Source organism: Candidatus Effluviviaceae Genus I sp., assembly GCA_016867725.1.
In the GTDB taxonomy this organism is placed as follows: Bacteria; Joyebacterota; Joyebacteria; order Joyebacterales; family Joyebacteraceae; genus VGIX01.
The window spans coordinates 1-57671 of sequence record VGIX01000009.1 but is presented as its reverse complement, the minus strand read 5'-3'; the positions used below and the strand labels follow the sequence as shown (position 1 = coordinate 57671).

The 57671-nt window shown below is 71.0% G+C and carries 51 protein-coding genes and 1 tRNA gene (1 of these 52 running past the window's edge); 47 read left to right on the top strand and 5 right to left on the bottom strand.

Translation table 11 applies throughout. From position 1 onward, the window contains the following. From accC to FJY74_03910, 22 genes are all read left to right on the top strand, one after another. Positions 1-159, top strand: the final stretch of a protein-coding gene (accC, locus tag FJY74_04015; protein MBM3307471.1) for an acetyl-CoA carboxylase biotin carboxylase subunit. Its footprint begins 1209 nt before the window's first position; only the last 159 of its 1368 coding nucleotides appear in the window; the start codon falls outside the window, past its left edge; the stop codon is at positions 157-159. Between the two features lies 1 nt (position 160). Continuing rightward, positions 161-898, top strand: a complete 738-nt coding sequence (locus tag FJY74_04010) for a 2-phosphosulfolactate phosphatase (protein ID MBM3307470.1) — start codon at positions 161-163, stop codon at positions 896-898. After that, entirely contained in the window at positions 879-3479 is a 2601-nt protein-coding gene (locus FJY74_04005; protein MBM3307469.1) for a DNA translocase FtsK 4TM domain-containing protein, read from the top strand. Before FJY74_04010 ends, FJY74_04005 begins: the two co-directional genes overlap by 20 nt. Then, a complete protein-coding gene (locus FJY74_04000; GenBank protein ID MBM3307468.1) occupies positions 3442-4197 on the top strand; it encodes an outer membrane lipoprotein carrier protein LolA in 756 nt (251 codons plus the stop codon). The genes FJY74_04005 and FJY74_04000 overlap by 38 nt, the downstream gene beginning before the upstream one ends. A 43-nt stretch (positions 4198-4240) precedes the next feature. Beyond that, positions 4241-5635, top strand: coding sequence for a 30S ribosomal protein S12 methylthiotransferase RimO (gene rimO, locus FJY74_03995; protein MBM3307467.1), 1395 nt, complete (start codon positions 4241-4243; stop codon positions 5633-5635). Positions 5636-5682: 47 nt separating this feature from the next. Next, entirely contained in the window at positions 5683-6354 is a 672-nt protein-coding gene (gene radC / locus FJY74_03990) for a DNA repair protein RadC (GenBank protein MBM3307466.1), read from the top strand. 23 nt (positions 6355-6377) lie between these two features. Then, positions 6378-7421: a rod shape-determining protein gene (locus tag FJY74_03985; GenBank protein MBM3307465.1), complete on the top strand. Its 1044-nt coding sequence runs from the start codon at positions 6378-6380 to the stop codon at positions 7419-7421. Between the two features lie 9 nt (positions 7422-7430). Next, entirely contained in the window at positions 7431-8297 is an 867-nt protein-coding gene (gene mreC / locus FJY74_03980; protein MBM3307464.1) for a rod shape-determining protein MreC, read from the top strand. Then, positions 8298-8795 carry a rod shape-determining protein MreD gene (gene mreD / locus FJY74_03975; GenBank protein MBM3307463.1) on the top strand — a complete coding sequence of 166 codons (498 nt, stop codon included), beginning with the start codon at positions 8298-8300 and terminating at the stop codon, positions 8793-8795. Next, positions 8779-10623 (top strand): penicillin-binding protein 2, encoded by a 1845-nt coding sequence (gene mrdA, locus FJY74_03970; GenBank protein ID MBM3307462.1) that lies wholly within the window; start codon positions 8779-8781, stop codon positions 10621-10623. Before mreD ends, mrdA begins: the two co-directional genes overlap by 17 nt. After that, positions 10624-11847: a rod shape-determining protein RodA gene (gene rodA, locus FJY74_03965; protein MBM3307461.1), complete on the top strand. Its 1224-nt coding sequence runs from the start codon at positions 10624-10626 to the stop codon at positions 11845-11847. Further along, positions 11847-12638 (top strand): prolipoprotein diacylglyceryl transferase, encoded by a 792-nt coding sequence (gene lgt, locus FJY74_03960; protein MBM3307460.1) that lies wholly within the window; start codon positions 11847-11849, stop codon positions 12636-12638. The genes rodA and lgt overlap by 1 nt, the downstream gene beginning before the upstream one ends. Positions 12639-12674: 36 nt before the next feature. Continuing rightward, positions 12675-13397, top strand: a complete 723-nt coding sequence (locus tag FJY74_03955; protein MBM3307459.1) for a ComF family protein — start codon at positions 12675-12677, stop codon at positions 13395-13397. Between the two features lie 55 nt (positions 13398-13452). Continuing rightward, positions 13453-14505 (top strand): 6-phosphofructokinase, encoded by a 1053-nt coding sequence (locus FJY74_03950; GenBank protein MBM3307458.1) that lies wholly within the window; start codon positions 13453-13455, stop codon positions 14503-14505. Positions 14506-14563: 58 nt separating this feature from the next. Further along, entirely contained in the window at positions 14564-15568 is a 1005-nt protein-coding gene (gene gap / locus FJY74_03945) for a type I glyceraldehyde-3-phosphate dehydrogenase (protein MBM3307457.1), read from the top strand. Between the two features lie 9 nt (positions 15569-15577). Then, positions 15578-16789, top strand: a complete 1212-nt coding sequence (locus FJY74_03940) for a phosphoglycerate kinase (GenBank protein MBM3307456.1) — start codon at positions 15578-15580, stop codon at positions 16787-16789. A gap of 28 nt (positions 16790-16817) precedes the next feature. Beyond that, the gene (locus FJY74_03935) at positions 16818-17576 is read left to right on the top strand and encodes a triose-phosphate isomerase (protein ID MBM3307455.1); all 759 of its coding nucleotides are present in this window, start codon (positions 16818-16820) and stop codon (positions 17574-17576) included. 38 nt (positions 17577-17614) lie between these two features. Then, entirely contained in the window at positions 17615-18034 is a 420-nt protein-coding gene (gene secG, locus FJY74_03930; protein MBM3307454.1) for a preprotein translocase subunit SecG, read from the top strand. A gap of 61 nt (positions 18035-18095) precedes the next feature. After that, positions 18096-18182: transfer RNA gene (locus FJY74_03925), tRNA-Leu, on the top strand. Positions 18183-18255: 73 nt separating this feature from the next. After that, complete coding sequence (locus tag FJY74_03920) at positions 18256-18945, top strand: hypothetical protein (GenBank protein MBM3307453.1); 690 nt, start codon at positions 18256-18258, stop codon at positions 18943-18945. 284 nt (positions 18946-19229) lie between these two features. Next, positions 19230-20219 carry a PorV/PorQ family protein gene (locus FJY74_03915; GenBank protein MBM3307452.1) on the top strand — a complete coding sequence of 330 codons (990 nt, stop codon included), beginning with the start codon at positions 19230-19232 and terminating at the stop codon, positions 20217-20219. A gap of 97 nt (positions 20220-20316) precedes the next feature. Then, positions 20317-21660, top strand: a complete 1344-nt coding sequence (locus FJY74_03910) for a hypothetical protein (protein MBM3307451.1) — start codon at positions 20317-20319, stop codon at positions 21658-21660. 133 nt (positions 21661-21793) lie between these two features. Here the strand turns inward: FJY74_03910 and FJY74_03905 are convergent, their stop codons facing one another. Next, a complete protein-coding gene (locus tag FJY74_03905) occupies positions 21794-23329 on the bottom strand; it encodes a LysM peptidoglycan-binding domain-containing protein (protein MBM3307450.1) in 1536 nt (511 codons plus the stop codon). 148 nt (positions 23330-23477) lie between these two features. On the opposite strand from FJY74_03905, the gene FJY74_03900 reads away from it, so the two are divergent. From FJY74_03900 to FJY74_03885, 4 genes are all read left to right on the top strand, one after another. Next, positions 23478-24824, top strand: coding sequence for a sensor domain-containing diguanylate cyclase (locus tag FJY74_03900; GenBank protein MBM3307449.1), 1347 nt, complete (start codon positions 23478-23480; stop codon positions 24822-24824). A 110-nt stretch (positions 24825-24934) separates the two neighbouring features. Beyond that, entirely contained in the window at positions 24935-25579 is a 645-nt protein-coding gene (gene yqeC, locus FJY74_03895) for a putative selenium-dependent hydroxylase accessory protein YqeC (GenBank protein MBM3307448.1), read from the top strand. 93 nt (positions 25580-25672) lie between these two features. Next, positions 25673-25921 (top strand): Lrp/AsnC ligand binding domain-containing protein, encoded by a 249-nt coding sequence (locus FJY74_03890; protein MBM3307447.1) that lies wholly within the window; start codon positions 25673-25675, stop codon positions 25919-25921. 57 nt (positions 25922-25978) lie between these two features. Further along, positions 25979-26281, top strand: coding sequence for an MTH1187 family thiamine-binding protein (locus FJY74_03885; GenBank protein ID MBM3307446.1), 303 nt, complete (start codon positions 25979-25981; stop codon positions 26279-26281). Positions 26282-26331: 50 nt separating this feature from the next. Here FJY74_03885 and FJY74_03880 read toward each other — a convergent pair whose 3' ends face one another. Beyond that, the gene (locus tag FJY74_03880; GenBank protein ID MBM3307445.1) at positions 26332-26517 is read right to left on the bottom strand and encodes a hypothetical protein; all 186 of its coding nucleotides are present in this window, start codon (positions 26515-26517) and stop codon (positions 26332-26334) included. 163 nt (positions 26518-26680) lie between these two features. On the opposite strand from FJY74_03880, the gene FJY74_03875 reads away from it, so the two are divergent. Together FJY74_03875 and FJY74_03870 are read left to right on the top strand one after the other, a co-directional pair. Next, positions 26681-27964: a SpoIIE family protein phosphatase gene (locus tag FJY74_03875; protein ID MBM3307444.1), complete on the top strand. Its 1284-nt coding sequence runs from the start codon at positions 26681-26683 to the stop codon at positions 27962-27964. Between the two features lie 291 nt (positions 27965-28255). Next, entirely contained in the window at positions 28256-30586 is a 2331-nt protein-coding gene (locus tag FJY74_03870) for a DNA internalization-related competence protein ComEC/Rec2 (protein MBM3307443.1), read from the top strand. Here the strand turns inward: FJY74_03870 and FJY74_03865 are convergent. Together FJY74_03865 and FJY74_03860 are read right to left on the bottom strand one after the other, a co-directional pair. Next, positions 30541-31809, bottom strand: coding sequence for an insulinase family protein (locus FJY74_03865; GenBank protein MBM3307442.1), 1269 nt, complete (start codon positions 31807-31809; stop codon positions 30541-30543). The genes FJY74_03870 and FJY74_03865 overlap by 46 nt on opposite strands. Beyond that, a complete protein-coding gene (locus FJY74_03860) occupies positions 31791-33032 on the bottom strand; it encodes an insulinase family protein (protein MBM3307441.1) in 1242 nt (413 codons plus the stop codon). The genes FJY74_03865 and FJY74_03860 overlap by 19 nt, the downstream gene beginning before the upstream one ends. Before the next feature lie 151 nt (positions 33033-33183). On the opposite strand from FJY74_03860, the gene add reads away from it, so the two are divergent. The 19 genes from add to FJY74_03765 all read left to right on the top strand — a co-directional run bounded on the left by add (position 33184) and on the right by FJY74_03765 (position 57371). Continuing rightward, a complete protein-coding gene (gene add / locus FJY74_03855; protein MBM3307440.1) occupies positions 33184-34203 on the top strand; it encodes an adenosine deaminase in 1020 nt (339 codons plus the stop codon). Continuing rightward, on the top strand, positions 34200-34838 hold the full coding sequence (locus FJY74_03850; GenBank protein MBM3307439.1) for a phosphoribosylglycinamide formyltransferase: 639 nt from the start codon (positions 34200-34202) through the stop codon (positions 34836-34838). Before add ends, FJY74_03850 begins: the two co-directional genes overlap by 4 nt. Further along, complete coding sequence (locus FJY74_03845) at positions 34835-36169, top strand: NHL repeat-containing protein (GenBank protein MBM3307438.1); 1335 nt, start codon at positions 34835-34837, stop codon at positions 36167-36169. Before FJY74_03850 ends, FJY74_03845 begins: the two co-directional genes overlap by 4 nt. 128 nt (positions 36170-36297) lie before the next feature. Then, positions 36298-39411, top strand: coding sequence for a preprotein translocase subunit SecA (gene secA / locus FJY74_03840; GenBank protein MBM3307437.1), 3114 nt, complete (start codon positions 36298-36300; stop codon positions 39409-39411). Between the two features lie 22 nt (positions 39412-39433). Beyond that, positions 39434-41656, top strand: a complete 2223-nt coding sequence (gene topA / locus FJY74_03835; GenBank protein ID MBM3307436.1) for a type I DNA topoisomerase — start codon at positions 39434-39436, stop codon at positions 41654-41656. 4 nt (positions 41657-41660) lie between these two features. Then, on the top strand, positions 41661-42542 hold the full coding sequence (locus FJY74_03830) for a tyrosine recombinase XerC (GenBank protein ID MBM3307435.1): 882 nt from the start codon (positions 41661-41663) through the stop codon (positions 42540-42542). 58 nt (positions 42543-42600) lie between these two features. Beyond that, positions 42601-43458 (top strand): ornithine carbamoyltransferase, encoded by an 858-nt coding sequence (gene argF / locus FJY74_03825; GenBank protein ID MBM3307434.1) that lies wholly within the window; start codon positions 42601-42603, stop codon positions 43456-43458. Positions 43459-43570: 112 nt separating this feature from the next. Further along, positions 43571-44221, top strand: coding sequence for an Ig-like domain-containing protein (locus tag FJY74_03820; GenBank protein ID MBM3307433.1), 651 nt, complete (start codon positions 43571-43573; stop codon positions 44219-44221). 17 nt (positions 44222-44238) lie between these two features. Further along, on the top strand, positions 44239-45030 hold the full coding sequence (locus FJY74_03815; GenBank protein MBM3307432.1) for a diaminopimelate epimerase: 792 nt from the start codon (positions 44239-44241) through the stop codon (positions 45028-45030). 14 nt (positions 45031-45044) lie between these two features. After that, positions 45045-45926: a 4-hydroxy-tetrahydrodipicolinate synthase gene (locus FJY74_03810; GenBank protein MBM3307431.1), complete on the top strand. Its 882-nt coding sequence runs from the start codon at positions 45045-45047 to the stop codon at positions 45924-45926. Between the two features lie 70 nt (positions 45927-45996). After that, positions 45997-46188 (top strand): 4-oxalocrotonate tautomerase family protein, encoded by a 192-nt coding sequence (locus tag FJY74_03805; protein MBM3307430.1) that lies wholly within the window; start codon positions 45997-45999, stop codon positions 46186-46188. Positions 46189-46389: 201 nt separating this feature from the next. Next, entirely contained in the window at positions 46390-47463 is a 1074-nt protein-coding gene (locus tag FJY74_03800; GenBank protein MBM3307429.1) for a KamA family radical SAM protein, read from the top strand. 397 nt (positions 47464-47860) lie between these two features. Continuing rightward, positions 47861-49081: an FIST C-terminal domain-containing protein gene (locus FJY74_03795; protein ID MBM3307428.1), complete on the top strand. Its 1221-nt coding sequence runs from the start codon at positions 47861-47863 to the stop codon at positions 49079-49081. A gap of 2 nt (positions 49082-49083) precedes the next feature. Continuing rightward, the gene (locus FJY74_03790; protein MBM3307427.1) at positions 49084-51441 is read left to right on the top strand and encodes a response regulator; all 2358 of its coding nucleotides are present in this window, start codon (positions 49084-49086) and stop codon (positions 51439-51441) included. 116 nt (positions 51442-51557) lie between these two features. Then, complete coding sequence (locus FJY74_03785; protein ID MBM3307426.1) at positions 51558-52382, top strand: 4-hydroxy-tetrahydrodipicolinate reductase; 825 nt, start codon at positions 51558-51560, stop codon at positions 52380-52382. After that, a complete protein-coding gene (locus FJY74_03780; GenBank protein MBM3307425.1) occupies positions 52379-53563 on the top strand; it encodes a transglutaminase domain-containing protein in 1185 nt (394 codons plus the stop codon). The genes FJY74_03785 and FJY74_03780 overlap by 4 nt, the downstream gene beginning before the upstream one ends. Then, positions 53560-55074 carry a transglutaminase domain-containing protein gene (locus tag FJY74_03775; GenBank protein ID MBM3307424.1) on the top strand — a complete coding sequence of 505 codons (1515 nt, stop codon included), beginning with the start codon at positions 53560-53562 and terminating at the stop codon, positions 55072-55074. The genes FJY74_03780 and FJY74_03775 overlap by 4 nt, the downstream gene beginning before the upstream one ends. Beyond that, positions 55071-55643, top strand: a complete 573-nt coding sequence (locus tag FJY74_03770; protein MBM3307423.1) for an HD domain-containing protein — start codon at positions 55071-55073, stop codon at positions 55641-55643. The genes FJY74_03775 and FJY74_03770 overlap by 4 nt, the downstream gene beginning before the upstream one ends. Positions 55644-55661: 18 nt before the next feature. Further along, a complete protein-coding gene (locus FJY74_03765; protein ID MBM3307422.1) occupies positions 55662-57371 on the top strand; it encodes a proline--tRNA ligase in 1710 nt (569 codons plus the stop codon). Between the two features lie 105 nt (positions 57372-57476). On the opposite strand, the gene FJY74_03760 is transcribed toward FJY74_03765, so the two are convergent. Next, positions 57477-57671, bottom strand: a 195-nt coding sequence (locus FJY74_03760; protein ID MBM3307421.1) for a 30S ribosomal protein S20, incomplete at its 5' end; no start/stop codon positions are given.

The following is a 57671-nucleotide window of genomic DNA, read 5'->3' as shown; positions in this document are numbered from 1 at the left end:
CGGCGCGCCCTCGAGGAGTTCGTCATCACGGGAGTGGCCACGACCATCCCGTTCCACATCGAGATGATGGCCGACGCGGACTTCTGCGCCGGCCGCTTCGACACGGGCACGCTCGAGAGGCGGAAGCGAGAGCGCGAGCGGATCGTCATCGCGCGATAGCATGGAACTCTCCCTCTACACCAAGGCGTCGGAGCTCTCCGAGGCCCACGCGAAGGGCAAGCACGTCGTCGTGATCGACGTCCTTCGCGCGTCGAGCACCATCGTCACGGCATCCGAGAACGGGGTCGAGCGGATCATCCCGGTCGCCGCCGTCGAGGACGCCAAGAAGCTCGTGCCCACGCTCGGGCGGAAGAACGTGCTTCTCGGAGGCGAGCAAGACGGGAAGAGGATCGAGGGGTTCGACCTCGGGAACTCGCCGCTCGAGTACACGCCCGAGGTCGTCACGGGGAAGACGATCATCCTCTCAACGAGCAACGGCACGGTCGCGATCGCCGGCAGCGCCCCGGCGAAGGAGATCGTGATCGCGTCCTTCCTGAACCTGACGGCCGTGGCCGCCCATCTCGTGTCCGCGAGGCCGAAGGGCGTTGCCGTGCTGTGCGCGGGCAACCTGGGGCAGCTCTCGCTCGAGGACTTCGTCTGCGGCGGACTGCTGGTCGAGCGCATGGACCGCGCGACGCGGGCGCGGCTCGTTCTGAACGACGGCGCCGTGGCGGCACGGGCCCTCGCGGCCGCCATGCCCGACGTGGGCGAGGTCGTGAGAAGCTGCGCGCACGGCCGGCGGCTTGCCGAGCTGGGCTTTGCGGCCGATCTCGACCTCTGCGCGACCGTCGACAGGTACGCGACGGTCCCGGTCGCCGCGGACGGCAGGATCGCCGGGCGTGAGGCCGCGCGCCGCTGACGGCGAGGAGCGCGGAGGGAAGCGCGTGGGGATGTTCGACCACATGAGCGACGAGCGCCGGCGCCAGCTCATCGGCGTCCTGCTCCTTTTCCTCGGCCTCCTCATCGCGGTCAGCCTCGGCACGCACGTCTACTTCGTGCGCTCGCGCGACCTCGGCCCCGAGGTCTGGACGACCAGGCTCGGCGTGCAGAACCGCCAGATCGCGAGCTGGATGTTCGAGTTCCTCGGGATCGGCGCGTGGGCCATCCCCGCGCTGCTCGTGATGTGGGGGTGGAACCGCGTCCGCGGCGAGGCTGCGGCCCGGCTCGCGCTCAGGAGCGTCTTCCTCGCCGCGGTCGCGATGACGGTCATCGCGCTCATCGCCCTCGTTGCGGGCGAGCGCGGTGCCTCGACGTCGGGCGTGGTGGGAGCCTTCATCGCCGACTCCGGCACGCGCCACATCGGGAAGGTCGGCACGTTCCTCGCAGGCGTGGGCGTGCTGGTCGCCGTGACGCTCCTCACGACGGACTTCAACATCGATGTTCTCTTCACGCCCTTCGAGCGCCTCGGCGCGGGGCTCGGGCGGCTCGCCGCGTCCGCCGGGGCCGCGCTGCTCGGAGCGATCCGGGGACGCGGCAGGCAGAAGGAGCGCAGGCCGGAGAAGGCGGCGCGCGCGCCTCAGATCCGCGCGGCCACCGAACCTCAGCCCGCGCGGCGGGTGCCGCCACCCGCGAACGCCGCGCCGGCGACAGCCGGGACATCGGCCGTGACCGCCGCGGCGCCCGCCAGACCGGCGCGCAGGGCGCCGACCATCTCGGAGCCCTCCGGGGCGCCGAGGGCCGCCCCCAGGCCCCGGCCCGCCGCCGGCGGGGACTTCCGGCTTCCGCCGCTCTCGCTCCTCGACGACCCGCCGGACGCCGCTCGGGTCCAGGTGTCCAGGGAGGAGCTCCTCGAGCGCTCGAAGCTCCTCGAGGAGAAGCTCGCGGACTTCGGCGTCACGGCCGCCGTGACGCAGGTGCACCCGGGGCCCATCATCACGAGGTTCGAGATCGAGCCCGCGCGCGGCGTCAAGGTGGCACAGATCGCGCACCTCCAGGACGACCTCGCGCTCGCCATGAAGGCGACGGCGATCCGCATCATCGCGCCGATCCCCGGGCGCGGCGCCGTGGGCATCGAGATCCCCAACGAGCACCCCGCGAGCGTGTACCTGAAGGACGTGCTGGCGTCGGAGACCTACCAGCATGTGCGCTCGGAGATCCCGCTCGCCCTCGGCAAGGACACGACGGGGCGCGTCTTCTGCGCCGACCTCGCGAAGATGCCGCACCTTCTCGTCGCCGGCGCGACGGGATCGGGGAAGAGCATCTGCCTCAACGCGCTCCTCACCGGCATCCTCTTCCGCTCGACGCCGGAGCAGGTGAGGCTCCTTCTCATCGACCCCAAGCGGCTCGAGCTTCCGAGGTACGCGGGGGTCCCCCATCTCATCGCGCCGGTCGTGACCGACGCCAAGCCCGCGGGCATGGCGCTCCAGTGGCTCGTGGGGGAGATGGACAGGCGCTACGACATCCTGTCCGCCCTCACCGTGCGCGACATCTACGGGTTCAACGACCGCATCCAGGCGAAGGAAGACCTGGACGCGCTCGCCCCGGAGGACCGGGCGAGACTGCCGCACGTCGTGGTGGTGGTCGACGAGTTCGCCGACCTGATGCTTCGGGCGCCGCGCGACGTCGAGGCGCCCGTCCAGCGGCTGGCACAGATGGCGAGGGCCGTGGGCATCCACCTCGTCTTCGCGACCCAGAGGCCTTCGGTGGACGTGATCACGGGTGTCATCAAGGCAAATTTCGCGTCGAGGATCGCATTCAGGGTGATCTCCATGACCGACTCAAGGACCGTGCTGGACCGAAACGGCGCCGAGACGCTGCTCGGCAGTGGCGACATGCTCTTTCTCCCCACGGGGAAGCCGGACCCCATACGCCTCCACGGGGCGTACATCTCGAACGAGGAGACGGCCAGGCTCGTCTCGTTCCTCCGCCGCCAGGGGAAGCCCGCCTACGCCTTCGACTTCGACGACGAGAAGGGCGTGGCGCAGCTGGCGGCCGCCAAGGAGGACGAGCTGTTCGACAAGGCGCTCGAGATCGTCGTCGGGACGCAGATGGGCTCGACCTCGCTTCTCCAGCGCAGGTTGTCGATCGGGTACGCGAGGGCGGGGCGCCTCATGGACCTGCTCGAGATGAACGGCGTCGTCGGGCCGTACAAGGGCAGCAAGTGCCGCGACGTGCTCGTCGGGCCCGAGTACCTCGAGACGGCCGCGCGCAAGCCGGGGCCGCGCCCGCCGGCCGCCAAGGGGCGCATCCCCGCCGACGAGGACGACGTGTTCGAGGAGGACGAGATCGTCCACGAGGACGCCGAGGTCGGCGATGCCTGGGAGGAGCACCACGACGACGACCCCGACGAGCCGGAAGATGACGAGGAGGTCCCGGCCAAGAAGCGTCAGCCGAAGCGCGAGGACGAGGACGAGTACGAGGAAGAGGACATCACCTACGACGACGACGAGGACGATGACGAGGATGACGACGAAGACCACGACGAGGACCACGAGCACTGACCTTGCGCTCGGCCGCGGCGCGGCGCCCGGCAGCCGCGCCGCCCTCGCGCTCGCCGTGGCGCTCGCGGTGTCGGCTGGAGCGTGGCTCGGGCTCCGAGCGGCGGAGGACGCCGCGGCCGCGGAGCCGTCGGCCGCGCTCGCCGAGGCGCGAGGCGTCGTGCGGGCCGCGCTCGCGAGGTACGAGGCGGCCCGTTCGTACCGCCTCGACTTCGAACAGGAGACCTTCTGGGCGCTCGCGGACTCGACGACCGTCGTGCGCGGCACGCTCGTGTACCGGCGCCCGGGAAGCGTCGCCGTCCGGTATGAGGACGGCAGCAGGATCGTCGTCACGGGCGACAGCATGCGCCTTTACACGGCGCAGACGGCCCAGTTCTTCGTGGGCGGGATCGACTCCTCGGACGTGGCGCTCGACCCCCCGAGGCTCCTTCGCGCGTACGAGCCGGACCCGCGGTTCCCGTTCGCCGAAGCCGACCGGCGAACGGACGGCCTGCGCGTTGTCAACCTGAAGCCCGGCCCGCTCTACGGAGAGCCGGCGCGCGTCCTGGCCACCATCGACGCGGGCACGGACGCGCTCACGCAGCTCACGGCCGTCGCCACCTCCGGCGACAGGACCACGTACAGGATCCTCGCGTCGCGGTTCGACGTGAACGTCTCCGACGGCGACTTCGTCCTGCGCCGCCCGCCCGGCGCGACGCTGATGAAAGGCTCGCCGTTCTGACACGGCGCGCGGTCGCGGCGCCGGCCCCATCCAGGTCTTCCCCATGAAGGTGGCCCTCATCACGCTCGGCTGCCCGAAGAACCTCGTCGACGCCGAGGTCATGCTCGGCCTGATCGACGAGGCCGGTCATCGGCTCGTCGATGATCCGCGCGCCGCGGACGCCGTCGTGATCAACACCTGCGCCTTCATCTCGTCGGCGGTGGACGAGTCGCGCCGCGTGATCGGGGAGTGCGTCGCCCTCAGGAACGCCGGAAGGGTCAAGTGGGTCATCGCGGCGGGCTGCCTGCCCCAGCGCCGCGATCCGGCCGCGGAGCGCGCCCTGGCGGGTGTCGACGGCGTTGTCGGCTGCTCGCACTTCCTCGACATCGCGCGCGCCCTTGAGGGCGTCGCCGAGGGGCGGGCGCCCCGCCTGGTGTCAACGCCGACCACCGTCTACGACCACCGAAGCCCCCGCGTGCTCGCCACGCCGCGCCATCTGGCCTACGTCAAGATCGCGGAGGGATGCGACAACCGCTGTTCCTACTGCACCGTCCCGTCGCTCCGGGGCGCGCTCCGCAGCCGTCCCGTCGACTCCGTCGTGGCCGAGGTCGAGTCGCTGCTCGAGCTCGGCGTTCGCGAGGTGAACCTCATCGCGCAGGACACGACCGCGTACGGCACGGACATTGCTCCGTCGGCGCGTCTGCCGGAGCTCCTGAGGCGCGTGTCCGCGACGGGCGTCCCGTGGATACGAACGCTCTACGCGCACCCCGCCAGGATCACCGACGAGCTCGTCGATGCGATGGCGTCGCTGCGCGGCGTCGTACCGTACCTCGACGTGCCGGTGCAGCACGTGTCGGACCGCGTGCTCAGGGCCATGGGACGAACGGAGGTGAGAGGCGGGGTCAGGGCGGCGCTCGAGCGGCTGCGCGCGGCGATCCCGGGGGTCACCCTCCGAAGCTCGGTGATGGCGGGGTTCCCCGGAGAGACGGAGCGGGAGTTCGAGGAGCTTCTCGCGTTCGTGCGGACCGGTGCCGTCGACTGGCTGGCGGTGTTCGAGTTCTCGCCCGAGCCGGGAACGCCGGCCGCCTCGATGCCGTCCGGTGTGCCCCCCCAGGTCGCGTCGGCCAGGGCGCGAGCGCTGGTGGACGCGGCGTCACGGGTCGCCGCCGCGCGGAACGCCAGGGCCGTCGGCAGCGAGGTCACCGTGCTTGTGGACAGCGGAGGCGCGTGCGCCGAGGGCCGCACGGCCGGACAGGCGTGGGAGATCGACGGAAGGGTGCTCCTGAGAGGCTCCGACGGCGGCCCGTCGCCGGGAGCGTTCGTGCGGGCAAGGGTCACCGGTGTCTCGGGGATGGACCTCAGGGCGGCGACGGTCGCGCCGGCGGAGCCGGACCGTGGCCCCGGGCGAGGCGAGGCAGGCGAGCCTTCGTCCCGGTCGGCCGGGGGAGAAACATCTTGAAGAGCGCGCGGCGGGCGTGGTAGGTTCGCGCGGCCAGGGAGGCGGGGGTGAGGGGAAGGGAAGAGGCGCGCTCGTGGAGCGGAGGGATCGGCACCGTCCCGCCGCTGGGGTGGACCGACGCGGACCTCATCGCGACGGTCGTCGCGGGAAGCACGGGAGCCACGCCGCCCGGTGACGTCGCTCTGGCGCTGCTCGACAGGTTCGGGACCTTAAGCGGCGTCCTGCGCGAGGCGCCGTCCGCCCTGGCCACGGTCCGCGGCGTGGGGCGCTCGGCCGCGGCGCGGTTGAAGGCGGCGTGGGAGATCGGCAGGCGGGCGAGCGTCGCCGATCGGCGCAGACCGAAGCGATACGTGTCCGGGCCCGAGGACGTCGCCGACATCTTCATGTCCGAGATGTCGGCGCTCGACAGGGAGCACTTCCGGGCGGTCCTTCTTGACACCAAGAACCGGATCCTCGGAGTGAGGACGATCTCGATCGGGTCTCTCAACACCTCCGTGGTGCACGCGCGCGAGGTGTTCAAGGCGGCAGTGAGCGAGAGCGCGCAGGCCATCGTGCTCGTGCACAATCACCCGTCCGGGCTTCCGGACCCGAGCGGCGAGGACCTTCTGGTCACTCGAAGACTGGCCGAGGCCGGACGGATCCTGGGCATCGAGGTGCTCGACCACGTCGTTCTCGGCAGTCAGGGGTTCGTGAGCATGCGCGAGCTCGGTCATCTCTGACGCGACGCGCGGCTCAAGAACGGATGGCGGAGATGCTCTTCGACTCGTTTCTCGGACTCGTCAACGACGTGGCGATCGACCTCGGGACCGCCAACACGCTCGTCTACGTGAAGGGCAGAGGCGTCGTCCTGAACGAGCCGTCCGTGATCGCCATCGAGAAGGCCACCGGCAGGGTCGTGGCGGTGGGGACCAGAGCCAAGGAGATGCTGGGCAGGACCCCGGACGGCATCAAGGCCGTCCGCCCCATGAAGGACGGGGTCATCGCCGACTTCGACGGCACCGAGGACCTCCTGCGCGAGTTCATCCTGCAGGTCCAGCGGCGCCGGTTCCTCGTGCGGCCGCGGATGATCATCTGCGTGCCGTCCGGGATCACCGAGGTGGAGCGGCGTGCCGTGCAGGACTCCGCCGAGCACGCGGGCGCCAGGGAGGTCTTCCTCGTCGCCGAGCCCGTGGCGGCGGCCATCGGCGTCGGCCTTCCCGTCGAGAAGCCCTCCGGCAACATGATCGTGGACATCGGCGGCGGCACGACGGAGATCGCCGTGATCGCCCTGTCCGGCATCGTGAACCACACGTCCATCCGCATCGGCGGCGACGAGATGGACGAGGCGATCATGAACCACCTCAGGCGCAGCTACAACCTGCTCGTCGGCGAGCAGACGGCCGAGCAGATCAAGATCCGCGTCGGGTCGGCCTACCCGCTGGAGCAGGAGATGGAGATGGAGGTCAAGGGGCGCGACCTCGTCGGGGGCGTGCCCCGGACGCTCAAGGTCACGTCCGAGGAGATCCGCGAGGCCCTGCAGGAACCGATCTCGGCCATCGTGGAGGCGCTCAAGCTCTCGCTCGAGGAAACGCCCCCCGAGCTCGCCGCCGACCTCGTGGACCGCGGCATCGTGATGACGGGCGGCGGCTCGCTGCTCAGGGGTCTCGACACGCTCCTGCGCGAGGAGACGAAGCTGCCCGTCAACGTCGTCGAGAACCCGCTCACCTGCGTCGTGCTCGGCACCGGCCGGATCCTCGAGAACATCTCGCACTACGAGCCCGTCCTGATGAAGTCCGCGAAGAGGTAGGACGAAGGCATGCTCGCACAGGTCGCCCAGCTGCTCAGGGAGAGGCCCGAGCTCTCCACCTTCGTCATCTGCGTCCTCGCGTCGTTCGCTCTCCTCCTCACGCCCCAGACCTTCAAGGACGGCGTGTCCACCGTCGTCTCCGCCGCGACGCTCGGTCCGTTCAAGCGGCTCGCGGCCACCGTCACCGAGCTCGGCGCCGTTCGCGAGGACAACGCGCGGCTCATGCGGATGGTCGTGGAGCTGGAAGCGGAGCGCGCGGCGCTCGTGGAGTACCGCGAGGAGGCGAGGCGGCTGCGCGAGCTGCAGCGCGCGCTCGTCGGCTTCCCGGAGGAGGAGAAGCTCCGGATGCTCCCCGCGCGGGTCATCGGGATGCCCGGGGGGAGGATCATCGAGCGCATCGAGATCGACCGCGGCATCACCGACGGCGTCGGCGTCGGCATGGCCGTCGTGGTGCCCGGCGGGCTCATCGGCAAGGTCGTGCGCGTGTTCCCCGGGCGCGCGCTCGTCGAGCCGCTGGGCAGCGCCTCGTCGGCCGTGAGCGTCATCGTGGAGAGGAACCGCCTGCGGGGGATCGTCCGTCCACGGTACGTGGGCGTCACGGAGCTTGCCAGCTGGAACATGGAGTACGTGCCGACGCGCTCCGACGTCGCCGTCGGGGACAGAGTGGTCACGTCGGGCCTCGGCGGTGTCTACCCGCCGGGCATCACCGTCGGGACGGTGCGATCCGTGAAGGACGGCCCCCTCACGATGACGGTGCGTCTCGACCTTGCGGTGGACCCCTCGACGGTCGAGCAGGTCTTCGTCGTGCTGGGCGGACGGTCGCAGCGGCCGGCCGTCCGGGAAGCCGCGCAGCCCACCCCCGAGAGGAGCGGATAGGTGCGCGCGTTCCGCCTCGTCCTCCTGGCGTTCGCCGCGGTCGTGCTCGACGCCGCGCTCGCTCCCGAGATCGAGATCGCGGGCGCCAGGCCCGACTTCCTCGTGCTCGCGATCGTCTACACGAGCCTCGTGATGGGCGCCAGGGCGGCCACCATCACCGGGTTCGCGATCGGTCTTGCGGCCGACGCAGCCATGCCCGAGTACCTGGGACTCCACGCGCTCTCGCTCTCCGCGACGGCCTTCGCCGTGTCGGCGCTCTGGTCGCGCCTCGTCAGAACGAACGCGCTCGTCCAGTGCATGGTCCTCCTCGCCGGTTCGCTCATGCACGACGCGATCTACTACATCGCCTACTACAGGAACCACCTGGACCTCTTCGGCCGCTTCCTGCTGCGGTTCGGCGTCCCCGGCGGGCTCTACACGGCTGCTCTCGGGAGCATCGTCTACTTCATCGCCCTCGCCAGGAACTGGAGGGCCATCGCCGGTGGCGCGCGTCACTGAGCATCAGAGCGGCACGGACACGAGGGCGAGGCGCGCGCGGCATCTGCAGCTCGCCGTCCTGCTGCTGTTCGTGCTCATCACAGGCAGGCTCGGATGGCTCCAGCTCGCCCGCGGTGACTTCTACAGCGACCTGTCGCGCGAGAACTACGTGCAGGGGTTCCCGGTCCTGGCTCCGCGCGGCGTCATCAAGGACCGCAACGGGGAGGTCCTCGCCGACAGCCGGGCGTCGCTGTCCATCACGCTGTCGAAGACGCGAAGCCGCGACGACGAGGGGATGGCCGACGCCCTCGCCGGCCTCCTCGAGATCGACCGCTCCCTCGTGATCGAGAAGCTCAGGGAGGCTCGATCGAGGTACTTCGGGAGCGTGGTGCTGGTCGCCGACGCGACGTTTGAGCAGGTCGCTCGGGTGGAGGAGCGCAGGTTCGAGCTCCCCGGGGTGAAGGTGGAGGTCACGGCGACCCGCCGCTATCCGGCCGGCGAGTTCGCGATGCACGCCCTCGGCTACGTCGGCCAGATCTCGGGATCGGAGGTCGAGACCATGGGCGCGCTCGGGTACTCCTCCGGGGACGTCGTGGGCAAGGCGGGGGCGGAGAAGCGCTACGAGCTGCAGGTCAGGGGATGGGACGGCGGCGAGTACTGGGTCTGCGACGCCTCGGGCCGCGAGCTCTACCCGTGGAGCGGCGGGGCTGTCGTCGAGGCGAGGCCCGGCAACACGCTCGTGCTCGCGATCGACGCGCCCGCGCAGCGCGCGGCAGAGGAGGCGCTCACGCTGCACGGATCCGGCGCCGTCGTGGCCCTCGATCCGCGGACGGGCGAGACACTCGTGCTGGCGTCGCGCCCCGCGCCCGACCCGAATCTCCTGTCGTACGGGCTGTCCGCCCGCGAGTGGAACGCCCTGTCGCGGTCGCCGAGGCATCCGCTCTTCAACCGCGCGCTCCAGGCCATGTACCCGCCGGGCAGCGTGTTCAAGGTCGTGACGGCGGCCGCCGGCCTCGCGACCGGGACCATCACGACCTCGTCGCCCCGCGTGACGTGCCCCGGCAGCTTCCGCCTCGGGACGAGGACCTTCAGGTGCTGGAAGCCCGAGGGCCACGGCACGCTCGACCTCATCCCGGCGATCGTCCAGTCCTGCGACACCTACTTCTACACGCTCGGCGTTCGCCTCGGCGTCGCGACGCTCATGAACTGGGCGGAGCGGAGCGGCCTGGGCATCCGGACGGGCATCGATGTCGGCGGTGAGGCGAGAGGGAACGTCCCGACGCCGGAGTGGTACGACAAGCGGTACGGGAAGGGTCGGTGGAGCAGAGGCGTCGTCGTCAATCTGGCCATCGGCCAGGGCGAGATCCTCATGACGCCGATCCAGGTTGCCTGCCTCGTGAGCGCGATCGTCAACGACGGCGTGGCGCACCGGCCTCACGTCCTCAAGCAGGTCGAGTCGCCGTCGGGCCGCGTGCTCGGCACCGCGCGGACGGCGGTGAGCTACGAACTGCCTTACTCCGACGCAACCCTGCGGACCGTGAGGGAAGCGATGGTGGGCGCCGTGGAGGGCCCGTACGCAACGGGCTGGCGCGCGAGGATCCCCGGGATGAGAGTCGGGGGCAAGACGGGGACGGCGCAGAACCCGCACGGAGAGGACCACGCCTGGTTCGCGGCGTTCGCGCCGGCCGAGGACCCGAAGATCGTCGTCGCCGTCCTGGTCGAGAACGCCGGGGGAGGCGGCGCCATCGCCGCGCCGATCGCGCGGGACGTGATGAGGGCTTACTTCCGGCTCGACGTCCCGGTGGAAGCGCCGGGCCCGCCCGAGCCCGCCGTCGAGGAGAGCGACTGAATGGACCGGCGACGGCTCAGGGACTTCGACATGGGTCTCCTCGCCGCGGCGCTCGCGCTCGTCGCGGTCGGGATCGTGATGGTCTACAGCGCGACGCGGGGCGCCGCCGACGCCTCGCTGAGCGGACTGGCACAGCGGCAGGCCGTCTTCGCCGTCCTCGGGCTCGCGGCGCTCGTCGGAGCGCTCTTCGTGCCGCAGGACACGCTCGAGATCCTCGCGCCCCTCCTGTACGGCCTGGCCATGGCCCTTCTGGTCGCGGTGCTCTTCGTGGGCGTGGGGAAGATGGGGGAACGGCGCTGGCTCGATCTGGGGGTGTTGCGCTTCCAGCCGTCCGAGCTCGCCAAGTACGCGATGATCCTGCTTCTCGCCCGCTGGCTCGCGCGGAAGAAGACCAAGCTCGAGAGGGCGACGCACCTCGTCGTGCCCATCGTCATCACGCTCATCCCCTTCGGGCTCGTGCTGCGTGAGCCGGATCTCGGAACCTCACTCATGTTCCCGCTCATTCTGCTTCCCATGCTCTACTGGGCCGGCGCGCGTCCGGTCGTCATCCTCCTGCTGCTCGCGCCTGCGTTGAGCGTGGTCCTCGCGTTCCATCTTGTGGTGTGGCTCGTGTTCCTCGGCGCGCTCGCATGCCTTCTCTATCTCTCGCGCGTCTTGCTCACGGACAAGGTGGTGGTCTTCACCGCCTCCGTCGTGGCAGGGCGCGTGAGTCCGCTCCTGTGGGCGCATCTCGAGGAGTACCAGAGGCACCGCGTCCTTGCATTCCTGAGCCCCGAGAAGTACCGTTTCAGCACCGGATACCAGCTGATCCAGTCGAAGATCGCCATCGGATCCGGCTCGGCGTTCGGAAAGGGATTCCTGCAGGGAACCCAGAAGAACTACGCGTTCCTGCCCGAGCAGCACACGGACTTCATCTTCTCGGTGCTCGGCGAGGAGTTCGGCTTCCTGGGGTGCGCGGTCGTGCTGGCGCTCTACCTCTACCTCGTCCTCAGGATGCTCCGCCTCGCCGCGCAGGCCAGGAACCGTTTCGCGGGCCTCGTGATCGTCGGCATCGCGAGCATGCTGTTCGTCCAGTCCGCGGTGAACGTGGGCGTCACGCTCGGCATGAGCCCGGTGACGGGCATGCCGCTGCCCCTTCTGAGCTACGGGGGGACGTCGCTCCTGGTCACGCTGGGGGCGATCGGCGTCGTGCTCGGCATGGGCATCAGGCGAATGGAGTACTGATGCGACCCATCCTCTTCCACGTCGGCTCGTGGCCCATCCGGAGCTACGGCGTCGCGCTGGCCGTCGCGTTCATCGCCGGCATTCTGCTGGGGAGGAGGCGGGCGCGCGCGGCCGGGCTCGACCCGAACATCGTCATCGACCTCGCGTTCTATGTGATCATCGCGTCCATAGCAGGCGCACGGGCCACCTACGCGGCCGTCCACTGGGACTACTTCCGCGATGACCTCCTCGGCGTCTTCAGGCTCTGGGACGGCGGCCTGGCGCAGTACGGCGGCATCGCGGCCGGCGTCGTCACGGGCCTTCTGTTCTTCGCCAGGAGGAAGGTCTCGCCGTGGCGCGGCGCCGACCTCCTCGCGCCGTCCGTGGCGCTCGGCGTGGCGATCGGGAGGATCGGCTGCTTCATGAACGGGTGCTGCTTCGGGAAGGCCTGCGCTCTGCCGTGGGCCGTCACGTTCGGCCCCGGCTCGATCGCCTCGCACGAGTTGCCGGGGGTCGCCGTGCACCCGACACAGCTGTACGAGTCGCTCGCGGCTCTCGGCGTGTTCGCCGTGCTTCTGGCCGTCGAGCGGCGCAAGCCCTTCGACGGGTTCCTCCTCTGGCTCCTTCTCATCCTGCTGGCCGTGTCGCGGTTCCTCATCGACCCGCTGCGGCACTACGAACAGGTCTCGATGATCGGCGCGACGGGACTGACGACGAACCAGGCCATCGGGATCGCGCTCGTGGCCGTCGCGGTCGCGGCGCTCGTCGTGACGGCGCGGCGGCGCCGCGCGCGGCCGGGCGACTCCAGGTAGACCGACCCCGGGATCCCCAGGGAAACGGGCATCACGATGGACCTCGTCGGCCCCTGCGCGCGCATCGGCCGGGCGCTGCTCGCGTTCGTGCTTCCCGACGCGTGTCTCGTGTGCGGAACGCCGCTCGAGGGCGGCGAGCGCGACCTCTGCGCGCGCTGCCGGCTCGTCTTGCGGCCGGCGGCGCCGCGTGCGCTGCCGCTGCCGACGCTCGAGGGCGGTGAGGACGCGCCGCGCCCGGAGACGGAGTTCGCGGCGTACGCTCTGGACTTCGACGGACCGGCGAGAGCTCTCGTGCACGCCCTGAAGTACCAGGGAAGAAGAGGGGTCGCGGACACGCTCGCCGCGATCATCGGACCGCTCGTGGCGAACCTGCCGGGCGCCGGCGTGGATGCCATCGTGCCGGTGCCGCTCCACCCGGTCCGACTCCGAGAGCGGGGCTTCAACCAGACCGATCTCATCGCCGGCGGCCTGGCCCGCTTCGCGGGCGCGCCGGTGCAGACCGCATGGCTCAGGCGCGCCCGCCCCACGAGGACCCAGACCGACCTCAGCCGGGCCGACCGGATCCGGAACGTGCGCGGCGCCTTCGCGGCAGGGCGCGCCCTCCAGGGGACGCGGCTTCTGCTTCTGGACGACGTCGTCACGACCGGCGCGACGCTGGCGTCGGCGGCCTCGGCCCTCCGACGGGCCGGCGCCTCCTGCGAGTGCTTCGCCGTCGCCGGGGCCAAGCTGGTTGACAAGACGCCGCGGGGGCGGCTATGATACCTGCCTCGACCCGCCCGGGGTCGTGCGGGATGCCATCCACTCGGAGGAGACCATGCGCGTCGGCGTGCTGACGGGCGGCGGAGACTGCCCCGGACTGAACGCGGTGATCAGGGCGATCGTGCGGCGAACGATCGGGAAGTACGGCGGGGAGGTCGTCGGGTTCCGGTTCGGCTGGGCCGGCATGATCGAGGGCAACACCATCCCCCTGGGCAACGACCAGGTGTCGGGCATCCTGCCGCGGGGAGGCACGATCCTGGGGACGTCCCGGACGAACCCGTTCAAGGTCGACGGCGGCCCGCAGAAGATCCACCAGACCTTCAAGAAGCAGGGGCTCGACGGTCTCATCGCGGTCGGGGGGGAAGACACGCTCGGCGTGGCCTGCAGGCTCCACGAGGACGGTCTCCCGGTCGTCGGCGTCCCCAAGACGATCGACAACGACATCGCCGGGACCGACTACACGTTCGGGTTCGACACCGCGGTCCACATAGCGACCGAGGCCATCGACCGCCTCCACACGACGGCCGAGTCGCACAACCGCGTCGTGGTCGTCGAGGTGATGGGCAGGCACACGGGGTGGATCGCCGTGAAGGCGGGCATCGCCGGCGGCGCGGATCTGATCCTCATCCCCGAGGTGCCCTTCACGATGGCCGAGATCTGCGAGGTCATCGGGCGCCGCCACTCGCGCGGCAAGAACTTCAGCATCCTCGTCGTCGCCGAGGGCGCGACGTTCCCGAAGGACGCGGACGACGACGGGGGAGAGGCCGGCCTCGTCGTCACGCACGGCGGGACCGACGCCTTCGGGCACGTGAGACTCGGCGGCATCGGCACGAAGCTCGCCCGCGCCATCGAGAAGCGGACCGGCTACGAGACGCGCGTGTCGGTCCTCGGCTACGTGCAGCGCGGCGGGACGCCGACGGCATTCGACAGGGTGCTCGGCTCGCGCTTCGGCGTCGTCGCGGCGGACCTAGTCCACAGCGGGCAGTTCGGCAAGATGGTGAGCCTGCAAGGCGACCGGGTCATCCCCATCGAGATCTCCCACGGAACCCAGAGCCTCAAGCGCGTCGACAGCGAGCTGTTCGAGGTGGCGAGGACCTTCTTCGGCTAGGCCCGGGGGCAGGCCGCGCGGCGGTCCGGGCGGCCCGGGGACACGGAGGACATGGCACATGGCGCTCAGGTACGCGATCAACGGATTCGGCAGGATCGGCAGGCTCGTCCTGCGTCTCGCGCTGTCCAACAGAGACTTCGAGGTCGCGGCGATCAACGATCTCACCGACGCGAAGACGCTCGCCCACCTGCTCAAGTACGACTCGGTGCACGGGATCTTCCGGAAGGACGTGTCGCACGACGCGGACGCCATCGTCGCGGACGGGAAGAGGATCAAGGTGTTCTCCGAGAAGGACCCGGCGGCCCTCCCTTGGAAGAGCCTCGGCATCGACGTCGTCATCGAGTCCACGGGGAAGTTCACCGACCGCGCGGGCGCGTCGAAGCACCTCGAGGCCGGCGCGAAGAAGGTGATGATCTCGGCGCCCGGGAAGGAACCCGACGTCACGATCGTGATGGGCGTCAACGACGCGGCCTACGACCCGGCGAAGCACCACGTCATCTCGACGGCCTCCTGCACGACGAACTGCGCCGCCCCGATGATCAAGGTCCTCCACGAGAACTTCGGCGTGGTCAGGGGGCTCATGACGACCATCCACGCCTACACGAACGACCAGCGCATCCTCGACTTCCCGCACAAGGACCTGCGACGGGCCAGGGCCGCCATGGTGTCCATGATCCCGACGACGACGGGCGCCGCGAAGGCGATCGCCATGGTCATGCCGGAGCTCAAGGGCAGGCTCGACGGGCTCTCGGTCCGCGTCCCGACGGCCGACGGCTCCCTCGTGGACTTCGTCGTGCAGGTCTCGAAGAAGACGACGGCCGAGGAGGTGAACGCGGCGTTCCTCAAGGCATCGAAGACGCCGCCGCTCGCGGGCTATCTCAAGTACACCGAGGACCCGATCGTGTCGATCGACGTGGTGCGGGACACGCACTCCTGCGTCTTCGACAGCCTGCTCACGAAGGTCCTGGACGGGGACTTCCTGAAGGTCTTCGGCTGGTACGACAACGAGGCGGGGTACGCCGCGCGTATGGTCGACATGATGAAGCTCGTTGCAAAGCGCTGAGGGCACGGGATGAGCGAGAAACTGCACATCAGGGACGTGGACGTCCGCGGCAGGCGCGTCCTCACGAGGGTCGACTTCAACGTGCCGCTGACCGAGACCGGCGCGGTCGGAGACGACACGCGCATCCGGATGGCGTTGCCGACGATCCGGCACCTCGTCTCATCGGGCGGCAGGGTCGTCCTCATGTCCCATCTGGGCAGACCGAAGGGGAAGGTCGTCGACGCGATGAGGCTCGCCCCGGCGGCGGCCCGGCTGTCGGAGCTTCTCGGCAGGAATGCGGCCGTGGCGGCGGACTGCATCGGCCCGGAGGCCGAATCGGCTGCGAACGCGCTCGGGGACGGCGACATCGTGCTCCTCGAGAATCTCAGGTTCCACGACGCGGAGACGAAGAACGACGAGGCCTTCTCGCGTTCGCTCGCGCGGCTGGGCGACCTCTACGTGAACGACGCGTTCGGCACGGCACACCGTGCCCATGCCTCCACCGTGGGCGTCACGGCCTTCTTCGAGCAGCGGGCCATGGGCTTTCTCATGGAGCGCGAGATCTCGGGGCTGTCGCGCGCGACCGAGCGGCCGGAGCACCCCTACGTCGCCATCCTCGGCGGCGCCAAGGTCTCCGACAAGATCGGCGTCGTCGAGAACCTGCTCTCGAAAGTCGACGTCTTCCTGATCGGCGGCGCGATGGCCTACACCTTCCTCAAGGCGCAGGGGAAGGACGTGGGCGACTCGCTGGTCGAGCCCGACAAGACGGACGTCGCGCTCAGGCTTCTGGATGCGGCGCGGTCGGCCGGGAAGGCGTTCCTGCTTCCCGAGGACGTCCTCGCGGCCGACGCGGCCGCGGCGGGGGCCAGGACGAAGGTCGCGGCGTCGGAGGCCATCGGAGCGGGTTGGCGGGGCGTGGACATCGGCCCCGCAACCGCGGGACGGTTCGCGGCGGAGGTGGGGCGCGCGCGCACGATCGTCTGGAACGGGCCGCTGGGGATCTTCGAGATCCCGGAGTTCGCGTCGGGGACGAATGCCGTCGCCGTGGCGGTGGCCGAGGCCACGAGGGCCGGGGCGGCGAGCATCGTGGGCGGCGGCGACACGGCAGCGGCGATCTCGAAGGCCGGCCTCGCGGACGCCATGACCCACGTCTCGACGGGGGGCGGCGCGTCGCTGGAGTTCCTGGAGGGCAAGGTCCTGCCGGGCATCGCCGCGCTGTCGGACGCGAGACCTTCGCGCTGAGGAGCGCGCTCGGAGACTGGGAGGCATCGTGCGGCGGAAGATCGTCGCCGGCAACTGGAAGCTCAACGGAACGGCAGCGGAGACGCGACAGCTCATCCGCAGCCTTCGGAACCGGCTGGCGGCCATCGAGCTGCGCGCCGACGTCGTCGTGTGCCCCCCGTTCGTGTTCCTCGAGACCGCCGTGGACGCGGCGAGAGGCAGCGCGATCGACGTGGGCGCCCAGAACGTGTTCTGGGAGCGGTCGGGCGCGTACACGGGCGAGGTCTCGGCCGAGATGCTCGAGGCGGTCGGTGTCAGGCACGTTCTGATAGGGCACTCCGAGAGGCGGACCATCTTCGGCGAGTCCGACGCCGACGTGAACCGCAAGCTCCACCGCGTCCTCGGCACGACGCTCCGGGCGATCGTGTGCGTCGGCGAGACCCTCGAGGAGCGGGAGCAGGGCCTCACGCAGGCTGTCGTGAAGCGTCAGGTGGCCGCGGCGCTCGGGGGCGCGGCGGCCGGGCGGGCCGACCGCATCGCCCTGGCCTACGAGCCGGTCTGGGCCATAGGCACCGGCAGGACGGCCTCGCCCGAAACGGCGAACGAGGTTCATCGCTTGATACGCGCCGAGCTCGCTGGTATACTCGGGCGTTCGACGGCGGATGGGCTCCGCATTCTCTACGGCGGAAGCGTGAAGCCGGACAACGCCGCGAGTATCATGTCCCGGAGCGACGTTGACGGCGTGCTGGTCGGAGGCGCGAGCCTCGACGCGGCGGGCTTCGCCGAGATCGTGGCGGCTGCCAGGTAGCGGACAGCGGTGCCTCGCGGTCCACGGAGGAGGGTTCGATGTTCGGAGTGGTCATCGGGATCCACGTTCTCATCTGCGCGCTGCTCATGGTCGTGGTCCTGCTGCAGTCGGGCAAGGGCGGCGGCCTCGCCGGCGCGTTCGGCGGGGCCGGCGGCATCGGAGCGGTCTTCGGCGGGCAGTCCGCGGCCACGTTCCTCACGAAGGCCACGAGGTACCTCGCCATCGGGTTCATGCTCACGTCCCTTCTGCTCGCGCTCATGGCGCGCGGCACGTTCCGGGGAGGGGCGGTGGAGACGGGCGTCAGAGAACGCGCGGCCGCGCCGGCAAGCGGCGTCGAGGGGGCGGTTCCCTCGACCGGCGTGCCGACGGAACTCCCCGGTTCAGAGGGAGCAGGTGAGCGCTCCGGAACTCAGGCGCCCGCGGAGACCGAGGGAACCTCCGAGCCCGGGTCACCGTGACGAGCTGAGTGATACGGCCGCATCCGCGTGCGGAAACCCAGAAGCGGGCGCGGCCGCACGTGCCGGGATGGTGGAACTGGTAGACACGCCATCTTGAGGGGGTGGTGGGCGTATGCCTGTGCGAGTTCGAGTCTCGCTCCCGGCACCAGGCTCATCGTTCGAGGGAAGGTGACGACGAGGTGCAGGGCCGCCCGCGCGGCCCTGCGTCGTTCTGAGCCCCGATGGCGAGCCCACAGGACCGGGTGTCGGACGCATACCGGACGCTCTTGAGCGTCTACGGCCCCCAGGGATGGTGGCCGTCGCGCGGACCGTTCGAGATGATGGTCGGCGCCGTGCTCACGCAGCACGCGTCCTGGCGCAACGCCGAGCGCGCGATCGAGGCCATGAGGTCCCTCGGGCTCCTGGCGCCCGAGGCGATCGTGCGCACGAGCCCAGCCGCGCTTGCCCGGATCATCAGGTCGTCCGGACCGTTCACTCGAAAGGCCGAGACCCTCATCGCCCTGGCGTGGGCTGTTCGGGAGCACGGGAGAGGGCTGGAGCAGTTCCTGTCCCTCAACGCCGAGACGCTGAGAACGACCCTCCTTGCGATCCGCGGGATCGGACCGGAGACGGCGGACGCCATCGTGCTGTACGCCGCCGGGAAGGCGGCGTTCGTCGTGGACGCCTACACTCGCAGGTTCGTCGTCCGGCACGGGCTCGTGCCGCAGCGCGCGTCGTATGCCGCGATCCAGGAGCTGTTCACGAGAGCCCTCCCGCAGGACGTCAGCGTCTATGCCGAGTGCCACGCGCTGCTCGTCCGGCTGGGAAAGGACCGCTGCAGGGCGACACGCCGCTGCGCAGGCTGCCCCCTCGAGGGCGACCTCGATCGTCACGCGTCCGGGCGCCGACCGCCGGCGAGCGCCCGCCGATGAACGGTGGTCAAGGTTCGAGGCGCTCCGCCGCTTGACTTGCCCCCGGCCCAAGGTCAAGCTTAGAGAGAGGTCGGCGCTCCAGGGACGGCTCATGAAGACACGATGAAGAGCGCCGTGCGAAGGGGCGCAGCCGGACCCGAGGCGTCTGTCGGTGACGGCGCCGCGGACGACACACGAGGCGTGGGTGGCGCTGCGGACCCGCCCGGCGGCGGGTGTCGGATGGGCAGATGAACCGGCGGCTTGGCTCTTTACAGCGGCAGCCGAACGTGGTACAAGGGGGGCTCATGGCGATCTATCGCGCAGCATCCGGGTCGTGGGGACGGATGGTGGGAGCGTGTGTCGTTGCGCTCGTGATGCTCCCGATCCCGCCGGCGGCCGGAGCGAACAAGTACGCCGGGGAGTTCCTCACGCACGGCGTCGGCGCCAGGGCCCTCGGCATGGGCAGCGCGTTCGTGGCGGTCGCGGACGACGCGACGGCGGGCTACTGGAACCCGGCGGGCGTGGCCGACGTGGAGGGGCGCAGCGTCCAGCTGATGCACTCCGAGACCTTCGGCGACGTCGTGAACTACGACACCGGCGCGTACGCGCAGCCGCTGGGCAACGGGGCCGCGTTCGCCGTGACCGTGATCAGGCTCGCCATCGACGACATCCCGTTCACTGACTTCGAAACGGACGAGGACAGGATCATCTACGACCCGTCGCGCATCACGTGGGAGAGCGATTCGGAGTCGGCCCTCCTCGTGACGTATGCCCGCAGGTCCTCGGACCGGATGCGGGTCGGCGGCAACCTCAAGGTGATCAGAAAGAGCGTGGGCGACCACTCCTGCTACGGTGTCGGGTTCGACGTGGGGGCGAAGTACGACATCCGGCGGGACACGACGGTCGGCGTGAACCTGCAGGACGTCACGACGACGTTCCTGTCCTGGAACACCGGCGAGCGAGAGCACATCATGCCGACCGCGAAGATCGGGGCGGCGTACTCCCGCGACGTGGCGTCCATGGACGGCCGCTTCGTCATCGCCGCGGACGCGGACTTCCGATTCGAGAATCGAGCGCTTGCGGACCAGTACCACGTGGGCCCCGTTTCGGCCGACACGCACTACGGCATCGAGTTCGTCTACCGCGAGATGGTGGGAGTGCGCGCCGGTCTCGCGATCGGCCAGCTGACGGCCGGCGCCGGACTCGCGCTCGGTGGTTTCGCGGTCGAATACGCCTTCGGAAGACACGAGCATCTGGACTCGAGCCATCGGGTGTCGGCGACGTACGGCTTCTGAGCCGGTCTCCGACGTCCGGGGCAGCAGGACTCCGGGGCAGGACCCGCAGCAGAGCGGCAATCCGGCCATCGCCCTCCCGGGAAAGGAGCACGGGGAAGTGAGAACCAGACTGGTGAAGGAAAGAACGTGCGTCGGCATCCTCCTGCTGGCCGCGGCGACGCTGGCGGTGACCGGCTGCGATCAGAAGGGTGAGCCGGTGGACCGCACGCCGCCGACGGGCACCTACATCACGAACCCCGCGGACGGAACCGCGGTGAACAGCCCTCTGATCAACGTCCGAGGGCGCGCTGAGGTGGGCGCCACCGTGGACATCTTCGTCGACGGGGCATACCAGTCCAGCGGCGTGTCTTCCCCCGCCGTGCCGTACGACGGCGAGTTCGGCCGGTTCACCGTCACGGGGGTGCAGCTCGGCGACGAGGGCCAGAAGCTCATCACCGCCACCGTGACGGACATCTACGGCAACGTCGCCACGGAGCCGGTGCAGGTGACGATCACGCTCGATCAGACCCCTCCGCCGCTCGTGGCAGAGGACGTGCTCTGGGCGGTGTGGAAGGACACGCTGGGGGGCGTCTGGCAGACGAGCATGCCGCAGGTCACCTTCGTCGGGCGAACCGACGTGACGTCGTCCGGGCAGCGCCTGCGCTGGGGAAGCGCTGAGTCCTTCCCGGACTCCTCGTACGCCTACCCGGTCGATCAGCCGGAGTCGCTCCGGTTCTACATCCCGATCGACGTTCCACCGCTCGATCCGAACAACCCGGAGGCGCTCGTGAGATACTACGTCGACGCCTACGACGCCGCCCGGAACGTGACGACGCTGCCGCTCGACGTGTTCTGGGTGGCGGCGGGCAAGGAGACGACGCTCGCCTACGACGACGGGCTCTATGGAGCGCACACGAACTGGATCTCCGCGGGAGTCGGGCAGATGCTCGCGGTCAAGTTCAAGGCGCCGACGTGGGCCAACTACATCGTCGGCGTGCGGTTCCACACGATGAACGACGGGATCACTCACCCGACCAACCCCACGCTGCCTACGACGCAGCCCTTCCTCATCTGGGCGTGGAAGGTGAACCAGGATACCGGACTCCCCGGCGCGCCGGCGAACCAGGGACTCAGCACCGGCGAGCCGTACAGCTACCCGGAGGACGAGTGGGTCGAGTTCCGGCTGACGACCGCGGTGAACATCAGCAGCGCCGTGCAGTTCCCGAACAGGGAGTTCTTCGCGGGCATGGAGTGGCTGTACTCCTACAACCCGCGTATCGGCCTCGACAGGGATGTCCCGATCGACTACAAGAGCTACCTCTGGAACCTCGAGACGTGGGAGCTCCAGACGACCGCCGACATCATGATCCGGGCGATCGTCTCGGACCTGCCCAGCATCGGCGGCATGGCGCGCACGGCAGTCGTCAGGCCTGAGGCCGTGACCGTCCTGTCGACGAGGTAGCGGGTCCTCGGTCGCAGAGGCGGCATCGCCGCGCAGGAGAAGGGCCCCGGATCCTGGAGATCCGGGGCCCTCTTGCATGCCGACGCCGCCGGCGCGGGCGCCGTCAGCGAGTCAGGCGCCGCGCGCCACTTGGCTACATGCTGAGCACCTTGATCTTGTCACCCGGGTAGATGGGGGAACTCCAGGAGAGACCGTTCCACCGAAGGAGGTCCTTCGCGCTCTTGCCGTGCCGCCGCGCGATGGACGAGATGGTGTCGCCCTTCTTCACCGTGTACGTGACCGTGTGCTTCGCGGCGCTCGTCACGCGCTCCCCCTCGGGGTCGCGGTGTCCGACGGGGATGGCAAGGCTGTCGCCGACGCGGATCCGGCTCGCGTCGCGAAGTCCGTTCGCAGATGTGATGGCGCTGACGCTCGTGCCGTAGCGAGCAGCAAGCAGCGACACGGTCTCTCCCTGTCGGACGTCGTGCCGCTGCCAGCCGGCGCGCTCGTCCGGTGGCATTCTCTCCATTGCCGCGAGACACATCTGCCCCGTGCCTGGAGGCAGACGCAGCGTCGCCGCGGTCTTCCCGCTGCCCGGGGGAGGAGTGCACCACCGCCTCATGCCCGGGTTGAGGTCCTGGATCTCGCTGACCGCGACCCCGCACGCCCGCGCCACGGCCTCAAGGCCGTACGCATCACCCACTTCGATCGTGTCGTAGACCAGGGGCGCGGCGGCCGGTATGTCGTGAAAGCCGAACGTGGCAGGGTCGGACCCGATGATGACCGCCGCCATGAACTTCGGGACGAAGTCCTCCGTCTCCTTCGGGAGGTCCAGGCACCAGTAGTCGGGACACGACGGGTGCTTCTTCTGAGCGCGCAGCACGCGCCCCTCTCCGGCGTTGTAGCCCGCGAGCGCCAGCTCCCACGAGCCGAGGAGCTCGCGGAGGTCTCTCAGATACGCGCAGGCCGCCCGCGTCGCCTTCTCGGGGTCCCGCCGCTCGTCCACCCACCAGTCCACGCGGAGGCCGTACTGACGACCTCTGCACTCGATGAACTGCCACATCCCGGACGCGTGCGCTTTGGAATACGCCTTCGGATTGAGTCCGCTCTCGATCATGGCGAGATAGAAGAGCTCGGGGGGAAGCCCGTGCTCGGCGATGATCCGATCGATCATCGGACGGTACCTGCCCTCGCGCCCGAGCCACCGCTGCATCTCGTTGCGGCCGCGCCCCTGGAAGTAGCGCAGCCACTTGTCCACGCGGTCGTTGCGGACCACCGTGATGGGGTGGCGAGGCGCGCAGGCCTCCTGCGCTGTCGCGCCACCGGTCGCCACGGTGAGCGTGTCGGTCCGCGCGCGCTCCGCCGAGGGCGCGTACGCCCACTCGCCGCCCCTGCCCCCGAGGACGCGCACGAAGTAGCTGATCCTCTCGCGGAGCGCCTCGCGGCGTCCGTCGTCGCCGGGCGCATCCGAGGCGTCGAGCGCCTCTGCCGCGCGGCGGAGCGCCTCGCCGGCGTCCTGGTACCGGTCAAGGACATAGCACTCCAGGGCCACCCTGTAGTGCTCCTCTGCCGAGGCGATGGGATCGGCGCCCTCTACCACGGCTCCTGCCGTCCGCGGCCTGGTCGACGAGCAGCCCGTGACAAGGGCGAGAAGCGTGAGAAGAACTGCGAGAGCTTTCGCGTGCTTCATGGGGGCGGTAGGGTATCGAAGCCCGCCGGTGCCGTGCAAGGGAAAAAACAGCGCCCGCCTGAGGGGTTCCGGTTTGACGGATTCTTGACCATCGGATACAATTGGGCTAATCGTGAGACAGCGCGCGACCTCTGCCGGTCACGGGAACATGAAGAGGACCAGAGTCTCGACACAGGACTTCCTCGAACGGCTGCTCCCCGCCGCTTCCCTTGACGATGGGTGCCTCCGCCTCTGGAGAGCGGCGTGCCGCGCGGACGGTGACGCCGACGCGCTCGGAGCATCCGTGGCGCTCCTCGACCGTCTCTGCGATCTCGGGCGCATGCGACGGATCTCGAGAGCTGGTACCGGCGATGCCACCGAGCTCACCTACAGAGATCTCTCGACTCTGGACGTCGTCACGCTCATCGTTCCTGCGCGCCAGGCCGAGCCCGGCGCGGGACCGGCCACCCAACAGCCGCCGGGAACGACTCCGCAGGAGGCGACGCAGCCTGACCGGCGCCTTCTCGAGGCGGTCGCCGCCTCCAGCAGGCGCAACGACCTGGCGGGGGCTCTCGAGCATCTCGTGGAGCTGCTCCGTGGGGTCTACCTGTGCGAGCGCGTGTCGCTGAACATCTCGCGCGAGGTGGGCGTTGCCCACCCCGCGACGCTCGCCGAGCTGGACGACATCCTGAGAACGTCGGGCGGCGCGTCGATCGCGCCAGAGCGCGTCCGAAGGCAGGTCGAGGAGTCCGGTCAGGCGCTTCACGTTCCCGATCTCGGCGCCGACCCCGCGTTCGCGAAGCGACCGGGCGCGCGGGCCCGCGGGTCGGCCATTGTGGCGCCGCTCCGCGCGGAGGGGTACGTCTACGGCGTGCTCGAGGCGTGGCGAAGCGCGCCGCGCGCCTTCGAGCCGCGGACGGTGGCCGCCGCCGCGTTCATCGCCGAGTTCGCCGCCGGACTCATCAGGCGGCGCCTCGAGGTCGAGGAGATGGTCTTCATCGACCAGGTGACGCAGATCCACAACCGACGCTACTTCGAGGAGCAGCTCGAGCGCGAGATGGAGCGCTCCCGGCGGACGGGGAACGCGATGGCGCTTCTCATCGCCGACCTCGACGACTTCAAGCGCGTCAACGACACGCTCGGACACACGGCGGGGGACAGCGTGCTCCGGCAGGCCGCGAGGCTGCTGACCGAGAACGCGCGGCAGGTGGACATCGTCGCGCGATACGGGGGCGAGGAGTTCTCGGTGATCCTGCCCGACGTCACCGCCGAGTCCGCGCGGGCGGCTGCCGAGCGAATGCTGTGGACGATCGCTGAACATCGCTTCGCGACGGGAAGCGAGGCGACGCCGTGGTGGAACCTGACGGTCAGCGTCGGAGGCGCCCTCTTCCCGGTCGACGCGCAGACGAGGGCCGAACTCGTCGACAGGGCCGACAGGGTCGCGCTGTACGCCGCGAAGCGCGCGGGGAAGAACAGGGTGGTCTTCTGGAGCGACTCCGGGACTCGACAGCCCTGACGAGCGTCCCCTCGCTCTCCGAAGCCCTGGGGATCGAGCGGGGGCAGCTTGTCGCGTTCACGGGCGGCGGCGGCAAGACCACGGCCGCCCTCCGGCTCGCGCGCGAGCTTGTGGAACTCGGCTGGCGCGTTCTCGTCTCCACCACGACCAGGGTCGGCCCGTCCATGTCGGCCGAGCTGCCCGTCGTCTTCCTCGGCGCCGGCATCGTAGAGCGGATCGCGAGGTGCGTCGAGGCGCACCAGGTCGCGTTCCTCGCGGCCGGGCGCGCCGACGACGGCAAGTTCGAAGGCGTGTCGCCGACGGCGCTGGACGAGCTGGTCCGGGCGGGGCTCGCGGACGCGGTGCTCGTCGAGGCCGACGGGGCGCGGCAGAGGCCCTTCAAGGCGCCGGCCGCGCACGAGCCCGTGGTTCCCGCCTGCGCGTCCATCGTGAGCTTCATGATGGGGATCGACGCGCTCGGCCGGCCCGTGGAGGGCGCGTCGGTCCACAGGCCCGAGGTCGTGCTCGCCTACGGACAGACAACGGTGACCGCCGGTCTCATGGCCGCCGTCACCGCGTCGCCGAGCGGCGGACTCAAGGGCGTCCCGCCCGGGGCGGTCGCGCGCCCCATCATCAACAAGGCATTGGGGCCGCTCACCCGCGAGGCCGCGACCGTGGCCGCCGCCGTCCTCGCTCAGGGACACCCTTCCATCGATCGCGTGCTCGTGACGGACCTCCAAAGCGGCACCTTCGGCGTGCTCAGGCGACGAGGTTGACAGAGCGCGGTCCATCGTGGATGCTCTTGCCGCGTGCGGAACCGGGGCGCCGCCGGCGGCGCGCGGCGGCAGGCAGGAAGCAAGGAGGTGGACTTGGCTCGAGCGTACGTGAAGGTCAACGTGGCGGCCGGGAAGGAGCGTGACGTGAGAGACGCTCTTCTCAAGCGCCCGGGTGTGAGGTCGGCGGACATCACGAGCGGCGACCAGGACATCATCGCGCTCGTCGAGGCCGCGAGTTTCGACGCGCTGCTGGACATGACGCTGAACCAGCTCCGCACCATCGAGGGCGTCACCGGCACGGTCACCAACCTGATCATCGACCGCGATGAGGAGCGCGCGTGAGGCGGAGCGCCGCATGCGGGGCGGCCCGCCGCACAGCGCGCAGTGGAGCGTGACGCCATGGCAGTTGGGGAGATCAGCGTCGTGCCCGTCGGCGGTGGGAGCGCGAGCGTCAGCGCGCAGGTCGCGCGATGCCTCGACGTGCTGCGGGAGACCGGGCTCGCGCACGAGCTCACGCCGATGTGCACCGTCGTCGAGGGAGACACGAGGGCGATCCTGGACGCGGCGGCGCGGATGCACGAGAGCGCGTTCGGAGATGGGATCGTGCGCGTCCTGACGACGGTGAAGATCGACGAGCGCCGCGACAAGGAACTCACGATGCGGGGCAAGGTCGAGGCGGTGCGAAGAAGACAGCGGGACTAGGCGGCCGGAAGCAGCGGCCGCGCGGAGGAGCCGCGGGCCGATCCGCCGGGCTACTCGTCGAAGGAGAGAGCGGCGTCGGGAGAGGCGGGCCGCGGGCGCCCCGCCCAGAGCGTCACAAGAGCGGCCGCGAGGATCGCGCCGTCGGCCACGAAGATGATGAACGGCACGGTGAGGCAGAGCGTCGCCGAGAGGAACACCGGGATGATCACTCCGAGGAGCTTCGCGGTCGGGCTCACGTGTGGACTCCTTAGCAGTGGCGCTCTTGCTCCGTCCTCCTCGCCGGGATTCGTCCGGACTCGGTGACCAGGGACGATCTTCGAGTCCATGACTCAGAGTACCACAGTACAGTCATACTGTCAAGAATTCATATCGTCCCGGCGCACCGGAGGAGAGGACTCCTTGGAGCATGCGCGCGACGAAGGCGACGTTCGTCTTGAGCACAGGGCGCTCCTCGAGGCCGTGAGGACGCTCGCGTCCACGCTCGACGTCAACACGGTGCTCGAGCGCCTGCTCTATCTCACGCATCAGATGCTCGCCTTCGACTACTGCACGATCCTCCTCATCGCCGAGGACGGACGCAGGCTCGAGGTGGCCGCGCGCCACGGCTACACGGACAGCATCGTGAGCAGGACCGAGCTCATGGTCGGACGGGGCGTCACGGGACGGGTCGCGGAGACGGGCGAGGCGATCATCGTGCCGGACGTGAGCAAGGAGCTGCGCTACGTGGCCGGCCTCCAGGGCGCGAGGTCGGAGATGGTCGTTCCCCTGACGTTCGGCGGGCGCGTGCTCGGCGTGTTCGACGTGCAGAGTCCGGAGCTCAACGCCTTCACGGAGCGCGACAGGGAGTTCCTCGAGGTGCTTGCCGGCATCGCCGGCGTGGCCATCGTCAACGCCAGGGCGCACCTCGACGCCATCAAGCACCAGGAGGAGGTGTCCAGGCGCCGGGAGCTTGAGCACGAGCTCGATCTCGCCCGCGTCATCCAGGAGCGGCTCCTTCCGAGAGCCGACCCGGTGGCGCCGGGCTACGAGCTCGCGGGGATGAACCTCCCCAGCGAGACGATCAGCGGCGACTACTTCGACTACGTCGAGCTGCCGCACGGCCACCTCGGCATCGTCGTTGCGGACGTCTCGGGCAAGGGCGTTCCGGCGGCACTCCTGGCGGCGTCGCTCCAGGGAACGCTTCGGTCCCACATCGAGAACCTCTACTCGATCGCGACCATCATGGAGCGGGCGAACAACTCCCTCTGCCGGTCGACCACGGCCGAGAACTTCGCCACGCTGTTCTACGGTGTCCTCGACCCCGGCGGCGCCCTCACGTACGTCAACGCAGGGCACAACCCCCCGATCATCCTCAGAACGGACGGCTCATGCGAGCGGCTGACCGAAGGGGGGACCATCTTCGGCATGTTCACGGCCAGGAGATACCGCGAGGGCCGCGTGGACATGCATCCCGGCGACTACCTCATCGCGTTCACCGACGGCCTTCCCGACGCGGCGAGCGGCGAGGAGTTCTTCGGCGACGAGAGGATCATCGAGACCGCGCGGAGGACCCAGGGGTCGCCTGCCCGGCTCATGGCGTCCCTGCTCATCACCGAGGCCGACTCCTTCATCGGCCCCGGCGCGCCGGTGGACGACATGACGGTCGTCGTCGCGCGGCGCCTGGGCACACGCGAGGCTCCGTAGCATACCCGCCGCCCGGCCCGGCGCGCATGGCGCGCCGCGGCACGGATCCTGCTCGCTTGGCCGCGTCCCGAGACCGCCCCTGAGAGCGTCTGTCTGACCCCATCCGCCACGCCGCGGGCGCCGGCGGCGCTTGCCGCGCTTGCCGTCGCCTTCGGCATTCTCGTCGCCTCGGGCGCGGCCCGCGGACCCGTGCGAGCGCTCGCGCTCCGCGGGTTCGCAGTCGCGGCGCTGTGCGCTCCCGCCGTCGTCAACGCCGTTGACAGACGCGGCCGCCCGGGGCGGAGAGCGCCCGTGCTGATCGACGCGTGCCTCGTCGCGTCGCTGGCGGTCGCCGGCACGATCGCGTACGACGCGCACCACCGCCTCGCCGCCCGCGGCGACGCGCGCTTCCTGCCAAGGGACACGCCTCTCGCGCTCACTGCCAGGGTCGTGGAGACGCGGCCGTCCCCCGACGGCCCCGGTCGGGCCGTCGTCGCGCCGCTTCGCGCCTCGGTCGGGGACGGGGCGACGCTGGCCGTCTCCGGTCTTGTCTGGGTCTCGTGGCCGGACGCACACGCGCTTCCGCTTCGGGGCGATGTCGTCGAGCTGTCCGGAAGGCTCGGAACGCCTCGAGGGCGGCGGAACCCGGGGGACTTCGACTTCGCTTCGTACCTCAAGCACCGGCGCATCCTGAGCGTCATGCGTTGCGACGGCGCCCGGGTCGAGCGTCGGGCGGCAGGCCTGGGGCGCGCTCAAGGCTGGATCGTCGACGCGGTGCGCCGCCGGCTCCCCGCCGACTCCGCCGCGCTGATGGTGGGACTGCTGCTGGGGCGGACCGGCGAGCTTCCGGGCGACCTCATGGAGGCGTTCAGGCGGTCCGGAACGGTGCACATCCTGTCCGTGTCGGGGCTGCACGTGGGCTTCATCCTGCTCATGACCCATGCGCTCCTGCGTTCGGCCAGAGTGCCCCCGGCCGTCGCGCGTCTGCTGTCGGTCCCGTTCCTTCTGGCCTTCGCGGCGCTCATCGGTCCGCGGCCGTCCGTGCTTCGCGCGACCACCATGGCGTCCGTCGTCGTGGCATCGGGAGCGCTCGGGCGCGCGCGAAGCGCGCTCAACGCCGTGGGGGTCGCCGCGCTGGCCATCGTCGCGCTGGATCCGGGCAGCCTGATGGACACGGGGTTCCGGCTCTCCTACGGAGCCACGCTCGGCATCGTCCTCCTGTACGACCCGCTCGCGCGTCTCATCCCGTCGCCGAGGGTAGGGCCGGGGTCGCGCATGGCGTGGGCGGCCGACGCGCTCCGCCTGTCCACATCGGCCCAGCTCGCCGTCGCGCCCGTCCTGATCGCTACGACGGGCCAGTTCGCGGTGGCGGCCGCGCCGGCGAACCTGATCGTCGTGCCCCTCGCGGCGTTCTCGGTGGCGTGCGGCGTCGCCATGCTCGCCGCGGACGCTCTGCCCTGGCTGGCGTCGCTCTTCGCCGGAAGCGCGTGGGCGTCGCTGACGGCGCTCTCGTGGGCCGCCAGGCTCACGGGCGAGCGGGCGTGGTCCACCGCGCCCGTCGCCGCGCGGTTCGCGCCGGCCGCTCTGCTCGGCGTGGTCGCCCTCGGCCTTCTGCTTCGCGGGCGGCGGCCGCGCGTCGCCGGCCTGGCCGTCGCCGCCGTCGCCACCTCGCTGGCGTTCGCCCTTGCAACGAGGGGACCCGGGCGCGATCGCGCGCGCATCGTGTTCTTCGACGTCGGCCAGGGCGACGCCGCGCTGATCGAGCTTCCCGGCAGGCGCTACGTTCTCGTCGATGCGGGGCCCGCCGCGCCGTGGATGCGCTACGACGCGGGGAGCGCGGTCATCAGGCCGTATCTGCAGAGGGAGGCGGTGACCACGCTCGAGGCGCTCGTGCTCACGCACGGCCACGACGATCACACCGGGGGCGCGCCGGCGGTGCTGGCCGGCGTCCGCATCAGACGGCTGGTCCTTCCGGAGGGATGGGAGAGAAGCGCGCCGCTCGCGCGGGCCGCCGCGCGGGCGCGCGCGGCCGGCGCGCGGATCGTCTCGGTCGCCCGGGGCGACTCACTCCGCCTTCCGGGCGTGGACTCGCTGTTCGTCCTCGGGCCCCCGCGGGAGGCGGCAGCGCGGGGCCAGGACGAGAACGACGCCTCCGTGGTCCTGCTGCTGCGCGTCGGCCGAGCACGCGCCCTGCTCACGGGCGACGCCGGACGGCGCGTCGAGGAGCTCTCGTTGGCGCGCGGCGATCCCCTCGCCGCCGACGTGCTCAAGGTCGCGCACCACGGGTCGGCCACCTCGTCGAGCGGACCGTATCTCGACCGGGCCGCGCCGGGGATCGCCGTGGTCTCGGTGGGAGAGAGAAACCGGTTCGGCCATCCGGACGCCGGGGTGCTCGGGCGCCTGAGAGCGTGCGGGGCCGCCGCGCTCAGGACGGACCTGGAGGGGGCGGTTCTCGTCTGGCTCCGGGGTGATTCCCTGAGGGCGGAGGGGGTGGCAAGCGGCAGGAGGGTCGCCGCGGCGTTCCGCGATGTCCGCACAGCGTCGCGCGACACGATGTCGCGCGACTCGCGGAAGCCCCGCGATGCCCGCGCGACCGCTCAGGGCACGCGCGACCGCCTGGGACCGACGACCACGAGCGAGTAGTCTCCCGGATCGACCACGCGCCTCGCGGCGTCGAACACCTGCGACCGAGTGACCGCGCCGACGAGAGTGGGATAGGCGTCCTCGTAGTCGAGCCCGAGCCCGTAGCGCTCGATGCCGACGAGGCGCGAGGCGCGGGACTCGTTGGTCTCGCGGTCCAGCGCGTGACGCCCACGGAGGTACGCCACCGCCGCGGCGACCTCGTCCTCCGACGGCGGGGAGCTCCGGATGCGGCGCATCTCGTCCACGATCGCGTCCACGGCTCCGCGCGCGCGCTCCGGCGAGACCGCGGTGTAGGCCCAGAACACGCCCGGATCGCGGCCGGCCGTGCTCACCGTGTCGCTCTCGATGATGTAGGCGAGCCCCTCGACCTCGCGGAGCCGCGTGGCGAGCCTCGATGCGAGACCCGGGCTGTCGCCGAGGATCACGTCCATCACGGCCACGGCGTGGAAGTCGGGGTCGTCGCGGGCGATGCCCAGGCTGCCCAGGCTCAGGTGCGCCTGCTCCCTGTCCATGCGGACGAACCGCCTGGCGGGCTTCAGCCTGCGCGGCCGCGGCCCGTCGCAGGTCTCGATCCGGCCGTCGCCCGTCCACCCTCCGAACGCCTCGGCCGCGGCATCGAGGGCCGCGCCCGCGTCGAAGTCCCCCGACAGGCCGAGGACGGCGCGGCCCGGCGCGAACCAGGCGCCGTGGAAGGCGCGCGCGTCCGCGACCGAGAGGTCGCGCAGCGTCGCGGGCCGCCCCTCGATCGGCCGCGCGCGCGGGTGGTCCCCGTACACCGACGCGAAGAACTCGCGCCGGCAAACGCAGTAGGGGTCGTCGTCGTCCTCGACCACGGCGGTGAGCTCTCTGCGCCGCACGTCCTCGAACATCCTCCGGTCGAGCGTCGGCCGGGCCGCGGCTCCCGCCATCACGTCCAGGACGTCGCGCAGATGCTCCGACAGACCGACGGCCGACAGCGTCGTCGTCTCGTGCGCGCACGAGGCCTCGAGCGACGCCCCGAGCGCGTCGAGCCGCACGGCCATCGCGTCCCCGGCGAGGTCCTCGGACCCCTCGAGAAGGAGGCTCGAGGTCAGTGAGGCAAGACCCCACTTCCCTTCGGGGTCGCGGCACGACCCGGCCTCGACCGCCAGCACGGCGGCGAAGATCGGAATGGAGCGCGACTCGACGGCCAGCGCCGTGAGCCCGTTCGGGAGCGCGGCCCTGGCTATCCGTGACGCAGCCACACGGAGGTCCTCGATTCGGCGTTGAGATACCGTTCCATCGCGGCGAGCACGTCGGCCGCGCGGCACCGCTCGATGGAGCGCTCGAACTCGACCCCGAGCTCCCAGCCGCCGAGGCACTCCCAGAAGCCGAGCGCGCCGGCCAGCCCGAGGCACGTCTCCAGCGACACCATGAGGTCCACGCGGACGAGGTTCGCCGCCTTCGCGAGCTCGCCCTCGGGGATCCCCGTGCGCAGCATCGCGTCCAGTTCGCGCAGCATCGCGTCCTCCGCGCGCCGGAGGTCCACGCCGCGGTGGAGCGTCGCCGAGATCGTGAGCAGCCCCGGGTCCCTGCTCAGGATCCGGGCGGCCGACACGTCGGCGGCGACACCGCTCCCGGCGACGAGCGCGCGCCATAGCCGCGAGCTCCGTCCCGTCGCCAGAAGGGCGGGCAGGAGCTCCGCGGCGCCGGAGTCCTCGGCCGCCGCGGGCGGGCAGCGGTAGGCGAGGACGATCTCCTTCGTCCTGACGCTCGTCCTCACGACGGCGCGCCGGGGCCCGCGCTGCGGGGGCTCCGGCGCGACCGCCGTCGTCGCCGGCCGCGACGACGGCAGCGACCCGAACGCGCGCTCGGCTTCGTCCACGACGCGCGCCGGGTCCACGTCTCCGGCGACCACGAGCACGGCGTTCGCCGGCGTGTAGTGCGTCCTGTAGAACCCGGCGACGTCCTCGAGCGTCAGCGACTCGATGTCCTGTCGCCGGCCGATCACGGGGTTCCTGTAGGGGTGCGTGTCGTACACGAGCTCGGAGACGGTCTCGTCGAGCGCGGACTCCGGGTCGTCGTCGAGCATCTTCCGCTCCTCGACCGCCACGCGGCGCTCCATCTCGAGCGACTCGCGGTCGAGGACGCAGCCGGCCATGCGGTCGGCCTCGATGGCCAGCACGTCCCGCCAGTGCCCGTCGGGCAGCACGAAGTAGTAGGCCGTGGTGTCCGGCGTCGTGACGGCGTTGTTCATGCCGCCCAGGCGCCCTGTGACGGCATCCACGGCCCCGGCGGGGAACGCCGCCGTGCCGCGGAACATCATGTGCTCGACCAGGTGAGCGAGCCCCGTCTTCCCGGGAGGCTCGTCGCGCGAACCGCACCGGTAGAGAAGCAGCACGGCCGCGAGCGGAGAACTCCGCTCGACCGCGGCAAGGACGACGAGGCCGTTCGACAGAACGGCCCTCACGGGGGCGATGCCGTTCACGCTCCTGTCCTCTGCTGGCCTTCGGTCCCCGGATGGCTCGGCGCAGCCCCTCCGCACCACCCCTTGCCCTTGACTCTGCGGCACCGACAAACTTATGCTCCGCGGGCCGACCAGTCAAGCCGGCTCTGCGGCGCGGTCCCGGGGACGACGCATGCTTGCCTCCGACCTCCACGTGCACCTCGACGGCTCCCTCAGGGCGTCCACGCTCGTCGAGCTGGCCCGAGCCCAGGGCGCCTGGCCGAACGGGGCGCGAGGCGACGAGTACGCGGCGCGTCTGCGCTTCCGGGACGGCATGTCGCTCCGCGGATGTCTCGAACGATTCGAGGCGACGGTCGCCCTTCTCCAGTCCGCGGGCGCGCTCGGGCGCGCGGCTCGGGAACTTGTCGAGGACTCGCACCTCGACGGGGCGCGCCACATCGAGGTGCGGGTCTGCCCGCCGCTGCACACGAGGGGCGGGCTCTCCGCCGATCAGGTGGTCGGAAGCGTGCTCTCGGGTTTCGAGAGCGGCGCGGCGGGCGTCGCCGCGGCCTCGCCGGGCGACAGCGTGTCGGCGCGCATCGTCGTGACGGTCCTCGAGGGGATGGGCGCCGACGAGGCCGAGGCGCTCGCCGCCCTCGCGGCCCGGCACGCGGGCGGCGTCGTGGGGCTGGACCTTGCCGGCGACGAGTCGCTCTTCGACGCGGCGCGCTACCGTCGCGCGTTCGCGAGGGCGCGGGACGCGGGGCTCGGGCTTGCCGCGCACGCGGGCGAGGGACGCGACGCCTCGCACGTCAGGGTCGCGGTGATGGAGCTCGGCGTGCTGCGGATCGGTCACGGCACGGCGGCTTCGCGCGACCCGGAGGTCCTCTCGCTTCTCGCCGAGCGCGGCGTGACCGTCGAGGCGTGCCTGTCGAGCAACGTCCACACGGGCGCGGTCGCGACGATCGAGGACCATCCGCTCAGGACGTTTCTCCGAAGCGGCGTGCGCGTCGCCCTCGCCACGGACAACCGCTTCTTCTCGTCGACGACGCTGAGCCGCGAGTACGACCTCGCGAGGGAGCGCCTCGGCCTTACGGAAGCCCACGTGGCATCGCTCGTCGGAGACAGCGCGAGGGCGGCGTTCCTGCCGGACGAGGAGAGGCGTGGGCTTGAGCGTCTGTACCTGTCGAGCATCGGGAGAGATGCGCCGTGAACAGACTCAGAGTGGGAGTCCTCGCCTCAGGCAGAGGATCGAACCTCCAGGCGATCCTGGACAGCGCGCGGCGCGGGGACATCGACGTCGAGGTCGTCGTCGTGGTGAGCGACGTCGCGGACGCCGTGGCGCTCGAGCGCGCCAGAGCGGCCGGCGTGCCGGCGCTCCACGTTCCGCCGGGGCGCTTCAGGACGAAGCTCACGCCCGAGGCCGAGGAGGAGTACGCGAGCACCCTCGGGCGCCACGGCGCGGAGGTCGTCGCGCTCGCGGGGTTCATGCGGATCCTCCATTCGGGCTTCCTGGACCGGTTCCCCGGACGCGTGGTGAACATCCACCCGTCGCTTCTGCCTGCCTTCCCGGGCCTGAACGCCCAGAGGCAGGCGCTCGAGTACGGCGTCCGCTGGTCGGGGGCGACCGTGCACTTCGTGGACGCGGGCGTGGATGCCGGGCCGGTGATCCTGCAGGCGGCGGTGCCGGTGCTGCCCGAGGACTCGGCTGAGTCGCTGGCCGAGCGCATCCTCCGGGAGGAGCACCGGATCTACCCCGAGGCGCTCCAGCTCATCGCCGAACGCCGGCTCGCGGTCGAAGGCAGGCGCGTGAGGATCCTGCCCCGCGGCGGGGGGAGCGCCCCGTGAGGACGCTCGCCCTGGCGTTCGTCGCCGTCGTCATCGCGGGTCTGCCGCCGCGCGCGGACGCGGGCCGCGACTCGTCCGTGCTCATCCACCCGCCCTTCCGCCACTCCCTCGGCTTCCGCAAGGTGACGCCGTTGCACGTGTTCCTCTATCTCGGTGCGCGCACCCGCTTCGACGAGCCGGGCGCCATCGCCGCCGTGAAGCTGCGGTCGGAGGACGACCCCCGCACGGCGCGCGACGACGACGAGCTCACCGTGTTCGGCCTCAACGCCGGGCGCTGTCAGGTGCTCTACAACACGTCGCTGACGAGCGCAGACCTCTACGGTGCGTGCGGGGCGGGCGAGGGGCAGTTCCGCGGGCCCTCGGGAATCGCCGCCGACGAGGAGGGGAACGTCTTCGTCGCGGACCCCGGCAACGACCGCATCGTCCGTCTCGCGTACCGCGACCGCCGGCTGCGGTTCGTTCGGAACCTGAGCGGGACCGGGCCCGGCGAGGGCCGGTTCTCGCGGCCGTCCGGCGTCGCGGTCGGGGCCTCGGGCACGCTGTACGTCGCGGACACCGGAAACGACCGCATCGTCCTCACGACGCCCGCCGGAGCGTTCGTGGGATCGTTCTCCGGCGACGCCGCGGCCGGGGTGACGCTCGACGGGCCGTCCGCCGTCGCCGTCGTCGAGGCGGCCGACGAGTGGACGGCGCTCGCGCGTGACGCGATCGTCGCGGTGGACCGCGGCGGCACGCGCATCCTGTCCTTCGCGCGCGACGGCCGCCTCATCGCGACAGCGCGCTCGGAGGCGCTGCCCTTCCCGAACGCTCGCTTCCACCAGGTCGCCATCGACTTCTACGGCAGCGTGTACGCCACCGACACCGGTCGCTCGCAGATCCACAAGCTCGACGCCGCGCTCACGTACGTCGCCTCGCACGGAGGGCGCGAAGGCGGCCGGAGCGAGCTGGACGAGCCCCGCGGCATCACGATCTGGCGGCGGTTCGGGCAGGTGTTCGTCACGGAGCGGACCGGCGCGCAGTACTTCTGGATCGGCACGGAGGTGCGCGACCTTGAGGCGCGCGTCGTGCGCCCGCCCGGCGGACCGGCCGAGATCGAGCTTTCGTACACGCTGGTCGAGACGTCGCGCGTCACCGTCGAGCTCCTCGGACCGCGGGGCGAGGTCGTCCGCACGCTTCTCGGCCGGCGGAGGAGACCCATCGGCAGGAACGCCGAACGCCTCGAGGCCCCCGGGGTGGCAGCGGGCCGCTACACGCTCCGCGTCATGGCGGCACCCACGTACTCCGCGGGAAGCCACTTCCAAGATACCGCAGAGACAGCCATACAGCTCTAGCCGGGCGGGAAGGGCCAAGGGAGAGCCACAAAACGGCGCCTTGCGGCCTTCGCCGGGCTCTGCTAGGTTGTCAGGTCAGCTTGCCCAGGGAGAACCGCGCCCGGGGCGTCAGTGCGCCGAGGTGGACGATGTTCGACAACCTCCTCAAGCAGCTCTTCGGCTCGCGTGTCGACCGCGAGATGCGCAGGCTCGGCCCGGACGTCGACCGGATCAACGGGATCTGGGAGTCCTATCGGGGGCTGTCGGACGAGGCCCTCGCGGCGAAGACGACCGAGTTCCGGGAGCGCCTCGCGGCGGGCGAGACCCCGGACGATCTCATGCACGAGGCCTTCGCGGCGGCGAAGGAGGCCTGCAGCAGGCTCATGGGCAAGACCTGGGACGTTGTGGGGCTCCCCACCACCTGGGAGATGGTGCCCTTCGACGTCCAGCTCATGGGCGCCATCGTGCTCCACCGCGGCGGCATCGCCGAGATGGCCACCGGCGAGGGGAAGACGCTCGTCGCCACGATGCCCCTCTACCTGAACGCGCTGTCAGGAAAGGGCGCCCACCTCGTCACCGTCAACGACTACCTCGCCAGGCGCGACGCCGAGTGGATGGGGAAGGTCTACGAGACGCTCGGTCTCTCGGTAGGCTGCATCCAGACCCTCATGACGCCCGAGGAGCGGCGCGTGCAGTACGCCGCCGACATCACCTACGGCACGAACAACGAGTTCGGCTTCGACTACCTGCGCGACAACATGGCCGTGCGGCTCGAGGACCGGGTGCAGCGCGGCCACAACTACGCCATCGTGGACGAGGTGGACAGCGTCCTCATTGACGAGGCGCGGACGCCCCTCATCATCTCCGGGGTCGTCGAGCAGTCCACGCACATGTTCGACCGGCTCAAGCCGCCCGTCGAGCGGCTGGTGCGCAGGCAGGCGCAGGTCGTGAACTCGATCCTCGACGAGGCCGAGAAGCTCACGGCCGACCCCGGCACGCGACGCGAGGGGCTTGTCAAGCTCGTGCAGGCGTCGCGCGGCGCGCCGAAGCACCGGCGGCTCATGCGGCTCTACGAGGACCCCTCGCTCAAGACCGAGGTCCAGCGCGTCGAGACCGAGCTCATGCGGGACAAGCTCCTCACCGAGCTCGACGAGGACCTCCTCTTCGCGATGGACGAGCGCGGCCGCAACGCGTCCCTCACGGAGAAGGGCCGCGACCTGCTCTCGCCCGAGGAGCGGAACCTGCTCGTCCTGCCCGACCTCTCGGAGCAGCTCGCGGCGGTGGACGCGGACGGCGGCCTGAGCGACGCCGAGAAGGCGCAGCGCAAGAACGAGCTGCACATGGCGTACGCGCAGACGGGGGAGCGCATCCACAACGTGCAGGCGCTCCTCAAGGCGTACTCGCTGTTCGAGAAGAACGTGGACTACGTCGTGCAGGACGGGAAGGTCCTCATCGTCGACGAGTTCACCGGGCGGCTCATGCCGGGGCGGCGCTGGTCCGACGGGCTCCACCAGGCGGTCGAGGCCAAGGAGGGGGTCGAGATCGAGCGCGAGACGCAGACGCTCGCGACGATCACGCTCCAGAACTACTTCCGCATGTACGGCAGGCTCGCGGGGATGACCGGCACCGCCGAGACCGAGGAGGAGGAGTTCGGGAAGATCTACACCCTCTCGGTCCACGTGGTGCCGACCAACGAGCCCGTCCGGCGCGTGGACTACGACGACCGCATCTACAGGACGCGGCGCGAGAAGTTCGCGGCGGTCCTCGACGAGATCGCGAGGCTCCACGAGCGGAAGCAGCCGGTGCTCGTGGGCACGGTGACCGTCGAGGTCTCCGAGGTCATCTCGCGCATGCTCAAGGCGCGGCGGATCGAGCACAGCGTCCTGAACGCGCGGCACCACCAGCGTGAGGCCGAGATCGTCGCCGCGGCGGGCCGCGCCGGCGCCGTGACGATCGCGACGAACATGGCGGGCCGAGGCACCGACATCAAGCTCGGCCCGGGCGTCCTCAGGTGCGAGAAGTGCTGCGTCAAGTGCGTCGAGAGGGACTGCGCGCGGTGCGACAAGGACCACGACATGACCGACGAGTGCCTCGCCGACATGCCGTGCGGCCTCAGGATCGTCGGCACGGAGCGGCACGAGTCGAGGCGCATCGACCGGCAGCTCAGGGGCCGCAGCGGGCGCCAGGGCGACCCGGGGTCCTCGCAGTTCTTCATCGCGCTCGAGGACGACCTCATGCGCATCTTCGGGTCCGAGCGCATCGCCCGTGTCATGACGACGCTCGGCGTGAGGGAGGGCGACGTCATCGAGCACCCGCTCGTGACGAAGGCGATCGAGCGCGCGCAGAAGCGGGTCGAGCTCCACAACTTCGACATCCGCAAGCACCTGCTCGAGTACGACGACGTCATGAACCAGCAGCGGACCGTGATCTACGCCCAGCGCCTCAACACGCTCGAGGGCGGCGACCTGTCTGGCGAGGTGGCGGAGATCTGCCGCGACATCGTCGAGCGGAAGGTGCGCGCGCGCACGGACGGGCGCGAGCTGCCCGAGCAGTGGGACCTCGAGGGGCTCAGGGACGACCTGCGCCGCGTCTTTCTCGTCGACATCGACTTCAGGGACGCCGACGCCTCGGCGCTGCGGAGCGAGGCGCTCGTCGGGCACCTGCAGGACATCGTCGCGACGGCGTACGCGCGGCGCGAGGCCGATCTCACTCCCGAGATCATGCGCCGCCTCGAGCGCATCGTGTTCCTGCAGGTCATCGACCGGCACTGGCGCGACCACCTCTACGAGCTCGACCGGCTCAAGGAAGGCATCGGCCTTCGGGCGTACGGCCAGAAGGACCCGCTCCTCGAGTACAAGTCCGAGGCGTTCAGCATGTTCATGGACCTCGTCGAGTCCATCCAGGAGGACGCGGTCCAGCTCATCTTCCGCGCGCAGGTAGCACCCGTGGCCGAGGCGCAGCAGCGCGTGACGGGCGCACAGGCGCACCACCCGGACGCCCGCCGCGCGGCCGCGCCGCCGGCCGGCCAGCGGCCCTCGACGACGCCGCTGCCCGAGTTCGCGCCCGGCGTCCCGTCGGGCGGTCGCCCCGCGCAGCGCGACTTCGGCGCGCCGCCGCCGCGCCGCGCGCGCTCCGAGGAGGGCGCCGAGGACGAGGGGCCGAGGCCGGAGCCGGTCAGGAGAGCCGAGAGGGTGGGGCGCAACGATCCGTGCCCCTGCGGAAGCGGGAGGAAGTACAAGAAGTGCTGCGGCCGCGACCAGTAGCGCGGCGGCCATCGGAGCCGTCATGAGCAAGGCGCTCGTCATCGTCGAGTCCAAGGCGAAGGCGAAGACCATCAACAAGTTCCTGGGGCGGACGTACACCGTCAAGGCGTCCATCGGGCACGTGCGCGACCTGCCCAAGAAGGAGCTCGGGATCGACGTGGAGAACGGCTTCGCGCCGACCTACGTCACGATCCGCGGCAAGGGGAACGTTCTCAAGGAGCTGAAGGACGCCGCCGCGAAGTCGGACATGGTCTACCTGGCCTCCGACTTCGACCGCGAGGGCGAGGCCATCGCGTGGCACATCGTCCAGCAGCTTCGGCTCCCCGCGAAGAAGGTCCGGCGCGTCGTCTTCAACGAGATCACGAAGCGGGCGATCCTCGAGGCGATGGAGCGTCCCGGCGACATCGACATGCACAAGGTGGACGCCCAGCAGGCGCGGAGGGTCATGGACCGGCTCGTCGGATACAAGGTGAGCCCGGTCCTGTGGCGGACGATCTACCGCGGCCTGTCGGCGGGCAGGGTGCAGACCGTCGCCCTCAGACTCATCTGCGAGCGCGAAGAGGAGATCAAGCGGTTCGTCCCGAAGGAGTTCTGGACGATCGACGCCGTCTTCTGGACGGCGTCGGGGGCCGAGGTCGAGGCCCGGCTCGAGCGCATCGACGGAGCGAAGCCGAAGCTCGGCAACGGCCTCGACGCGGAGCGCGTCGCCGCGCGCGCGAGGAGCGCCGCCTTCACGGTCTCGAAGGTCGACCGGCGCGAGCGCCGCGTGAGCTCGCTCCCGCCGTTCATCACGAGCACGCTGCAGCGCGACGCGGCGAACCGGCTCCGCTTCTCGTCGAAGCGGACGATGGCGATCGCGCAGTCGCTCTACGAGGGGCTCCCGATCGGCGGCGAGACGACGGGACTCATCACGTACATGCGCACGGACTCGACGCGCGTCGCCGAGGAGGCGATCGCCGAGGCGCGCGCCCACGTCGAGGCGACGCTCGGGAAGGACCACCTCCCGGCCGAGCCCAGGAGGTACCGCGCCGGGAAGGGCGCGCAGGACGCGCACGAGGCCATCCGTCCGACGTCCGTCGCGCGCACGCCGGACTCGCTGCGCGGCGACCTGAGCCCCGAGCAGCTCAGGCTGTACGAGCTCATCTGGAGACGGTTCGTCGCCTCGCAGATGTCGCCGGCGGTCTACGAGAACACGACCGTGTCGATCGAGGGCGACGGCCTGCTCTTCCAGGCCTCCGGCTCGGTGCCGCGTCACGCGGGCTGGACGGCGGTGTACCCGGCCGTGTGGAAGGACGTCAAGGAGCTCCCCGCGCTGAGCGAGGGCGAACGCGCGACGCTCGAGTCCGCGGCGGCAAACCAGCGCTTCACGAAGCCGCCCGCGCGCTACTCGGAGGCCACGCTCATCAAGGAGCTCGAGGCGAAGGGGATCGGCCGGCCGAGCACGTACGCGACGATCGTCGACACGCTCAAGAAGCGCCAGTACGTGAACCTCGAGAAGCGGCTCTTCATGCCGACCGCGCTGGGCTGCACGGTGTGGAATCTCCTGGGCCACGGGTTCCCGGACATCTTCGACGTGCAGTTCACCGCCCGCATGGAGGGCGAGCTGGACCGCGTCGAGGCCGGCGAGGACGGGTGGGTCTCGGTCGTCCGCGACTTCTACGACCCCTTCAGCTCGCGGCTGACCGAGGTCGAGGGAAGGATCGACGAGCTCAAGCGGTCGCTCATCACCGAGACCGACAGGCGCTGCGAGAAGTGCGGCGCGCCGATGGTCGAACGCTGGGGACGCAACGGCCGGTTCCTCGCCTGCTCAAGCTACCCGAAGTGCAAGTTCACCATGCCGCTCGACGGCAAGGAGCGGCGCCAGTACGACGTCCGGTGCGACCGCTGCGGCGCCCCGATGCAGGCCAAGCACGGGCGCTTCGGCGAGTTCCTCGGCTGCACGAAGTACCCCGAGTGCAAGGGCACCGCGCCGCTCCCGACCGGCGTCGCGTGCCCGAAGCAGGGGTGCGAGGGCGTGCTGGTCGCGAGGCGGACGAAGCGCGGCAAGACCTTCTACGGGTGCAGCGCGTATCCGAAGTGCGACTTCGCGGTCTGGGACAAGCCCGTCCCGGTGAGCTGCCCGTCGTGCCAGGCGGGCTTCATGGTGAAGCGGAAGGCGAAGGACGGCGGAAGCGAGCTCGTCTGCCTCGAGTGCGGCGAGCGGACGACCGGAGAGACCGAGGCGCCCGGTGACGAGGAAGCCTAGGACGATCGCGAAGCTCGCCGAGGCGTTCGCCGCCGAGCTCGAGACGCGCAACCTCTCGCCCCACACGCTCTCCGCCTACCGGAGGGACCTCGAGCAGTTCCGGCGGTTCCTCGTGGACCTCGCGCGCGACGAGGAGCCGACGGTCGCGCACCTGACGCCCCGGGCGACGCGGAGGTTCGTCGCCTCGCTCGCCGCGTCGCGCTTCGCGCGGAGGTCGGTGCGGCGCAAGCTGGCCGCGCTCAAGTCCTTCGCGAGGTACCTCGCCTCCGAGGGCGTCATCGAGACGAACCCGACCGTCGGCCTCGCGGGGCCGAAGCTGGAGAGAAGGCTCCCGGTCTTCCTGTCGGCGGGCGAGACCGAGCGGCTCTTCGGCGCCGCGCCCGGGAACGCCCCCGCGGCGCTTCGCGACCGGGCGATCCTCGAGCTCTTCTACAGCACCGGCGTCCGGCTGTCCGAGCTCACGGCCCTCAGGATCGGCGACCTCGACTTCGCGGGGCGGACGGTGCGCGTGATGGGCAAGGGGCGCCGCGAGCGCATCGTCCCGTTCGGCCGCGCCGCGGCCGACGCCGTCAGGCGTCACCTCGCCGCGTCCGGGCGCTCGTCGCGCGGGGACGCGGTGTTCGCGGGACCGTCGGGGGCGCGCCTCTGCGGGCGGACGGTGCAGAGGATCGTCGCCAGAGAGCTTGCGAGGGTCTCCGAGGCGAGGCGGGTGAGCCCCCACGTGCTCAGGCACACGTTCGCCACGCACATGCTGAACGCGGGCGCCGACCTGCGCGCCGTGCAGGAGCTCCTGGGACACGCCAGCCTCTCGAGCACGCAGATCTACACGCACGTGACGACGGAGCGCCTGAAGGAAGTGTACCGGCGGGCGCACCCGCGGGCCTGATGAACCGGAGGGAAGCGTGACGGATTTCGTGTCGTTCGCCGACCTTGACCGCGCCGGGATGCTCGCGCTGCTCGACCTCGCCGCGGAGCTCAAGAGGAAGAGGGGGCCGAGCCAGGAGCTTCGGGGAAGGACGGTGGCGCTCGTCTTCCACAAGCCGTCGCTCAGGACGCGCGTGAGCTTCGAGATCGGCGTGTATGAACTCGGCGGCCACCCCATGTACGTGACCGACGCCGAGATCAAGATGGGGCAGCGCGAGTCCATCTACGACGTCGGGAAGGTCATGTCGCGCTACGTGCACGGGATCATGATCAGGACGTTCGCGCACTCGAACTGCGTCGAGCTCGCGGAGGCCGCGGACGTGCCGGTGATCAACGGCCTCACGGACCTGCTGCATCCCTGCCAGATCATGGGCGACCTCCTGACGTGCCGCGAGCGAGGCAAGGACCTCTCGACGATGGTCGTGGCGTTCGTCGGCGACGGCAACAACGTGGCCAACTCGTGGGTGGAGGCCTCGGGCGTGCTCGGCTTCGAGCTGCGCATCGCGGGGCCGTCCGGGTACGAGCCCGACGCCGGCGTGCTCGCCGCCGCGAGGAAGCGCGGCGGGAACGTGAAGGCGCTGAGCGATCCGGCTGCGGCCGTGGCGGGCGCCGACGTCGTGTACACCGACGTCTGGACGAGCATGGGGCAGGAGGCCGAGAAGAAGGAGCGCGACGCGCACTTCCGCCCGTACCAGGTCAACGCGGGGCTCCTCGCGCGCGCGAAGCGCGACGCCATCGTGCTCCACTGCCTGCCGGCGCACCGCGGCGAGGAGATCACCGACGAGGTCATCGACGGGCCGCAGTCCGCGGTCTTCGACGAGGCGGAGAACAGGCTGCATGCTCAGAAGGCCATCATGGTCGAGCTCATGGGTCGGTAGCGCGGCGGCCTGCGCCGGGGCGATCGCGCTGGCCGCCGCCGCGGTGCTTGCCGCGGGGTGCGCCCGGCCAGGGCTGCCCGGCGGCGGGCCCCCGGACGAGACGCCGCCGCATGTGGTCCGCACGGCGCCCGCCGACGGCGCGACGCTCGTGCCGCCGGCGACGCCCATCGAGGTCGAGTTCAGCGAGGAGATGAACAGGACGACCGTCGAACGGGCCCTAGCAGTGTTCCCGCCGACGGCGCTGGGGCGGATGCGCTGGCGGGGCCCGGCGCTGTTGGCGACCCCGGCAGCGGAACTCCCGGACTCGACCACGTTCGTGGTGACCGTGGGTGCGGGCGCGCAGGACGACCACGGCGTGCCGATGGCCGCCGCGGCGTCCTTCGCGTTCTCCACAGGGCCGGTCGTGGACGACTGCGTCGTGGCGGGCGACGTCGGGAAGGACGGCGCCCCTGTCGCGGGAGCCACCGTGTGGTTGCTGGCGGCGCCGGCGGCGGCCGACTCGACGGGGCGTCTCGCGCCCAGCGGGCGCGCGGCGCTGTCGGGCGCCGACGGCGGCTTCCGGTTCGCCCGCGTGCGCGCGTCGCGGGCGCCCTACTCGCTCGTCGCGTTCCTCGACGCCGACCGCGACGGCCGATACGACCCGTCGCGGGAGACCGGGGCGGCCGTCGACGGGGCCGCGCTCGTGGCGGCTCCGGGGGACTCCGCGGTCGGCATCAGCATCGCGCTCGGGCCGCCCCGCGCGGGAGAGGGAGGCGCGCAGTGAGGCTCTCGTTCGCGAAGATGACGGGGGCGGGCAACGACTTCGTCGTCATCGACGACCGGACGAACACGCTCGGCGACGACGCAAGGGAGCTTGCCAGGGAGCTGTGCCGGCGGCGCGTGTCGGTGGGCGCCGACGGCCTCCTGCTCCTCGTGCCCAGCACGAGGTGCGACTTCCGCATGCGGTACTTCAACGCCGACGGCAGCGAGGCGGACATGTGCGGCAACGGCGCGCGCTGCATCGCGCGGTTCGCGCACGACCTCGGGATCGTCGGCGACGAGATGGAGTTCGAGAGCCGCTCCGGCGTGCACCGGGCCGTGATCGCCGGCGATCTCGTCCGGCTCTCGATGACCGAGCCCCGCGCCATGCTCCTCGACCAGCGCCTGAGGCTGCGGGCGGAGAAGCTCACCGTCCACAGGGTGAACACGGGCGTCCCGCACGCCGTGATCGAGGTCGAGGACCTCGAGGCGGTCCCGGTCGTCGAGACGGGGCACGCCGTGAGGCACCACGACGCGTTCCTGCCGGACGGGACCAACGCGGACTTCGTGACGGTCCTCGACGGGAGCGCCATCGCGCTGCGCACCTACGAGCGTGGAGTGGAAGACGAGACCCTCGCCTGCGGCACCGGCGCCGTGGCCGCGGCGGTCGTGATGGCCGCCCTCGGCCGCGTGAGGCCGCCGGTGACCGTGAGGACGCGCGGCGGCCCGCTCGTCGTCGGCTTCTACATGAGCGACCTGGGATTCTGCGACGTCACGCTCACGGGCGACGCCGTCATCGTGTACCGCGGCGAGATCGAGCGCTCCGAGGGCTGACCGGGAGGCGTGCCATGTTCAGCGGATGCTTGACGGCGCTCGTCACACCGATGAAGGACGGTGAGCTCGACGAGCGGTCCCTGAGGAAGCTCCTGCGGGCGCAGCGCGCCGCCGGCGTGTCGGGCGTGGTGCCGACCGGATGCACCGGCGAGGCGGCCACGCTCACCGCGGACGAGCGGGCGCGCGTCCTCGCCGTCTGCCTCGAGGAGGTCGGCGACGCGATGCCGGTCGTCCCCGGCACGGGGACGAACTCGACGCGCGGGACCGTCGAGCTCACGCTCGCGGCCCAGCGCGCCGGCGCGCGCGGCGCGCTCGTCATCACGCCCTACTACAACAGGCCGTCGCCCGAGGGCCAGTACCGCCACTACCGCGCCGTCGCCGAGGCAGCCGAGATCCCCATCGTCCTCTACAACGTCCCCTCGAGAACGGGCGTGAACATGCTCCCCGAGACGATCGCGCGCCTCGCCGAGATCCCCCGCATCGTCGCGGTGAAGGAGGCCTCGGGGTCTCTCGATCAGGTGAGCGCGATCCTCTCGCTGTGCGACATCACGGTCCTCTCCGGCGACGACCCGCTCACGCTTCCGATGCTGTCCGTCGGAGCGAAGGGCGTGGTCTCCGTCGCCTCGAACGTCGTACCGCGGCTCGTCGCGGAGATGGTCGGCGCGTACCCGGGCGACCCGGCGAAGGCCGCCGAACTCCACGCGAGGCTCTGGCCGATCGCGCGGGCGCTCTTCGTGGAGGCGAACCCCGGGCCGGTCAAGCACGCCATGGCCGCGCTCGGGCTCATCGAGAGCGGGGAGCTCCGGCCGCCGCTCGCCGAGGTGACCGCCGAGAGCCGACAGCGGATGGCCCGCGGGATCGACCTCATGCGTGAGGCGCTCGGCGGAGGCGCGTGACCCGCGCGTGACCGTGGCGCCGCCGGCGCGGGGCCGCGTGAGCGCCCAGGAAGGGAAGGAGAGAAGCGACATGCCGCTCGTCGAGATCACGCTGTGGCCGGGCCGCAGCGAAGAGGTCAAGGAGAGGATCATCCGCGAGGTGACGGACGCCCTCTCGCGCTCCTGCGGAGCGCCGCCCGACGCCATCGAGATCATCATCCGCGATGTGCCCAAGACCGACTGGGGCAGGGGAGGCCGCCCGTTCTCGAAGTCCTCCCCATGACCGCGGCAGGATGTCGTTCAAGCTCCCCTTGACTGAACTCACAACTTAGGACTGGACACGGAACGCGGGGCAGCTCTAGACTGCGCCCCGCGTCGGTTGAAGTCGGCTACCGCGCGCACGGCTCCCGAAAGGGCGGCCGCGCGTCGCGGTTTTTTTTTGGTGGGCGGTCCCTGCCCGCTTCCAACAGCACCAGGAGGAACGATGCCGAGACGCCAGGAGTGGCAGCGGGAGCTCGCCCGCGTCGTGACGACGGGCGCCGAGCTCTCGCAGATCATCAGACTCACCGAGGGCGAGAAGAAGGCGATCGACTCCCTGGAGGGCGTCTATCGCCTCATGGTCTCGCGCCACTACCTGTCGCTGATCGACCCGAGCGACCCGGACGACCCGCTGCGCCGCACGGTGGTGCCCCTGCTCGACGAGCTCAAGCACCGCCCCGGGGAGAAGGACGACGACGTCCACGCCGACGAGGCGCGGTACCAGCCCGTGCCGGGGATCGTCCACAGGTATCCCGGCAAGTTGCTGCTCATCCCCACGCTCTCGTGCCCGTCGCACTGCCGCTTCTGCTTCCGCAAGGGACGGAAGGTGATGCACCTCTCGCACGATCAGGGGGAGCGGGCGCTCGACTACATCCGGCGCGACCAGTCCATACGCGACGTCGTCATCACGGGCGGCGAGCCGCTCATCCTGAGCGACGAGGAGCTCCACTACTGGGTCTCGTCCGTGCGCGCGATACGCCACGTGCAGATCGTCAGGATCACGACGCGCTTCCCGATCTACATCCCGTCGCGCATCACGCCGGATCTCGTGAGGATGCTCGCCGAGCACAGGCCGCTCTATCTCACGTTCTCGTTCGTGCATCCGAGGGAGATCACGCCGGAGCTCGAGCAGGGCATCTCGATGCTCGCGGACGCCGGGATCGTCCTCCTGCAGCAGGGCCCCATCCTGCGCGGGGTCAACGACGACCCGGAGACGCTCCGGCGGCTCTACGAGCGGCTCGCGGCCCTCCGCGTGCTGCCGTACTACGCGATCTGGGGCATCCGCGCGCCGGGGGCGGAGCACTTCATGATCGGAGGTGAGAGGGCAGCCGAGCTCATCGGCGCTCTCGAGAACAAGACCTCGGGCTTCTGCGTGCCGCACCTCATCACCATCGCGCGCGGCGACAAGGTGCGCATGATGGGGTGGTCGCCGGAGAAGGAGGCGGTCCATCTCATGAACCGAGAGCGGACGCCGTCGGCCGTCCCGTCCAGCGCCGCCGACGAGCCTCGTAGGAGCTGAGGACCCCGGGCATGCCGCCATGGCGGCGGGCCGGCCCAGCGCCGGCCCGCCGTCGTGCGTCCGGGGGCCGCGGCATGGGGGCCCGGCTCTGGTGTTCAGAAGTTGACCTGCCTGCCCCGCTCCTGGCCCGCCGCGCTTGCATCCTGCCACCGTCCGGGCTCCGCCCCCGGTCTCCGGGCTCCGCCCCCGGGCGCGACCCCATGAACCGCCCTATCCGTGGGCCTCTCAGCGACACCCCGTGGAACGCCTCTTGCTTTGACAGGCCTGCCGAGGCTTCCACAAGGGCGACGGAGAGCACAGGCGGCGGGTGGCGCAAGGCGACCAGCGCTCAAGCCACCGGCGCCTGACGGGCCAGGCGGAGCCGCGCGAGCGGCTTCGCCCACGCAGGGGGGAGAGCATGGGAACGACGAGATCAGGTGTCGGCTTCGCCGACACGACGGACTCGCGCGACGCGGGACGCCGCGCGGCGGAGAAGGCCATGGCGAACGCCTCCATCGAGCAGAGCGACTTCACCGTCGCCTTCTGCGGAGGCAATCACGATCCGATGGGGTTCCTCAAGGCAGTGAGGTCGGTGGTCGGCGAGAAGACGCTCGTCGGCGGCACGGCCGTCGGCGTCATCACGAACGAGCGCGCGAGCTACGGTGGGTACGAGGCCGGCGTCGCGGTCGTCAAGTCCAGCGCGATCCGCTTCGACGCGATGTCCGTCGGGGGCCTCGACGAGTCGGAGGAGAAGGCCGGCAAGACGCTGGGCTCGCTCCTCGCGGGACGCAGCCGTCCCGACTCGCGCGGCATTCTCCTCTTCTACGACTCGGTGAGAACGCCCCAGCCGCTTCGCGTGAACCTGGCGAGCCAGCTCGTGCGCGGCGTCGAGGCGGGGCTCGCCGGCCCGCACGTTCCGGTCCTCGGCGGCGGCATGATGAAGGACTACCAGTGGAGCGGGTCGCACGTGTTCGCCGGCGACGCCGCGATGCGCCAGCACGCGGTGGGCGTCCTGGTGTCCGGGGACTGCTCGATCCATCATGCCATCAGCCACGGCTGCGAGCCGGCCAGCGACTACCACACGATCACGAGCATCGAGGGCCCGGTCGTGAAGGAGCTCGACGGCAAGCCCGCCCTCTCGGTCATCGAGGACATCATCGGCGTGGGCGCCGGGAAGGACTGGCAGCAGTACTCGCTCCTGGTCACGCTCGGCGCCAACAAGGGCGACGACCCGTACGGCGAGTTCGACGAGAACGCCTACATGAACCGGCTCATCGCCGGCGTGAACCCGAACGACGGATCGGTCGTGCTGTTCGAGTCCGACTTCGGTCCCGGCGAGAAGGTCCAGATCATGAGGCGGAGCAACGAGCACATGCTCTCGTCCGCGCAGGCCATTTCCACGGACCTCCTCAAGCGCGTCGAGAAGGCCAACCCGTTCCTCGCGCTCTACATCGACTGCGCCGGGCGCACGAGCGGCTTCTGCGGCGCCGGCGCCGAGGAGGGTGCGATCATCCAGCAGACCATCGGATCGAAGATGCCGCTCCTCGGGTTCTACTCGGGCGTCGAGATCGCGCCGTTCATGCAGGGGTCGCGCGCCCTCGACTGGACGGGCGTGCTCATCGCGTTCACGGAGGACTAGGGGTGGCGCAGGACCTGCCTGAAAGGGAACAGCCCCTGGGCGAGACGGAGCGTCGGCTCGCGGGCCTCCGCGCGCGGGTGGAGAAGCTCGCGGGCGAGATGGTGCGCGCCGACTACAGGGTGCTGCACCTCACGCAGGAGGTCCGCCGCGCGAGAGAGGCATTCGGGTTCCTCACCGGCTTCCAGAACAGCATCAGCCGGGCGGTCTCGTTGCGCGCTCTCTACGCCGTGGCGCTCAGGACGATCATCGCCGAGCTGTGGATGAAGCGCGCGGTGATCTACGAACGACAGCCGGCCGGGGAGGGCACGACGCTCCGGCCGGCGTCGCATCTCGGATGCGAGCCGCAGAGCGCGCCTGGAGCGCTTCGCCTCGATGCGGTCGAGGCGGAGGAGTGGTCGAGGCCTCAGGTCGTGAACGCGGAGACGGAGAGCCGGGACTGGATCGAGCGGGTCCGCGAGTCGCTCGGCGCCCCGTACTTCGTGTGGATCCCGAACGTCAGAGCCGGAGCGCTCGAGACCGCGCTCGTCGCGGGCACGTTCACGGAGGACGGCGCGCAGGAGCCGGGCCTCACGGGGCACGACCTCGACATCCTCGTGTCCGTCGGCGCGATCCTCTGGGTCGGCCGGCTGAATCTCATCACGCGAGGCCGGCTGCGAAGGCAGGTCCGCTACGAGGCGCTGCTGCACAGGCTCTCCGAGCTCCTGCTGCAGGACTTCGACACGCCGACGGCGCACCTGGACGAGGTGCTGCGCCGCGTCGGGGTCGCATGGTCGCTCGACCGCGTGCGGCTCCTCACGCGGCGCCAGGACGACCGCATGACCGAGGTCACGCACGAGTGGGCGGCGCGGAGGCTCTCGCCGCTCGGCACCGGGGCGCCGCATCCGCTCGAGCGCGTCCCGGCGTGGCAGGACGCCATGGCCGAGGGACGCACGATCCGCATCAGCGACGTCGAGACCCTGCCGCCCGGCGAGTCCGCTCCGCTCCGGGAACAGGGCATCCGGTCGCTCCTCGTCGTCCCCATCTCGGTCCATCGTTCGGTGGTCGGATGGGTGAGCTTCGAGCGCTGCGCCGTCGCCTTCGAGTGGCAGGACGAGGACGTCAGGCTCCTCGAGGTCATGTCGGGGCTCGTCTCCCGCGCGGTCGCGCGCGAGAGAGAGATCGAAGAGCGGAAGCAGCTCGAGGCGGAGTACCACCACTCGAAGAAGATGGAGGCGATCGGCCAGCTCGCCGGCGGGGTGGCCCACGACTTCAACAACCTCCTGACGACGATCCAGGGATACGCGCAGCTCCTCGCGGCCCGGCTTCCGGAGGAGTACCGGACGATGACGGGCCTCAAGGAGATCACGATGGCGAGCGAGCGGGCCGCGGGGCTCACGCGCCAGCTCCTCTCGTTCAGCCGGCGTGACGTCGCGTCCGCGGGCCCCGTGGAGATCAACGCCGTCGTCGGCGACACCCTGAAGCTGCTCAGAAGGATGATGGGCGACCGGATCACCGTCGAGATGGAGCTCGCTTTGGAGCTGCCCGCCATCGTGGGCGACGCGCAGCAGATCGCGCAGATCGTGATGAACCTCGCGGTCAACGCGCGTGACGCGATGCCCAACGGCGGCACGCTCACGGTCTCGACGCACCAGTTCGCGGCCGTGGGGGCGCTCTCAAGGAGGTTCAGCATCCCCGGCATCGAGTGGTGCCAGGTCATCCAGGTGACCGACACCGGCGAGGGCATGGACGAGCAGACGCGCGAGCACATCTTCGAGCCGTTCTTCACGACGAAGGAGAGCGGCAAGGGCACGGGACTCGGGCTCTCGATCGTGTTCAGCGCGGTCCGCCGGCACGGCGGGTTCATCGACGTGACGAGCCAGCTCGGCCGCGGGACCACGTTCACGGTGTTCCTGCCCGTGCGAACCCCGGAAGAGGACACCGCTGAAGGAGAGCAGCCGGCGGCGCGAAGCCACCGGGGCCACGAGACCATCCTCGTCGTCGAGGACGACGAGAGCGTGCGCGCGATGATCCGGGAGGTCCTGGAGTCGCAGGGTTACCGGATCCTCACGGCCTCCAACGGGCGAGAGGCGATCGATGAGCTGGACCGGACGAAGGAAGACGTCTCGCTCGTGATGACGGACATCGTGATGCCGGAGATGGGCGGCCGCGAGATGTGGAAGGAGCTGAGCGCGCGAGGGTGCTCCATCCCGCTGGTCGTCATGAGCGGGTTCCCGCAGGGTGGGGAGTCCGGCGACCTCCTGAAGGGGGCGGCGGCCTTCATCCAGAAGCCGTTCGGACCGCGCGACATCGCCCGCGTGGTGCGTCTCACGCTCGACTCGACTGCGAAGGAGTCGCCCCCGAGCCAGGACGCGGCGAACTGACCTCTCGCCGCGCCGCGTTCCCCGTCCTTTGGCCTTGACTTGCCCCTCCAAAGACGCGTAACTCATCGTCTTGCGCAGATCAGCACCTTGCAGCTTCCCTCTCAGAGGAGGCCTCAGTGACCCGCGTGCTCGTGAGCGGGATCTGCGGCAGGATGGGCTCGCTGGCGGCCGAGGCCGTGGCCGCGGCGGCGGACCTCGCGCTCGTCGGCGGCGTGGAGTCGCCGGCGCACGCGTGCGCGGGTGGGAGCGTCCGCGTGCCGCGCGGCGGGGACGGGATTGACGTGCCCGTCCGCGGCGCCCTCGGGGAGTTCGACGCGGCGTCGTACGACGTGATCGTGGACTTCTCGACTCCGGCCCAGTCGGCGGCGTGCGCCGGCGTCGCGTGCGCGGCAGGCAAGGGGCTCGTCGTCGGCACGACGGGCCTGTCGGGGCCGGAGCGCGCCGCCGTGGAGGCCGCGGCCGGGACCTGCGCGGTCGTGCTGGCGCCGAACGCGAGCGTCGGCGCCAACGTGCTCTTCGGACTGGTCGAGGCGCTCGCCGCGGCGCTGCCGCCGGGGTTCGATGTGGAGATCGTCGAGGCCCACCACCGGGCGAAACGCGACGCGCCGAGCGGAACGGCGCTCCGCCTGGGCGAGATCGTCTGCCGCGGCCGCGGCCTGGAACCTGGGGAAGCGCTCCGCTTCGGGCGCTCGGGCGTGGCCGCCGCGCGGGGAGAGGGCGAGGTCGGCATCCACTCACTCCGCGGCGGCTCCATCGTCGGCCGGCACAGCGTGCGGTTCGTCTCGGAGCTCGAGGAGCTGACCGTGCGACACGAGGCGTTCACGCGGCTGGCGTTCGCCGGCGGCGCCGCGGCCGCCGCGCGCTTCGTCGCGAGCCGCGGGCCCGGCCTGTACGACATGCTCGACGTGCTCGGACTGCGCCGCCTGCGGGGATCGTCGTGAGAGCAACGCCCGCCTGCCTCGCCGCCCTCGGTCTCATCGCGACCGCGCTCTCGCCGGCCGTCGCCGCCGACGCGTCGCCCGAGCCGCCGCGGGGCGTGTTCACCCCCGGAGTGTGGTCGTCGCTGGATCGGGCGGGAGAGAACGCGCACGAGCTCCTTCGCGCCCTCTCGCTCGCGCCGGACGAGGACCGCGACGCCGTCCGCTTCCTCGTGGAGTCCCTGCCGTCGTCGGACCTCGCCGCCGTGGACGCCGCGTTCCTTCTCGAGACGGCCGCCCTGGCGCGGGAGGCGCGGGAGCGCTTCCCGTGGGGACGGGAGGTCCCGGAGGAGGTCTATCTCCGTTGCGTCCTCGCTCCGCGCGTCTCGCAGGAGCCCCTCGAGCGATGGCGGCGCTTCCTCCTCGACGAGATCGGCCCCCGCCTTGAGGGCCTCACGACGATGACCGACGCCGCGCTCGAGGTGAACCGCTGGTGCGGCGAGCGCGTCACGTTCAAGCCGACGGAACGACGCGACCAGGGCGTGTTCGAGACGCTCGCGGCGGGCTACGGCCGGTGCGAGGAACTGGTCATCCTGCACGCCTCCGCGCTCAGGAGCGTGTGCGTCCCGGCGCGCCAGGTCTGGACGCCCTACTGGCCGACGATGGACAACAACCACGCGTGGACCGAGGTGTGGGCCGACGGCGGTTGGCACTACACCGGCGCCTGCGAGCCCGGCGACGCCCTCGACGACGCGTGGTTCAACGACGCCGCGCGGAACGCCGCGCTCGTGCTCTCTCCGATGCTGGGGAGCGCGGCGCCCGGGGAGGACGCGTACCGCACGGGCGAACGCCACGCCATCGTCAACTCGACGGCCCGCTACACCGGGACGGGCGCGCTCGAGGTCCTCGTGACCGCGGACGGCGCGCCGTCGCCGTCCGTGCCCGTGACGGTGTCGCTGTGGAACTTCGGGGCCGTCCGAGCGATCGCCCGGCTCGACACCGACGAAGAGGGCCGATCTCGCATCGAGCTCGGCGACGGCGACTACGTGGTGTGCGCCGGCGGCCCTCCCCGCGGCCACGACTGGCGCGTCGCGCGGGTCGCCCGAGGGGAGACGGCCGTCGTGGGCCTCGACCTCTCACGGTCGCCCGGCTTCGCAGGGGAGTTCGAGCTGCGCTACGACCACCCCGGGGAGGCGCCGCGATGAAGGCCCGCGCCGGACGCGTCGCTCGACCGGTCACGGCGGCCGCGCTCTGCGCCCTCTCGCTCGCGGCGTGCGGCGCCGCGCGGGCGGACCGACGCTTCGAGCCCGAGGCCGCCGCGGACGTCCTGGCGCTCGTGGGCGAGGCCGACCGGGACGCGCTCGCGGCGTCGCTTGCCGACGCCGGAGCCAACTGGACCGAGCTCGCCACGGCGATCCGCACTCTTCAGGGCGAGGAGCGCGACGACTGCGTGTGGCTCGTCGTCGGCATGCCCCGCCTGGATCGCGTCGAGATGACGGCGGAGAACCTCATCGAGCACGTGCGGTGCGCCCACCGCGCCCGCCGCGAGATGCCGTACCCCGTGCCGGCCGACATGTTCCGGCCGTACATCCTCGCTCACCGGATGGAGGACGAGCCGCTCGCGCCGTGGAGGAAGAGGCTCTTCGACCTGTGGGGCCCGGCGGCCCGGGAAGAAGGCTCGGCGGCCGCGGCGGCGCGGAGGGTCAACCGCTTCCTCGCGGACTCCGTGGAGGTCCATGAGCCGGACTTCTTCGGGCCGAGGAAGTCGCCGTCCGTCACGCTGACGGCCCGAAGCGGGAGCGAGGTCGACGTCGCGATCCTCGCGTGCGCGGCGATGAAGGCGCTCGGGATCCCGAGCCGCCGGGTGTCGGTCGCCGCGCTCGGAGAGGAGCCGGGCGGCCGGAGCTGGATCGAGATCTTCGACGGCGAGGGCTGGCTTCCGCTCTACCCGCTCGAGCCGGACGCGTTCGGCGAGTTCGGACACGTCGAGGCGGCGCACCGCGGCAACGTGACGGTCGCCGCAACGCTCTCGGGGTTCGAGCTCCTTCTCGTCACGGAGCGGTACACCGAGACGGCGACGGTCGAGATGACCTTCGCGGATGGGGGCGGGCCGGCGGCCGGCTTCGACGGCTTCTCCGTGTGCGCGCTCAACGCGGGGGCGCTCGTGGCCCTCGACGCGCTCGAGACCGCGGCCGACGACGACGGGCGGTTCACGGCGACGGTGGGCGAGGGAACGTACGTCGCGCTGGCGGGGCTGCGCGACGAGAGCGGCAACCCCTTCGTCATGATGGAGCCGTTCGAAGCCGCGCCGGGGGAGACGGTCTTCGTGAGCTTCGACGTGTCGCCGCGAGGCGCGGCGGCGCCGGCGACGCCGGACGAGCTCTCGTCGCTGGCGGGATCGCTCGAGGCGCTCGTCGAGTTCGACCCGCGCGAGGAGCCGAGCGCGCGCATGCTCCCGCTCATCGAGCGGGCGCTCGCCCGGCGGGCTCCGGTGGTCACCGCGCGGTACGCGCAGGTCGCGCGCGCGGTCGAGGGGGCCGGCGCGGACGCCCGCCTCCCTCGCGTCCGTGTCTATGCAGCCGCCGGCGGAGAGGTTATACTCGAACGCCAGGGGTACGACCTGAACATCGGGCACTCGCTCCTTGCTGCCGTGGACGCGTGGATCGCGCGCGCGCTGAGGCGGCCCGATGATGCCGCAAGACCGGAGCAGCGATGAAGGACGCGCGGAAGCTCCTTGAGGTCCTCCTCGAGTGCAACCAGCTCAAGACGATCCCGCGCATGGGATGGAGGGTGCGCGGCGTGCGGGAGGGCGAGAGCGTCGCCGAGCACTCGTACGCCGTGGCCCTCATGAGCATGATGCTCGCCGACCGCCTCGGCGTCGCGGTGGACCGCGAGAAGGTCCTTCGCATCGCGCTCCTCCACGACCTGCCCGAGCACGTCACGGGAGACATCCACGCGCCCGCCACGAAGATCCTGGGCGAGGGCGTGAAGGAGGAGGCCGAGGCGCGCGTCATGGAGCGGCTCTTCGCCGACCTGCCCGGCGGCTCGCAGTACGTGAGCCTGTGGCGGGAGTTCGTCGACCGCTCGTCGGTCGAGGGAAGGCTCGTGCGCGCCGTGGACAAGCTCGAGATGTTCACGCAGGCCTACGAGTACGAGCTCGAGGGCAACAGGAGGATCGAGGACTTCTGGGGATACGACGACAACACGAGGGACTTCGCGTTCGATGAGGTCCGCGAGCTGTACGACGCGCTGCGCTCGCTGAGAAGCGAGACCATCGGCCGCTGAGAGGAGATGGAGACGACCATGCGCTGGACCCGGGCACTGATCCCGACGCACAAGGAGGACCCCTCGGACGCGGAGACCGTGAGCCACAAGCTCATGCTCCGCGCGGGGCTCATCAGGAAGGTCACCTCCGGCGTCTACAACTACCTCCCGCTGGGCTGGCGCGTCATCCGCAAGATCGAGGCCATCGTGCGCGAGGAGATGGACACCGCCGGCTGCCAGGAGATCCTCATGCCCGTCCTGAGTCCCGCGGAGCTCTGGCTGGAGTCGGGGCGCTGGCGCGTCTACGGGAAGGAGCTCTGGAGGACAAAGGACAGGAGCGGGCGCGACTTCGCCCTCGGGCCCACGCACGAGGAGGTCGTGACGGACATCGCCAGGAACGAGGTGCGTTCCTACCGCGAGCTTCCGTTCTGCCTCTACCAGATCCAGACGAAGTTCCGCGACGAGCCGCGGCCGCGCTTCGGCGTCGTCAGGGCGCGCGAGTTCATCATGAAGGACGCCTACAGCTTCCATCGCGATGAGGCGTCGCTCCAGGAGACGTACGAGCGGATGCGCGAGGCGTACTCGCGGATCTTCGACCGCTGCGCGCTCACGTACCGTCCGGTCGAAGCGGCCACCGGTGCCATCGGGGGAAGCTCCTCGCACGAGTTCATGGTGCTCTCCGACACGGGCGAGTCGGAGGTCATCGTCTGCGCCTGCGGCTACGCGGCAACGAACGAGCGCGCGGAGGGCGTCGTGCCCCCGGCCGGTCCGCCCGACGAGGCCGAGCGCCCGATGGAGGCCGTCGACACGCCAGGGATGAGGACGATCGAGGAGGTGGCGGGCTTCCTCGGGGTCCCGCCCACGCGGATCGTGAAGACCATCCTCTACGACGCCGACGGGCGCATCGTGGCGGCGCTCATCCGCGGGGACCGCGAGATCAACGAGGCCAAGCTCGCCACGGCGCTCGGCGCGGACGTCGTGGCGCCCGCGGCGCCGGGCGACATCGAGCGGGTGACGGGCGCGCCCGTCGGCTTCGCCGGCCCCGTGGGTCTCTCGGGCGTGGAGGTCGTCGCGGACGAGACCGTGCGGGCGCTCCGGAACGTCGTCGTCGGCGGGAACCGGAAGGACGCGCACCTCGTGGGCGCCAACGCGGGGCGCGACTTCCCGGCGCCGCAGTTCCGCGACCTCGCGCTCATCACGAAGGGCGACCGTTGCGCGCGATGCGGCGCCGCGCTGGACTCGTTCCGCGGCATCGAGGTCGGGCAGGTCTTCAAGCTGGGCACGAAGTACTCCGACGCGATGAAGGCGACGTTCCTCGACGAGGACGGCACGGCCAAGCCGCTCGTCATGGGATGCTACGGACTCGGGGTCTCGCGCACGGCCGCGGCCATCGTCGAGCAGCACCACGACAAGGACGGCATCGCCTGGCCGGCGAGCGTGGCGCCGTACGCGGTGCACCTCCTCGTGATCAACCCCAGGGACGCCGGGCCGCGCGAGGCCGCGGACGCGCTCTACGAGGAGCTCACGGCCGCGGGCATCGAGGTGCTCTACGACGACCGCGACGAGTCGCCCGGCGCGAAGTTCAAGGACGCCGACCTCGTCGGCGCGCCGCTTCGCGTGACGGTGGGGGACAGGGGACTCAAGAGGGGCGTGGTCGAGTCGCGCGTGCGGAAGACCGGCGAGAAGGCGGAGGTGCCGCGCGAGACGGCCGCAACGGCGATCGCGCGGATGCTGCCGTCGCTGCCGTAGGCGCAGGGAGGGTCCGGGCGCGCCCCGCGCGCCGGGCTGGCAACGATGCGCCCCCCTCGGATCCCCGAGGGGGGCGCGCTTCGCATGGCGCGGGCGTGACCCGCGCTACTTCTCCTTCGCCGCGGCGGCCATGAGGCGCGACTTCCTCCTCCTGGCCGTCTGCTTCTTCACGACGCCGACCTTGGCCGCCTTGTCGAGCACGGACACGGCCTTCCGCACGGCCTGGTCCTTCTCCTCGGCCGAGGCCGAGCGGGCCGTCTTGATGGCCGTGGAGACCCTCGACTTCCAGGCGCGGTTGTG

Excerpts from the sequence above, each read along its gene's own strand:
- FJY74_04010 (MBM3307470.1), top strand. The coding sequence starts at position 161 with ATGGAACTCTCCCTCTACACCAAGGCGTCGGAGCTCTCCGAGGCCCAC.
- FJY74_04000 (MBM3307468.1), top strand. The coding sequence starts at position 3,442 with ATGACGACGAAGACCACGACGAGGACCACGAGCACTGACCTTGCGCTC.
- rimO (MBM3307467.1), top strand. The coding sequence starts at position 4,241 with ATGAAGGTGGCCCTCATCACGCTCGGCTGCCCGAAGAACCTCGTCGAC.
- FJY74_03985 (MBM3307465.1), top strand. The coding sequence starts at position 6,378 with ATGGCGGAGATGCTCTTCGACTCGTTTCTCGGACTCGTCAACGACGTG.
- mreC (MBM3307464.1), top strand. The coding sequence starts at position 7,431 with ATGCTCGCACAGGTCGCCCAGCTGCTCAGGGAGAGGCCCGAGCTCTCC.
- rodA (MBM3307461.1), top strand. The coding sequence starts at position 10,624 with ATGGACCGGCGACGGCTCAGGGACTTCGACATGGGTCTCCTCGCCGCG.
- lgt (MBM3307460.1), top strand. The coding sequence starts at position 11,847 with ATGCGACCCATCCTCTTCCACGTCGGCTCGTGGCCCATCCGGAGCTAC.
- FJY74_03955 (MBM3307459.1), top strand. The coding sequence starts at position 12,675 with ATGGACCTCGTCGGCCCCTGCGCGCGCATCGGCCGGGCGCTGCTCGCG.
- FJY74_03950 (MBM3307458.1), top strand. The coding sequence starts at position 13,453 with ATGCGCGTCGGCGTGCTGACGGGCGGCGGAGACTGCCCCGGACTGAAC.
- gap (MBM3307457.1), top strand. The coding sequence starts at position 14,564 with ATGGCGCTCAGGTACGCGATCAACGGATTCGGCAGGATCGGCAGGCTC.
- FJY74_03940 (MBM3307456.1), top strand. The coding sequence starts at position 15,578 with ATGAGCGAGAAACTGCACATCAGGGACGTGGACGTCCGCGGCAGGCGC.
- secG (MBM3307454.1), top strand. The coding sequence starts at position 17,615 with ATGTTCGGAGTGGTCATCGGGATCCACGTTCTCATCTGCGCGCTGCTC.
- FJY74_03920 (MBM3307453.1), top strand. The coding sequence starts at position 18,256 with ATGGCGAGCCCACAGGACCGGGTGTCGGACGCATACCGGACGCTCTTG.
- FJY74_03915 (MBM3307452.1), top strand. The coding sequence starts at position 19,230 with ATGGCGATCTATCGCGCAGCATCCGGGTCGTGGGGACGGATGGTGGGA.
- FJY74_03905 (MBM3307450.1), bottom strand. The coding sequence starts at position 23,329 with ATGAAGCACGCGAAAGCTCTCGCAGTTCTTCTCACGCTTCTCGCCCTT.
- FJY74_03900 (MBM3307449.1), top strand. The coding sequence starts at position 23,478 with ATGAAGAGGACCAGAGTCTCGACACAGGACTTCCTCGAACGGCTGCTC.
- FJY74_03885 (MBM3307446.1), top strand. The coding sequence starts at position 25,979 with ATGGCAGTTGGGGAGATCAGCGTCGTGCCCGTCGGCGGTGGGAGCGCG.
- add (MBM3307440.1), top strand. The coding sequence starts at position 33,184 with ATGCTTGCCTCCGACCTCCACGTGCACCTCGACGGCTCCCTCAGGGCG.
- secA (MBM3307437.1), top strand. The coding sequence starts at position 36,298 with ATGTTCGACAACCTCCTCAAGCAGCTCTTCGGCTCGCGTGTCGACCGC.
- topA (MBM3307436.1), top strand. The coding sequence starts at position 39,434 with ATGAGCAAGGCGCTCGTCATCGTCGAGTCCAAGGCGAAGGCGAAGACC.
- argF (MBM3307434.1), top strand. The coding sequence starts at position 42,601 with ATGCTCGCGCTGCTCGACCTCGCCGCGGAGCTCAAGAGGAAGAGGGGG.
- FJY74_03815 (MBM3307432.1), top strand. The coding sequence starts at position 44,239 with ATGACGGGGGCGGGCAACGACTTCGTCGTCATCGACGACCGGACGAAC.
- FJY74_03810 (MBM3307431.1), top strand. The coding sequence starts at position 45,045 with ATGTTCAGCGGATGCTTGACGGCGCTCGTCACACCGATGAAGGACGGT.
- FJY74_03805 (MBM3307430.1), top strand. The coding sequence starts at position 45,997 with ATGCCGCTCGTCGAGATCACGCTGTGGCCGGGCCGCAGCGAAGAGGTC.
- FJY74_03800 (MBM3307429.1), top strand. The coding sequence starts at position 46,390 with ATGCCGAGACGCCAGGAGTGGCAGCGGGAGCTCGCCCGCGTCGTGACG.
- FJY74_03795 (MBM3307428.1), top strand. The coding sequence starts at position 47,861 with ATGGGAACGACGAGATCAGGTGTCGGCTTCGCCGACACGACGGACTCG.
- FJY74_03775 (MBM3307424.1), top strand. The coding sequence starts at position 53,560 with ATGAAGGCCCGCGCCGGACGCGTCGCTCGACCGGTCACGGCGGCCGCG.
- FJY74_03770 (MBM3307423.1), top strand. The coding sequence starts at position 55,071 with ATGAAGGACGCGCGGAAGCTCCTTGAGGTCCTCCTCGAGTGCAACCAG.
- FJY74_03765 (MBM3307422.1), top strand. The coding sequence starts at position 55,662 with ATGCGCTGGACCCGGGCACTGATCCCGACGCACAAGGAGGACCCCTCG.